Source organism: Brevundimonas diminuta (assembly GCF_050310045.1).
GTDB lineage: Bacteria > Pseudomonadota > Alphaproteobacteria > Caulobacterales > Caulobacteraceae > Brevundimonas > Brevundimonas diminuta_F.
In genome coordinates this window covers 1,924,035-1,981,705 of sequence record NZ_CP190005.1, presented here as the reverse complement: position 1 = coordinate 1,981,705, position 57,671 = coordinate 1,924,035, and the positions used below count along the sequence as shown (strand labels likewise).

The following is a 57,671-nucleotide window of genomic DNA, read 5'->3' as shown; positions in this document are numbered from 1 at the left end:
AACGAATTCCACTTCCAGGACCCGCCACAGCCCTATCCCTCGACCCTGCTGCTGGGCGCGGCCCTGCTGGCGCGGACCGAGCGGATCCGGGTGGGGACGTCGATCCTGGTCTTGCCGCTGCATGATCCTCTGCTGCTGGCCGAGAGCATCGCCCAACTGGATCGTCAGAGCGGCGGCCGTCTGGATATCGGCATAGGCCGGGGCACGGACCCGCAGACCTTCGACATACTGGGCGTCGACCGGGCTGAGGCGCGGGCGCGGTTCGAGGCGGCCTATGACGCGATGATCCGGGTCTGGACCGAGCCTCTGACGGCGATCCACCGGGCCTCGGCGCCGCCGTTCCAGACGCCGCATCCGCCGCTGTATGTGGCCGGGTCGACGGCCGAGACGCTGGGCTTTGCGGCCCGGCGCGGCCTGCCGCTGCTGCTCAGTCTGGAGCCGCCGGAACTGCGCCAGCTTGCCGTCTATGCCGAGGCGCTGGCCGAGGCGGGGGCGCCGGGCGCTCTCAGTCGGTCGTCGCTGTGCCGCTATGTCTGCATCGGCCGCGACATGGCCTCGGCGGTCGAGGCGGTGGATGATTTTCTGGCGCGGCGTCAGGTGGCGCGGGACGCCTCGGCGCTGGCCCGGGGGGTGCAGAATCCGCCGCTGGATCGCGACAGGGTGCTGTCCGAACAGGTCATCTGGGGCGACCCGGAACAGTGCGTCGCCCAGATCGCCGCCCTGCGCCGGACGCGAGGGACGGGCGAGCTGCGCTGTGTCTTCAACGGCAACGGCGTGCTGACCAATGACGAGGCGCTGGCGGGTATGCGGCTGTTCGCCCAGACCGTCCTGCCCGCTGTGCGTGATGTTTAGAGCGCGCTTTTCTCGACCGGGATGACATAGGGCAGGCCGCTGTCCTGACCGGTCAGGGCGCTGACGCCATAGACGGCCTCCAGATGGCCGGGTGTCACCACCTCGCGCCATGGTCCCTGAGCGAAGACGCGGCCCTGCGACAGCATGACGATGCGGTCGGCGAACCGGCTGGCCAGCGCCAGATCGTGAATGGCGATCAGCACGCCGACGCCGCGCTCGGCGCAGAGGCGGCGCAGGGCCGTCATGGTTTCAAGCTGATGGCGCAGATCCAGATCGCTGGTCGGTTCGTCCAGCAGCAGGATGCGGCCCTCTTGGGCCAGGGCGCGGGCGATCAGGACGCGATGCCGCTCGCCGCCGCTCAGTTCGCCGTATTGGCGCATGGCCAGCGCTTCGAGCTGCAGGGCCTGAAGCGCGTCCAGCACCACGGCCTGATCGCGCGCGCCCGTGCCCGGCCCGCGATGTGGCGCCCGGCCCAGCCGCACCATCTCCATGACGGGCAGGGACATGGTCGGCCCCGCCTGTTGCGGCACATAGGCGATGGCTTGCGCCAGACGGCGTCGGCTGAAACCGGAGACGGGCGCGCCGTCCAGCAGGATACGCCCCCGCGCAGGTTTCAGGATGCGGTTCAGGCATTTCAGCGCCGTGCTTTTGCCCGCGCCGTTCGGCCCGACCAGACAGACGATTTCGCCGGGTCCGACCTCGAAGTCGACGCCGCGCAGCACCTGCGCCTCGCCATAGCCGTAGTGCAGGTCGTGGACGGACAGCCTCACAGCATCATCTCGCGACGGCGTCGGATCAGCAGGTGCAGGAACAGGGGCACGCCCAGATAGGCCACGACGATGCCGACCGGAATGATGACCGGCGCGAACAGGGTGCGTCCGATCAGGTCGGCGGCCACGACCAGAACCGCGCCCGTTACGGCGGCGAAGGGCAGGAAGACCCGGTGGTCGCCGCCGATCAGCAGCCGCGCGATGTGCGGTGCGACCAGTCCGACGAAGCCGATCACGCCGGCGAAGCTGACGATCCCCGCCGTCAGCAGCACGGCGCCCAGCGTCACCAGCATCCGCGTCCGCTTGACCGAGAAACCGAGCGAGGCCGCGACCTCATCTCCGCCTGCCGCGAAGGCGTTCAGCGCCCATGCGTGGCCGAACAGCACCGGCGCGACGACCAGCAGGATCAGGCCGACGATCAGCACCTCCAGCCATGAGGCGCCGTTCAGAGAGCCGAAGGTCCACTGGATGATGGCGGCCAGCTGTTGCTCGGTGGCGATGAACTGCATCGTCGTGGTCGCCGCGCTGAACAGATAGTTCAGCCCCACGCCCCCCAAAATCAGCATCATGGAGGTGACGCCCCGCATGGCCGAAAACCCCAGCACCAGCACGGCGCAGAACAGGGCGCAGGCGAACGCCGCCGTCACTGTCCACCACGGGCCGAGGCCCGCCCATTCGCTCCATCCCGCCAGTATGGCGACCGAGGCGCCGAAGGCGGCGGCCGATGAAATGCCGAGGGTGAAGGGGCTGACCAGGGCGTTGCGCGTGATGCCCTGCAGGGCGGCGCCCGCCAGGGCCAGACTGGCGCCGCCGATGGCCGCCAGCAGGGTGCGCGGCGCGCGCAGCTTCTGCACCACATCGATCTGAAGCTGGGACAGGTCGCCCAGCCATTGGGGCGGCAACAGCGGCGCCAGCAGGGCGCGCGCGCTCTGTCCCGGCGACAGCGGCTGCACTCCCATGCCGGTCGAGGCCAGCACGGCGACGATCAGCACGACGACGCCCGCGATCAGGATCAGCCGCCGCCGCAGCCGGTGGCGGCTGAAGGCGTCTTCAAGCGCCGCGCGGGCCGGATCGCTCACGCCTTCTCGCCCCGTATGATGGGCAGGGAGGTCCAGTAGCGGCCCTGCGCCGGATAGGGCACGCCCTGGAATTCCTCGAGCCAGACCTTCATCGCGCCTTGCGGATCGACGTCGCCGAAACGGTCGGGATAGAGCCATTGGGCGATCTGCAGGGCGCCCACGATCTTGGAGCTGGCGCTCGAGAAGTAATAGCTCATGTGATAGACATGGCCGTCGCGCACGGCGGGCAATTGGCTGAAGCCGGGGCGGGCGACCAGCCGTTCCAGCACCTGCCGAGAGGCGGCCTCTTCGTGCGGTTCATACTGGCCGCGTTGCAGCTTGATGATGACCTCCGGCCGCCGGGCCAGGATTTCCTCGGGGTCGACCTCGAAGCCCTGTACGCTGCCGCGCGCCGAGGGCTGGTCCAGAATGTTGACGTCGCCGAAGATGTTCTGGCCGCCGCCTTCCTGCACCATGTCGTGCCAGCCGGACCCCTTGAGCAGGGTCTTGTAGTCGCCGACCTCTTCCAGATAGACGCGCTTGCGCGGCACGCCCGCCAGCCGTTCGCGCAGCAGGTCGCGGTGGCCGCGATAGAAGGCGTTCAGCTTTTCCGCCTCCTCGGGGCGCTGATAGATGCGGCCCAGCAGGGTGGCGTTCTCTTCATGCTTCAGCACGTCCCAGCAGGTGATGACGACGACCGGAATGCCGAACGGCGCCAGCGTCTGGGCCGCACCCTGCCAGTCGCTGTTGCGGGGGAAGAAGACCACGTCCGGCCGCATGGCGACGATGGCCTCGAAATTGGGGCTGGTCTGGCTCTGGCCTGCGAACATTTCGGGCGTGACGGTGGGCCAGTAGGCCGAGCCCGCCTTGATATCGACGCCGACCAGCACCTGCGGCCCGGCGATGGCGCGGATGAATTCGGTCGTATAGCGGTTGAAGACCACGGTGCGCGTGACCGGCAGCTTCAGCGTGACGCTGCGTCCCACGTCATCGATGAATTGCAAGCTGTCGGCGCCCGTGCCGGCGTCTGTCTCACGGCGCGGCGAACAGGCGACCAGCGCCCCGCCTGCGACAGGCAGCAGGCCGAGACCCGCCAGAAGGCGGCGGCGATCCAGCCTCATTGTCCCGCACCCGACAGGACACCGGCCCATGCAGCGTCGAAACGCATAATGTCACCCTCGCACGACAGCACGATCCGCTCGGACGCCGGAACGGACCAGACGATATCGCCACGCGGGGTGAACCCCTTTCGCCCGGATGCCTCGTCCGCGCGAAGGACGACTGCGACAGGCAGGTCTCCTGGCTTGCGGGTCATCGTCGTGGTGCGCCGCCTTCCCGGCGCCTCTCCTGATGGGGGAGGGCGGCCAGTGGCCTGTGGCGCGGACTCGCCGCTTACAGTTACGAGGATAGCCCGGGATTTCCACCCGAGTTCCCTTTTGATCCCGGTCAGGGGAACCTGTCGCAGCCGGGATAGAAGGCCGGGGGAACAGCGTCAACGCATCTTGCGGGCGCGCGGCCGCGCGGCGCGGCTTGACCCGCTGTAACGGCCCGGCCTATCGACGGCGCGTCGAGGTTTGGGATGCGGTTCGCCGCGTCCCGGGAATGCGGTGCGGCCATCCGGCCAACTCCGCAGCTGCCCCCGCAACTGTAAGGGCCGTGGGACCGTCTGGTCCCTGACGCGCGGCGAACGCCACTGGTCCTGACGCGGGCCGGGAAGGCGCCGCGCGTGACCCGAGCCAGGAGACCGGCCCCGACGACACGAGACGACGGTGCGGAGGGCGCCGGGCGGCGCCTCATGACCGTCTGTCGCGCCTGCGCGATGCATCGGCCGGACGCTGTCATCCCCTCAGTGATGAAACATGAGGGATGAAGACGCACATGGCCAAGATACCGACGACGGTGGTGACCGGCTTTCTGGGCTCGGGCAAGACGACGCTGATCCGGCACCTGCTGGAAAACGCGGGCGGGCGGCGTCTGGCCGTGGTGGTCAATGAGTTCGGCGACGTCGGCGTGGACGGCGAAATCCTGCGCGGTTGCGGCGTCGAAAGCTGCACTGAGGAAGACATCGTCGAACTGGCCAACGGCTGCATCTGCTGCACCGTGGCGGATGATTTCCTGCCGACGATGCGCAAGCTGATCGACCGCGACAGTCCGCCGGAACATATCCTGGTCGAGACGTCGGGTCTGGCCCTGCCCAAGCCGCTGGTCAAGGCGTTCACATGGCCCGAGGTCCGCACCCGTGCGACCGTCGACGGGGTGGTCGCCCTGATCGACGCCGACGCCGTGGCGGCGGGGCGCTTCGCCCATGATGAGGCGGCGCTGGATCAGGCCCGCCGCGCAGACCCGACGCTGGACCACGACACGCCGCTGGAGGAATTGTTCGAGGAGCAACTGGCCTGCGCCGATCTGGTGGTGCTGAACAAGACCGATCTGGTGGACGCCGGTGTTCTGGCCACGGTCGAGGCCGAGGTGCGCGCCCATATGCGGCCGGGCGCCAAGCTGATCCATGCCGCGCGCGGCGTGGTCGATCCGGCGGTGCTGCTGGGTCTGGGCGTCGGCGCCGAGGACGATCTGGACAGCCGCCCGTCGCACCACGACGGCGCGGACGACGACCACGACCACGACGACTTCGACACCTTCGTCGTGGCGGGCGGCGAGATCGTCTCGCCCGAGGCGACGTCGGGTCTGCTGACCTCGGTGATCGAGGATCACGACATCCTGCGGGTCAAGGGCGTGGTCGCGGTGGCGGGCAAGCCGTCGCGCCTGATCCTTCAGGCCGTGGGGCCGCGCATCCAGACCTATTTCGACCGTCCGTGGCGGGCGGGCGAGGCGCGGATCAGCCGTCTGGTGGTGATCGCTGAAAAGGGCGTGGATCAGGCCGCTGTCACGCCGCGCGTTCAGGCTGCGCTTGCCGGAGCGGCCGAAGGCGTCTGATGCATCTTCTGGCGGTACAGGCCGGGGCCGTCCTGGACGGCGAGGAGGCGATCGACCTGGGCCAGAGCCCCGGCGACATCGTCATCCTGTCCAGCAACGACACGGACCTTGCCTGTCTGTCGACGGCGGCGGGAAGCCTGCCGGAGGGTTTCCCATCCGTGCGGCTGGCCAATCTGCTGCATCTGAAGCATCCGATGTCGGTCGATCTGTATGCCGAGCAGGTCGTCGCCCATGCGCGCATCGTGGTGGTGCGCCTGCTGGGCGGGCGCGGCTACTGGCCTTATGGGCTGGATGAAATCCGCCGCGTCTGTCGCGAACGAAACCGGCCCTTCATCGCCCTGCTGGACGATGGGGCGGGCGAGGCGGAATCGGCTGAACTGTCGACGGTTCCGACTGAAGTGCGCCAGCGCATGGCGCGCTATCTGCGGGCCGGGGGGCTGGCCAACGGCCGCAACGCGCTTCTGTATGCCGCAGACCTGATCGGCCATGCCTCGGACTGGAGCGAGCCGACGCCGGTGCTGGACGCAGGACTGTTCTGGCCGGGGCTGGACGCGCCCTCGCTGGAGGATCTGAAGTCGCGCTGGATCGAGGGCGCGCCGGTGGCGGCGCTGGTCTTCTACAGGGCGCTGGTCATGTCGGGGCAGACGCAGGCGGTCGTGGCGACGATCGAGGCCCTGAAGGCGCGCGGTCTGAACCCCCTGCCGGTTCATGTGCAGAGTCTGAAGAACGACTTCGCCAAGGGGTTGCTCGGCGATCTGTTCCGGCGCTGTCCGCCGCAGGTCGTGCTGAACGCCACCGCCTTCGCCACGGCCTCGCTGAACGCCGAGGCGGAATGGAGCGGCGTCGCGGGCGGGGTGCTGGACCGGCCCGGCGCGCCCGTGCTGCAACTGGTGTTCGCCGCCACCAACCACGCCGCATGGGCCGACAGCGCGCGCGGGCTGGCGACGCGCGATCTGGCCATGAACGTGGCCCTGCCCGAGGTGGACGGACGCCTGCTGGCCGGGGCGGTGGCCTTCAAGGCCGAGGCCCGCTTCGACCCTCGCACCCAGTGCGCCATCGTCGGCCACGACCCCGCGCCTGAACAGATCGCCCATGCGGCCGACATGGCAGCGGGCTGGGTCCGTCTGCGCCGAACGCCGCCACAGCAGCGTCGCGTGGCGATGATCCTGGCCAACTATCCCAACCGCGACGCCCGCATCGGCAATGGCGTCGGGCTGGACACGCCCCAGAGCGCGGCCTGCGTCCTGAGCGCCATGAAGGCGCACGGCTATGACGCCGCCGGCGCGCCCGATGACGGCGCCGCCCTGATGGCGCGCCTGCTGGCCGGGCCGACGAACGCTCCCGACAAGCCCTCAGCCGAGGGCGGTCAGCGACTGACCCTGACGCAGTATCTGGCCTTTCTGGATGAACTGGCGCCGTCGATCGGCGCGGCGATCCATGAGCGCTGGGGCCCGCCGCAGGACGATCCCTTCTTTGAGGAAGACGGCTTTCGCTTGCCCATCCATCGCTTCGGCCATGTGGCGGTCGGGGTGCAGCCTGCGCGCGGCTACAACATCGATCCGGCGGGCAGTTATCACGATCCCGCGCTGGTTCCGCCGCATGGCTATCTGGCCTTCTACGCCTGGCTGAGGCGCGATTTCGGCGCCCACGCCATGATCCACATGGGCAAGCACGGCAATGTCGAATGGCTGCCGGGCAAGGCGCTGGCCCTGTCGCGCGACTGCTTCCCGCAGGCCATCGTCGGGCCGACGCCGCAGCTTTATCCCTTCATCGTCAATGACCCGGGCGAGGGGGCGCAGGCCAAGCGGCGCATCGGCGCGGCCATCATCGACCATCTGACGCCGCCGCTGACCCGGGCCGAAAGCTATGGCGCGCTGAAGGCGCTGGAGGTGCTGGTCGATGAGTATTATTTCGCGGCGGGCATGGATCCGCGCCGCCTGTCGTCCCTGCGCGACGACATCCTGACGCTTGCCGCGACCGAGGGGCTGGACGTCGATTGCGGCCTCGACCTGTCGGACGGCGAAGAGGCGCTGGCGGCGCTGGACAACTATCTGTGCGACCTGAAGGAGATGCAGATCCGCGATGGGCTGCACGTCTTTTCCTGTTCGCCGCAGGGGCGGTTGCGCACCGACCTGCTGACAGCGCTGGCGCGCACGCCGCGGCGTCTGGGCAAGGGTCGGGACGGCTCCCTGCTGCGGGCGCTGGCCAATGATCTGGGGCTGGGTTTCGACCCGCTGGACTGTCGTCTGGGCGACCCCTTCGCCGGGCCGAGGCCGCAGGCGCTGGCGACGTTGGACGACGCGCCCTGGCGCACCCTCGGCGATACCGTCGAGCGGATGGAGCATCTGTGCGCGGCCCTGATCGAGAGCGCGCCCGTCGACGCCGCTTGGACCTCAACAGCCCTCGTTATGGAGGCGGTGCGGCTGGACCTCGCGCCGCGCATCGACGCCTGCGGACCGGCCGAGCTGGCGGCGCTGATGGCGGGGCTGGACGGACGGTTCATCGCGCCGGGCCCCTCGGGCGCGCCGACGCGCGGACGGCCCGAGGTGCTGCCCACCGGCCGCAACTTCTATTCGGTGGATACGCGCGCCGTGCCGACGCCGACGGCCTGGAAGCTGGGCTGGGCCTCGGCTCAGATGCTGGTCGAGGATCACCTGCAACGCACCGGCGACTATCCGCAGGCCGTCGCCCTGTCGGCCTGGGGCACGTCGAACATGCGCACCGGCGGCGACGACATCGCCCAGGCGCTGGCCCTGATGGGCGCGCGCCCGACGTGGGAGCTGTCGACCGGGCGGGTAACGGGCTTCGAGATCCTGCCTTTGGCCGTGCTGGGGCGTCCACGCGTCGATGTGACGGTGCGCATCTCGGGCTTTTTCCGCGACGCCTTCATGGAGCAGGTCGACCTGCTGGCCTCGGCTGCGCGCGCCATTCAGGCGCTGGACGAAGACGAGGCCGACAACCCCGCCGCCGCCCGCTTTGGTCAGGAACAGGCTGAACTGATCGGCGCCGGTCTGGCCGAGGCCGAGGCGACGCGGCGGGCCGGAACGCGTGTCTACGGCTCGAAACCGGGCGCATACGGCGCCGGTCTTCAGACCATGATCGACGAAAAGCTGTGGGAGACGCGCGGCGATCTGGCCGAGGCCTTCATCGTCTGGGGCGCCTACGCCTATGGCGCAGGACAGGAAGGCGCGGCCGACCGTCAGGGGCTGGAGGCGCGTCTGGCCCGCGTCGAGGCGGTGATCCACAATCAGGACAACCGCGAACACGACCTGCTGGATTCGGACGACTATTACCAGTTCGAGGGCGGCATGGCGGCGGCGGTCGAGGCGGTGCGCGGTGCGGCGCCGATCAGCTATCACAACGACCTTTCGCGACCCGAAAAGCCGGTGATCCGCACGCTGGAGGATGAGATCGCCCGCACCCTGCGCGCGCGTCTGGTCAATCCGAAATGGATCGCGGGCGTGATGCGCCACGGCTATAAGGGCGCGTTCGAGATTTCTGCGGGCGTCGACTATCTGTTCGCCTTCGCCGCCGCCACCGACACGGTCAGGAACCACCACTTCGACATGGTCCATCGCGCCTTCATCGAGGATGAGGCCGTGCGCGACTTCATGACCGAGGCCAACCCCCACGCCCTGCGCGATGTGGCCGCCCGCCTGCTGGAAGCCATCGAGCGCGGCCTGTGGACGCCCCGCTCCAACAGCGCCCGAACCCTGCTTGCTGAACTGACCGGAAGCCCATCATGACCGACGCCGCAAACCCCGCCGCTGATGAGACGCGCCACGCCGAAAAGATGAAGAAGATTCAGGCGGCCCGCGCCAGGATCATGGCCGGAAAGACGGTCGAGCGCGGCCTGATCATCGTCCACACCGGCCCCGGCAAGGGCAAGACCACGGCCAGTCTCGGCATGGCCTGCCGCATGATCGGCCACGGCATGAAGGTGTCGATCATCCAGTTCATCAAGGGCGCCATGTTCACGGGTGAAAGCGCTGTATTCGAAGCTTTTCCCGACCTGGTCGAGATGCGCCCGCTGGGCGAGGGCTTCACCTGGGACACCCAGGACAAGGCGCGTGACATCGCCAAGGTGCGCGAGGCGTGGGAGGCCGCCAAGGCGCGGATCATGGATCCCGAATGGAAGATGGTCATCTGCGATGAACTGAACATCGCCCTGCGCTACGACTATCTGCCGATCGAAGAGGTGCTTGAGGTGCTGGCCGAAAAACCCGCCGACACCCACGTCGTCATCACCGGCCGCAACGCCAAGCCGGAACTGATCGAAGTCGCCGATCTGGTCACCGAGATGACCCTGGTCAAACACCCCTTCCGCAGCGGCGTGAAAGCCCAGGCCGGCGTCGAGTTCTGAATGCAGGCCACACGCCGCAGACTACTGGGGGCCGCCCTGACCGGCTCGGCCGTGACCGGAACCGCCATCACCGCCTCGGCAGTTGGCGTGGCCAAATCGCGTCCGGAAACGGATGAAGTCAGGCCCGATCCCGCGCGGCCCCGGCGGATCGTTTCGCTGGGCGCTTGTCTGGACGCCATCCTGCTGGCGGTGGCGGACGCCGATCAGATCAAGGCCCTTAGCCGCTATTCGCGTGACCCGGAAACCTCGACAGTCGTGGCCGAGGCGGCGGCCTTCGACGTCGTCGGCGACAGCGCCGAAGAGGTGATGCACCTTCAGCCCGACCTGATCCTGGCCAGTCGTCGCACAGGCCTGCACACGCGCACGGCCCTGACCCGTCTGGGGCTGGAACTGTCGGCCTTTCCCTCGCCCGAAACGATCGAAAAAAGCCTGGAGCAGATCGCGACCATCGCTGGACTGGTCGGCCATCCCGAACGCGGCGAGGCCCTGATCCGTCGCATAGAAGACGCCCTCGACACGGGCGCGAACGCAGCGGGCGAAGGCGCGCCGCGACCATTGACCCTGATCTATCAGAATGACGGCCTGTGCCCCGGCGCCGGGACGCTGATGGACGAACTGATGACGCGGATGGGCCTGACCAACGCCGCGGCGCGCTATGGCGTCCGCAACTGGGGCCGCGCCTCGCTGGAGCAGGTGCTGGCCGATCCGCCGGACCTGCTGCTGCTGGGCGAGAAACGCCACGGCGCGACCAGCCGCCTCGACGACAGCATCGTCACCCACCCGGCCCTGCGCTCCCTGCAGGGGCGGATGATCGTGCAGGCCTTTCCGGCGCGCCTGCTCTATTGCGCGGGACCGACCCTGATCGCCTCGTCCGCCATCATGGCCGAGGCGCGTCTGCGGGCGATTTCTGAAAGAGTCGCCAAGCTGTCTGCCTGAGTGAGAGAAGAAGCCGGCGTATACAAGCCGCGCATATGCGGCGTATCCGTATCTGCTTTCGGGTGAAGAAAGCCATCCTGACGGCGGTGGCGGGTCTGGCCCAGTCGGCCGGCGTGGCCAGGGTCGGGCGGGACTATCTGGCGGTCGCGGTCGACGTCTACTGGAACGGCGCCGGGGCGCAGGCCGATCAGGCCCCGCGCTGAACGCGGGGCCTTGGGGCGTCAGGCGATGCGGTCGCGCCAGGCCAGCAGACGCAGGGCGTTGAACACCACCAGCAGGGTCGAGCCTTCGTGCAGGGCCACCGCCGGGCCGATGCCCAGACCGAAGATGGTGGCCGGCACCAGGAAGGCGACGACGCCCAGACTGACCACCAGATTCTGACGGATCACCGCGCGGGTGCGCCGGCTTAAGCCCACGGTGAAGGGCAGGTGGGACAGGTCGTCGGCCATCAGCGCAACATCGGCTGTTTCCAGCGCCACGTCCGACCCGGCCGCGCCCATGGCGACGCCGACCGTCGCCGTGGCCATGGCGGGGGCGTCGTTGACCCCGTCGCCGACCATGGCGACCTTTGAATCGGCGCGCAGCCGCTTGATCGCCTCGACCTTGTCGTCGGGCATCAGGTCGCCCCAGGCCTCGGTCAGGCCGACCTGAGCGGCGATGGCCTCGGCCGCCTTCTGGTGGTCGCCCGAGATCATGATCATGCGCTTGACGCCCAGATCACGCAGGCGGTCCAGCGCTGCGCGGGCGCTGGCGCGCGGCGTGTCCAGCAGGCCGATGACGCCCAGATCCCGCGCGCCCTGCCGCACGACCATCAGGGTCCGGCCCTGATCGCGCAGTCCGTTCACCGCTGTCTCCGTTGCGGGGGACAGGGCGGCCACGTCGTCGGCGCCGAACATCTCGGGCTTGCCGATCAGGATGGTCTGGCCGTCGAGTTTGGCCGAGACGCCCTTGCCGGTCAGGCTGTCCAGACTGGAGGCGGCCTGTATGGCGGCGCCATTCAGGCGTTCGGCGCCGTCGCGGGCGATGGCGGCGGCCAGCGGGTGGTCGCTGAGGCGTTCGACCGCCACGGCGACGGCCAGCAGCGTCGCTTCGTCCACGCCATCGACGGGGACGACGTCGGTGATGCGCGGGCGGCCTTCGGTCAGGGTGCCGGTCTTGTCGAAGGCGATGGCGTCGACGGAGCCCAGATTCTCCAGCGGGGCGCCGCCCTTGATCAGCACCCCGGCGCGCGCGGCGCGGGCGACGCCGGACAGGACGGCGCTGGGCGTGGCGATGGCCAGGGCGCAGGGGCTGGCCGCGACCAGCACCGCCATGGCGCGATAGAAGCTGTCGCGGAACGGCTCGTCCACCACCACCCAGGCGAACAGCAGCAGGAAGGCCGTGATCAGCACCACCGGCACGAAGATGCGCTCGAACCTGTCCGTAAAGCGCTGGGTCGGGGACTTCTGCGTCTCGGCTTCGCTGACCATGCGGACCACCTTGGCCAGGGTGGTGTCGCTGGATTTTCGGGTCGTCTCGATCTCGATGGCCCCGGCACCGTTGATGGTCCCGGCGAAGACGGCCGAGGTCGCGGCGATGGAGGCCGGACGCGCCCGCGCCTCGACCGGATCGGCGACCGGCTGTTTGTCGACCGGCATGCTTTCGCCGGTGACAGGGGCCTGATTGATGCTGGTGGCGCCGGCGATGACGAAACCGTCGGCGGGCAGGCGCTCATTGGGTCGCACCACCACAACATCGCCGATCTGAAGCTCTTCGACCGGCAGTTCGACGATGTCCTGACCGCGCCGCACATGGGCGGTGCGCGGCGCCAGTTCGGCCAGGGCCTCAATGGCCTTCTTGGCGCGGCCCATAGCGTAGTGTTCCAGCGCATGGCCCAGGCTGAACAGGAACAGCAGCAAGGCGCCCTCGGCCCAGGCGCCGAGAGCGGCGGCCCCGGCGGCGGCCACCAGCATCAGGGTGTCGATTTCGAACCGCTTGCGCTTCAGGTTGTCGATCGCTTCGCGCACGGTGAAGAAGCCGCCCAGTCCATAGGCGGAGAGATAGAGGGCCAGCGGAATCCAGCCGGGCAGGCCGGTCGCCAGCTTCTCCAGCGCAAAGCCGACGCCCAGAACGCCGCCCGCCATCAGGGCGAAGATCAGTTCGGTCTGTGAGCCGAATATGCCGCCGTGGTCGTGGTTATGCCCGGCATGGCCATGATCGCCGTGGTCATGGCTGTGATCATGATCGTGGTCATGGGCGTGATCCGAACCCGCCTGATCCTTGCCGACGGCGGCGGCCGAGGGCGTGGGGGAATAGCTGAGGCCGTGGGCCGCCAGCCGCTGGATCAGCGCGTCACGGCTGATGACGGACTGGTCGAACTCCAGACTGACGGCGCCCGAGGCGTCCAGACCCGCCTCGAGCACGCCCGGCTCGTCCTTCAGCGCGGCTTCCAGAAGTTGGGCGTGGCGGGCGTGACGCACGCCTTGCGTCCAGCCGACCAGATGACCGAACTGCCGGCTGATGTCGACGCCTGCCTGCCGGGCCTTGCGCTTCACCTCGGCGGGAGAAAGCTGGTCCGGGTCATAGTGCAGGCACAGTTGAGCGCCCTCGGGCGACTCGACGACGTGGGCCTGAGACAGGCCGGGAACGCCGCTGAGGGTGCGTATCAGACGGCCCACGCAGGCGTCTGAAGCGTCGGGCGCATCCGGTAGAAGGACGGGAATGTCCAGACGGACGGTGTTAGGCATGATTGAAGTTCCCTGACCTCTCGCCATTCATCAGTTTTCGATTCCTTCGGCCTTGCGATGCCGGACCGCCTTTGCAGCAAAGGTCGGCAGCACCAGAAGCGTCAGCGCGGTCGCCGTCAACAGGCCGCCGATCACCACGGTGGCCAGCGGCTTCTGAACCTCGGCCCCGGCGCCGGTGGCGATGGCCATGGGGATGAAGCCGACGATGGCGACCAGCGCCGTGGTCAGCACAGCCCTCAGACGACTGAAGGCGCCGAGCAGGGCGGCGGCGCGCGGCGTCTGGCCCGCCTGCAACCGCTCGCGGATCGCCTGCATCAGCACCAGTCCGTTCAGGGTCGCCACGCCCGACACGGCGATGAAGCCGACCGCCGCCGAGACCGAGAAGGGCATCCCCCGCAGCAACAGCGACAGCGCCCCGCCGACCAGCGCCAGCGGCACGCAGGCGAACACCAGCCCGGCCTCCGCGAACGACCCCAGCGCCATGAACAGCAGTATGCCGATCAGGACGAAGACCACGGGAATGACCAGCCCCAGCCGCTGCTCGGCCCGCTTCAGGTTCTCGAACTGGCCGCCCCATTTGATCGAATAGCCTGCGGGCAGGCTGACCTGTTTATCCACCTGCTTCTGGGCGTCGGCGACGAAGCCGCCCAGATCGCGGCCGCGCACATTGGCCTGAACCACCATGCGGCGGCTGCCGTCGTTGCGGCTGATCTGGTTCTGGCCCTCCTTCACCTGAATGCGGGCGACTGAGGACAGGGGAATGGTCGCGCCGCTCGCCGTGGTGACGGGCAGGGCGTTCAGGGCGGCGGGGTCGTTGCGTTCGGCGTCCGACAGGCGGACCACCACGTCGAAGCGACGATCGCCCTCGAAGATCTGGCCTGCCTCGGCGCCGCCGATGGCCGCCGAGACGGCTTCGGACACGTCGGCCGCCGACAGGCCGTAGTTGGCGGCGGCGAAGCGGTCGACGTTGACGGTCAGGGTCGGCAGGCCGGACGCCTGCTCCACCCGCACGTCGGCAGAACCTGGCGTGTCGCGCAGGGCGTTCGCCACCTGGTCCGCCGTCTTCTGAAGCTGGGCGAAGTCGTCGCCATAGACCATGACCGCCAGATCGGTGCGGACGCCCGAGATCAGTTCGTTGAAGCGCAGTTCGATCGGCTGGCTGAACTCGAAGGCGTTGCCCAGCTGGGTCGAGGCGGCCTTCTCGATGCGGGCGATCAGCTCTTCCTTCGGCAGGCGCGGATCGGGCCATTCCTTGCGTTTCTTCAGCACGATGACGGCGTCGGAGATGTTCGGCGGCATGGGGTCCACCGCCGCCTCGGCCGTGCCGGTGCGCGAGAAGACGGTCTTCACCTCCGGCTGGGCCTTGATGGCCCGCTCCAGCGCCATCTGCATGGCGAGGGATTGCTCCAGCGACGCCGAGGGCACGCGCAGCGCCTGCATGGCGATGTCGCCTTCGTCCAGTGTGGGGATGAACTCGCGCCCCAGCAGGGTGAAGGCCAGGGCGCCGATCAGCAGGGCGCCGAACGCCGAGACCAGCACGGTCTTCGGATGGGAGACGGCGGCGCGGATGACCGGTTCGATCCAGCGGCGCGCGTGGCGCAGCAGGAAGGTCTCATGCTCTTCCGCCTCGCCGTTCTCATCGACGTGGACGGTCTTGGGCTCTTTCACCAGCAGGGCGGCCATGGCCGGGACGAAGGTGAAGGAGAAGATGAAGGCGCCGACCAGGGCCAGCATGACCGTGGCGCCCATGGGGATGAAGGTCTTGCCCTCGACCCCTTCCAGCATCAGCAGGGGAGTGAAGACCAGAAGGATAATAAGCTGGCCGAAGGCGGCGGGCTTGACCATCTGGCGCGCGGCCGAGGCGGCGACGCCAAGGCGTTCGTTGCGGGTCAGGGCGCGACCCAGATCGGCGCGTTTCTGGCCCAGACGCAGCAGGGTGTTCTCGACCACCACCACGGCGCCATCGACCAGCAGGCCGAAGTCCAGCGCCCCCAGACTCATCAGGTTTCCGCTGATGCCGAAGCGGTTCATGCCGATGACCGCGAACAGGAAGCTGATCGGGATCATCAGGGCCGTGATCGTCGCCGCGCGGATGTTCCCCAGCAGCAGGAACAGCACGACGATGACCAGCAGCGCCCCTTCGGTCAGGTTCTTGGCCACCGTCTTGATGGTGGAGTTGACCAGGGCGCTGCGGTTCAGCACCGGCTCGGCCACGATGTCGGGCGGCAGGCTGGCGCTGATCTGTTCCAGCCGGTCGGCGGAGGCCTGGGCCACGGTGCGGCTGTTCTCGCCCGCCAGCATCAGGGCTGTGCCGATGACCGCCTCATGGCCGTCGCGACTAGCCCCTCCCAGACGCGGCGCCTGGCCGATCTCGACCACGGCCACATCGGCGACGCGCACGACCAAGCCGTTGCGGTTGACCACGGGCGCCTGGGCCAGATCCTCGACCGTCTGCGCCAGGGCGTCGGTGCGGACGGTCAGCGCCTCGCCCGCGCGCTGGATATAGCCCGCGCCCGCCTGAGTGTTGGCGCGGTCCAGCGCCTGAACAAGATCGTTCAGGCTGAGGCCATAGGCGGCCAATCGCGCCGGGTCGGGGCGGACGGCGTATTCCTTCACATAGCCGCCGTTGACGTCGACGCCCGCCAGACCGGGCGCGGTCCGCATCCGGGGCGCGATGATCCAGTCCTGCACGGTGCGCAGATAGGTGGCCCGCGCCTGCGGCGTGTCCAGCCGCTCGCCTTCAGGCGTCAGATAGGCGCCGTCGGGTTGCCAGCCGGGTCGGCCCGCGCGCGCCGCCTTGGTGTCGAAGGGCGTCAGATCGACCGTCCACATCAGGACTTCGCCCAGGCCGGTGGTGATGGGCGACAGGGCCGGTTCGACGCCCTCGGGCAGATTCTCGCGCGCCTGCGCCATCCGTTCGGCCACCTGCTGACGGGCGAAATAGATGTCGGTGGCGTCGCTGAAGATGACCGTCACCTGGCTGAAGCCGTTGCGGGTCAGGGAGCGGGTGCTCTGGATGCCCGGAATGCCCGCCATCGCCGTTTCCAGCGGATAGGTGACCTGCCGCTCCATCTGTTCGGGGGCCAGGGCCGGGGTCACGGTGTTGATCTGCACCTGCCGGTTGGTGATGTCAGGCACGGCGTCAATCGGCAGCTTGGTCAGCTGGAACAGACCCCACGCCGCGACCAGGGTCGTGGCCAGGACGATGAACCAGCGGAAGCGGACGGACGCTTCGATGATCGCTTTGAACATGATCGCCCTCCCTTAGTGGCCGTGCTCGGCTTCGCCCTTGGCCAGTTCGGCCTTGAGCAGGAAGGCGTTGGCTGCGGCGACCCTTTCGGCGCCGGTCAGGCCGCGCAGGATTTCGGTGGCGCCCCCGGCCTGACGGCCCGCCAGCACGGGCTGGGCGCGGAAGCCTTGGTCGGTCTGGACGAAGACCACCGTGGCGCCGTCGACCGTCTGCACCGCCTCGGACGGCACGGTCAGGGCGCCGCCGGACTGGCCCTGCGTGACCACGGCGCCGGTGACGGGCGACCCGGCGGGCGGCAGGCGGCCGCCTTCGGGACGGGCGCGGATCACGGTCGCGCCGCTGTCCTGCAATCCGGCGCCGGCCGCGACGCCGGTGACCAGGGCGTTGAACTCGCCCTGCGGACCGGTGACGCGAACGTGGGAGCCGAGGCGCACCTGAGCGGCCAGTTGCGGCGGGGCGTTGAAGACCAGCTCGACCCGCGCCGGATTGGTCACTTCGGCCACGACCGCGCCTTGCGCGACGAAGCCGCCGGGGCCGACCTGAACATTGGTTACGACGCCGGAGATGGGGCTGACCACGCTCATCCGGCCGGACGCATTAGGCGAGCCCGCCGCCGCCGCTCTTGCTCGTGCGGCGCGGGCCATGGCGTCTGCACTGGCGGCCTGAGCCTGCGAGGCCTCGACCTCCTGACGCGCGACGACGCCCTGATCGGCCAGGTTGCGGTTGCGTTGGTGGGCCTGACGCGCGGCGGTCGCGGCGGCCGAGGCCGCGTCGATCTCGGCGCGCAGCGCAGCGCCGTCGCCGCTGATCAGACTGACCAGAGGCTGGCCCGCGCGCACCGTCTGACCCGGCGCGACCAGCACCCGCTCGACCGTGCCGCCGACCACGGCGCCGACGGCGGCGCGCGCGTCCACCATGGCCTCGACCCGACCGGACAAGCGCGTTTCGCCCCCCCCGCCGCGTGTGACGGAGACGACAGAAATGCCTGCCGCCTCAAGCTGTTCGGCGGTCAGTTCGACCACGCCCTCGGGCGCTTCTGCGGCTTCGCCTTCCGCCTTGGTCTTCTCGGCGGCAGGCGCGGGCGGATCAGACCGTGTGAGCGTCAGGGCCAGCGCCCCGCCGCCCAGCAGGACGACGACGGCGACGCCCGCGATCAGGACTTTCTTGTTTGACGACAGGGGGGACATCAGCGGCTTCCTTCAAAGGGGGCGCGGCCTTCCAGGCGCGCCAGATCGATCTCGGCGCGGACGCGCGCCATGCGGGCGTCGACAGCGGCGGATCGGGCGTTGATCAGTGCGGCGCGTCCGGTGCGCAGCTCCAGTTGCGAGATGCGTCCCGCCTCGGCGCCGATGCGCGACAGGCGATAGGCTTCCTCGGCCGAGGTGACGCCCGCATCGGCGGCCGACACCCGGCTGGCTGAAGACGCCAGACGCGCGACGGCGGCGGCGCGCTCGGCGCCTGCGTCCTGACGCGCCTGCATGACGCGCGCCTCGGCGGCCCTGTGTTCGGCGCGGGCGGCGTCGATGTTGCCCCGGTTCCGGTCGAACAGGGGCAGGGGCAGGCTGAAGCCGAAGGTGAGGGCCGTCTGGTCTTCGGCGCCGAAACGGGTCACGCCGACGCTGGCGGTGACGTCAGGGCGTCTGTTGATGCGCTCGATGTCGATGCGGCGTTCGGCCGCCGCAGCCTCGGCCTTGGCTGTCCGCACCGTCGGCGCGTCGCGATCGGACCGGGCCGAAGGCGTCGTCGGCGCGTCCAGCAGCCCGGCCGCGATCGAGGTGGCGGGCGTCGGCAGCATGGCTACGGCGCTAAGACGGGCGAAGGCGGCGTCGCGTTCGGCCTTGGCTTCATCAAGGCTCGCGCGGGCGGCGGCGGCCTCGCTCTCGGCCTGGATGCCGCGCAGCAGGGGCTCGCGGCCTTCTTCAACCAGAACCAGCGCCGCGCGGGCGTCGGCCACGGACAGGGTCAGCGCCTCTTCGGCCAGTGCGGCCCGGCGCTGGGCCGCTTCGGCCTCGGCATAGATCAGCGCCAGTCGCCCGGCGGCGTCGATCACGGCCATGTCGCGGCGCAAGGCGGCGGCGCCCGCCTCGGCGCGGGCGGCGTTCACCCGTGCGGGGCGTCGCCCCCACAGGCCCAGGTCCTGACTGAGCGACAGGCTGAGGTCGCCGTTGCTGAAGCCGGAATAGCGGCCGGACCCGGCCACATTCTCCAACTGCATGGACAGGTTCGGATTGGGCAGGACGCGCGCCTGACGCACGCGGGCCTCGGCGGCGTCGCTCAGGGCGTCCGCTTCGACGGCGGCAGGCGTCTGGGCTAGTCGGGCGAGCAACTCGCCATAGGAGGGCGCGGGGTCGGCCCACGCAGGAGCGGCGCCGAACGCCGCAAACACGGCAAGCGCACAGCCAGCCGCAAGACGCGGCCGACGACGGAATGTCGGAGACATGATTCAGGTCCGGAAATGTTCAGAAGAGAGGTGCGCGCAGGCGCAGGCTTCCGATCAGATCCTTGGCGGACGCTTCAGTCGGTCGGGGATCAGCGAAGCCCCGCTTTCGTCACGCAGGGGGTGTCGATCCCCGGTGAGCAGGGGGGCAGCGACATGCAGGTCGCCGCTGGATTGGCGCTCGGCCGGGTGGTGGCAATGGCCGTGGATATCGCCGCCCTGATCGTCATGATTGCTGTCGTCGGCATCTATGGACTGATGCGCGGCGATGACCGTATCCGGCCCACAGACCGCTGCATCAACCGCAGGCGCGACCATAAAGGCCGCGATGACCAGCATCACGGCTGCAAACAGGTTCGCCAATGTCTTCGTCGACCGGAGCATGGAGGCTTAGGTAAGAGCCCGGTCGGATGAAGACAATCTGTTATAAGGTTCGTCAGATGCGCCGAATTTGCGGCGACCTTCATGGTGTTTTCTCGAAGGGCGCTGTAGATCGCTTCTCGTTCCTGTTCAGGAATGGTCGAGCGTCTTTGAATGTCTTGAAGCCATCTATCCTTCGCGTGCAGAAAGGTTAGGGCTTGATGTTTGTCGCGCTCCTCGGCAGTTTCGTATACGATTCAAGGTCGGGAGAGCGATGTGAGCGTGTTTGAGGCCCAGGAGACGGTCGCCCTGTCGATTGACGAGGTGTTCGCCCTGTCACGGCGGGTGCTGACGGGGGCAGGGCTGTCGGTTGCGCACGCCGAGGCGGTGGCTCGCGTCATCACGGCGGGCGAGCGGGACGAGTGCGCCTCGCATGGGCTTTACCGGCTGCCGGGCTGCGTCATGACGATCCGCTCGGGCAAGCTGTCGCTGGATGCTGAGCCGATGATCGAGGATGCGTCGCCTGCGCTGGTGCGGGCCGATGCGCGTCATGCCTATTCCCTGCTGGCGTTCGAGCGCGCGGCGCCGCTGTTGGCGCAGAAGGCCAAAACTGTCGGGGTGGCGGCGCTGGTCATCAACAATTGCTTCCATTTTTCCGCCCTGTGGCCCGAGATCGAGCAGTTGACCGGGATGGGCGTGGCGGCTCTGGCCATGACGCCCAGCCATTCGTGGGTGGCGCCGGCGGGCGGCAAGAAGGGACTGCTCGGCACCAATCCGATCGCCTTCGGCTGGCCGCGTCCGGGGCCGTATCCCTACGTCTTCGACTTCGCCACCAGCGCCATCGCGCGCGGAGACATGGCGCTGCACGACATCGCCGGAAAGCCGATCCCCGAGGGCTGGGGCGTGGACGCCGAAGGACAGCCGACGACGAATGCGCGCGCGGCGCTGGATGGGGCCATGCTGACCTTCGGCGGACATAAAGGCTCGGCTCTGTCGACGATGATCGAGCTGATGGCGGGGCCGTTGATCGGCGACCTGACCAGCCGCGAGTCCATGGCCTTTGACGACGGCGCCAAGGCGGCGCCCATGCACGGCGAACTGATCCTGGCCTTTGATCCGGCCGTCATGGGCGGGGGCGATGCAGAGGCGAACGCCGCGCGGGCCGAGGCCCTGTTCGCCGCCTTCGCCGATCAGGGCGCGCGGCTGCCGTCGCAGCGCCGATATGAAGCGCGGGCGCGCAGCCTCAAGCATGGGGTGCGCACGCCCAAGGTGCTTTATGATCAGATTCAGGCCCTGGGCTTCTGACTTCTTTCCTATCTTCTGACGATACCGACGCACGGACGAAAGACACGCCATGACCGCGACCATCGAACTGAGCCACTGGATCAACGGCGAGCGCCGGGGGGCCGGAACGGTCGAGAGCCTGAACCCGTCCGACACGCGCGAGGTCGTGGCCCTGGCGCCCGAAGGCGGCGCGGCCGAGGTCGATGAAGCGGTGGCGGCGGCTTCGGCGGCGTTCGACGGCTGGGCGGGCGCCTCGCCCGAGGTGCGTTCGGACGTGCTGGACCGGGCCGGAAGCCTGCTGATGGAGCGGCGCGAGGCGGTCGGCCGCCTGCTGTCTCGCGAAGAGGGCAAGACCCTGGCTGAGGGCATCGGCGAGACGGCGCGCGCCGCCCGCATTCTGAAATACTTCGCCGGGGAGGCCCTGCGCCTGCATGGCCAGAACCTGGCCTCGACCCGGCCGGGGGTGGAGGTGCAGACCTATCGCCAGCCGGTCGGCGTGTTCGGCCTGATTACGCCGTGGAACTTTCCTATCGCCATTCCGGCGTGGAAGGCGGCGCCGGCGCTGGCCTTCGGCAATACGGTGGTGATCAAGCCTGCCAGCCATACGCCTGCGACAGCCGAGGCTCTGGTCGCCATCCTGTATGAGGCAGGGCTGCCCAAGGGCGTGCTGAACCTGGTCATCGGCGGCGGCCGCGTGGGGCAGGCCATCGTCGACCACAAGGATGTGGCGGGCGTCAGCTTCACCGGCTCGCAAGGCGTCGGCGCGGGCGTCGCCGCGGGGGCTGCGGCGCGTCAGGCGCGGGTGCAACTGGAGATGGGCGGCAAGAACCCGCTGATCGTGCTGGACGACGCCGATCTGGACCGGGCGGTGAACATTGCGCTGGACGGCAGCTTCTTCGCCACGGGACAGCGCTGTACGGCCTCCAGCCGCCTGATCGTGCAGGATGGCGTCCACGATCGCTTCGTGGCGGCGCTGGCCGAAAAGGTCGCCGCGCTGCGCGTTGGCAATGCACTGGATTCCAATACGCAGGTCGGTCCGGCGGTCAGCGAGGCGCAGCGCGAGACATCGTACCGCTACATCGACATCGCTGCGTCCGAGGGCGGGCGCATCGTCACCGGCGGCGGTCGCCTGAACCGCGAGACGCCCGGCTGGTATGTCGAGCCGACCCTGATCGCCGACACCGAGCCGGCCATGCGCATCAATAATGAAGAGGTGTTCGGCCCGGTCGCCTCGACCATCCGCGTCAAGGATTATGAAGAGGCGCTGGCGGTCGCCAACGGCGTGGAGTTCGGCCTGTCGGCGGGCATCGTCACCCAGTCGCTGAAGCACGCGCGCGATTTCCAGCGCCGCGCAAAGGCGGGCATGACCATGGTCAATCTGGCCACGGCGGGCGTCGATTATCATGTGCCGTTCGGCGGCACGAAGGCCTCGTCCTACGGCCCGCGTGAGCAGGGCTTTGCGGCGGCCGATTTCTTTACCCTGACCAAGACCAGTTACAGCGCGGGATAGGCGAACTTCGCTTGACTTCGCTCCAGATCAGATATCGTATACGAAAATAAATCTGCTTTAGGAGGGGTAGCTTATGGCTGGGGCGAAGTTGGACTGGACCGGGGTGGTCCCGGCGGCGACCACGCAATTCGATGAGGCGCTGGCGGTTGATCTGAACGCCACGCAGACGGTGCTGGACGGCCTGATCAAGGACGGCGTCGACGCCATCATCGTCATGGGCACGGTCGGCGAGAACAACTCGCTGGAGCCCGAGGAAAAGCGCGCCGTGCTGAAGGCGGCGGTCGAGGTCGCCGACGGCCGCGTGCCGATCATCACCGGGGTCAGCGAACTGACCACGGCGCGGGCCGAAACCTATGCCAGGGACGCCGAGGACATCGGCGTGGACGCCCTGATGGTGCTGCCGGCCATGGTCTATGTGCCGACGCAGGCAGAGCTGGAAGCCCACTTCCGCGCCGTGGCGGCGGCCAGCGGCCTGCCCAACATGCTGTACAACAACCCGCTGATGTATCGTCAGACGCTGAACAACGACGACCTGCGCCGTCTGTCGGACGTGCCGAACATCGTGGCCCTGAAGGAAAGCGCCCCGGACTCGCGGCGCATCACCGACATCTTCAACGAACTGGGCGATCGTTACGCGGTCATGGTCGGTCTGGATGATGTGGCGCTGGAAGGCATGATCCTGGGCGCCAAGGGCTGGGTGTCGGGCCTGACCAACGCCTTCCCTGAAGAGTCCGTGGCCCTGGTCCGTGCGGTCAAGGACGGCGATATCGCGCGTGCGCTGGAGATCTATCGCTGGTTCATGCCCCTGCTGCACCTGGATTCAGTTTCGGATCTGGTTCAGTCGATCAAGCTGTCCGAGACGATCATGGGCCGGGGCAGCGAACGGGTTCGTATGCCGCGTATGCCGCTGGCGGGCGCCCGTCGGGCCGAGGTCATCGCCATGGTCGAGAAGGCGGCGGAAACGCGCCCGATCGGCTCGGGCAAGGCTGTGAAGATCGTCTGATCGGGACACTGAATGCGCGACGTCTTCTTCTGCATTGACGGTCATACCGCCGGCAACCCGGTTCGCCTGGTCGCCGGCGGCGCGCCCCTGTTGTCAGGGGCCAGCATGGCCGAGCGGCGGCTGGATTTCCTCAGCCGCTATGACTGGATCCGCACCTCGCTGTGCTTCGAGCCTCGCGGCCACGACATGATGAGCGGCGGCTTCCTGTATCCGCCGACCCTGCCGGACGCGGACGCGGGCATATTGTTTATCGAGACCAGCGGCTGCCTGCCCATGTGCGGCCACGGGACCATCGGCATGATCACCTTCGGCATCGAGCACGGCCTGATCCGGCCGCGCACGCCGGGGCGATTGAAGGTCGAGGTTCCGGCGGGCGTGCTGGACATCGCCTATGAGACCGAGGGCGACCGCGTGACCTCGGTGCGCATCCGCAACGTCCCGGCCTATCTGGCGGCGGAAGGGATCGAGATTGACGTGCCGGGCCTCGGCCCGCTGAGCGTCGATGTCTCATACGGCGGCAACTACTACGCCATCGTCGAGCCGCAGGGCGCCTATACCGGGCTGGATGATCTGGGCGCCGGCCGCATCATCGAACTGAGCGGTCTGGTGCGTGAGCGGGTGCGGGCGGCCTTCCATCCGGTTCACCCGGACGAGCCTTCGATCAACGGCGTCAGCCATGTCCTGTGGGCCGACAGGCCGAAGGGGCAGGGCGCCGACGGCCGCAACGCCGTCTTCTATGGCGACAAGGCCATCGACCGTAGTCCGTGCGGCACCGGCACCTCGGCGCGGCTGGCTCATCTGCACGCCAAGAGGCGGTTGAAGGTCGGCGACGCCTTCGTCCACGAAAGCTATATCGGCAGCCGCTTCATTGGCCGGGTCGAGGCCGAGACGACGGTGGGCGAGCACAAGGCGATCGTGCCTTCGATCGAGGGATCGGCGATCGCCACGGGGTTCAACACCATCTGGGTGGATCGTCGCGATCCCTTCTGGGCGGGCTTCCAGGTGGTGTGACGTATTCCGCATCGTAATTGCGGCCAGCGCGCGTTATGGCTGGGTCGGGCGACCGGCCCAGCCTTTTCGACCTGATGAACCTGCATGGCCGCATCCCCGCTTGAAGTCCGCACCCTGTCCGACCGCCTGATGGAGGTGGTGCGCGACATGATCCTGTCCGGCGCGATCGCGCCTGACGTGGCGATCCGGCAGGACGCGCTGGCGGCCGAACTGAACGTTTCCAAGATTCCGCTGCGTGAGGCCCTTGTGCGGCTGGAGCAGGACGGTCTGGTGGTGTCGCACGCCAACCGGGGCTTCTTCGTGCGGGGCATGAGCGCCGCCGAGGCTGAGGAAATCTACGAACTGCGCCTGAAGCTGGAGCCGGAAGCGGCCGCCAAGGCCTGTCTTGTCGCTGATGAGGGCCAGAGGGCAGAGGCTGCACGCCTGCTGGCCGAACTGGACGCGGCGGCGGCGGCGCATCTGCCCAGCGTGGGGCCGCTGAACCATGCCTTCCACATGGCGCTGGTCCAGCCGGGGGATCGCGTGTTGACGGCCGAGATCACCAGCCGACTGCACATCATGGCTGACCGCTATGTGCGCAAACACCTCGAGAACAAGTCACGTCACCTGACGGCCGCCGCCGAGCATCAGGAACTGCTGCGCGCGTGGCTGGACCGCGATGCGGCGACGGTCAGCCGACTGGCCACGGCGCACATTGAGCACACCCTGCACGACCTGCGCGAAGAACTGAGCCAGACTGCGGACACGGTCGTGACGCGCAAGGGCCAAAGGCGCTGATCTGGGGCGCTAGCTGCGGGCGCGACAGGCCGTCATCAGCAGATTGGCCGCCGCATAAAGCACCACCACGACCACGCCCCACCGCAGTACGGTCAGCGGCAGGGAGGTGATGACGAACGCCGCCAGCAGCACCGCCGGTATGCCGCCGATGGCCATGCCCAGCACCAGCCGCAGGTCGATACGCTCGCTGCGGATGAAGCGCAGGCTGGATACAGGCATCAGGAAGGCGCAGGCGCCCATCATGATGGGAAAGGCCGCCGTCGGGTTCATTCCCATCAGGCTGAGCATGATCAGGGACGGCGCATAGAGGCCGATGCCGAAGCTCATCAAGGCGCCCATGACCAGATGCGCCAGCACGGCGACGATGAACAGGTTTCCTTCCAGAGACACCGCTTCGCCGCCCGCAGGCATCAGGTTCAGATTGGTCATGGCGTAAAGGGCGGCGGCGATCAGCAGCGCCGCGCCCACCACCATCTGCACCGCCCGCACCGGCAGGCGCAGCACAATGGGCGCGCCGATCACGGCCCCCAGGATCGAGGCGCCGATACAGGCGATCAGCAGCACAGGATCGACCTGGATCAGCTTCATGAAGACCAGCCCCTGCATCACCGTGGGCAGGCAGTGGCCCGCGTTCAGCACCGCGGGCAGGAAGCTGTCCGGGACCAGTTTGCGGAACCGCAGCCAGGCCGTCGTCGGCGCGAATGATCCGATACCCAGCGCATCGAAGAAGTTGGCGACGGCGCCGATGGCCACGCCCTCAGCCTTGGGCCTCAGTTCGTCGCGCGCTCGCGCCGTACGCACCAGTTGGACAGCATAAAAGGCGGCCAGCAGGGCCAGCGCCGTCAGAAGAACGGCTATGATCATGATGTTTCCCTCCCCCGAGGATCTCGCCGCCCTTGCCGGACGATCCGAGGCATGAAAGAAACATGATCAGAAATCAGATACAATATACGTTGATGCGATGACCTTTATTCCTCCCGCCGCCGCACCGATCGTCGCCGATGAACGCCGCGCCCGTATCCGCACTCTGGCCGCAGGGTTGAAGGAGGCGGGACTGGCCGCCCTTTTGCTCGGCCCGACCACGTCGCTGCGCTATTATACGGGGCTGGACTGGCATCCGTCGGAGCGCCTGACCGGCGCCCTGATCCACGCTGACGGCCGGGTGGAATACATCTGCCCCCGGTTCGAGCGTGACAAGGTCGCAGGCCTGACGACCGCATCGGACGGCATCGCCGGCGACATCCTGACGTGGGAGGAAGAGGAAAACCCCTATGCCCTCGCCGGCGCGCGCCTGTCCGACGATGGTGTTCTGGCGGTGGACGATCAGGCGGCGACCTTTATCTGGCTGGGCCTCAGTCGTGTTCTGGGAGCGGAACGGATTGTCGACGGCGCGCCCCTGATCCTGAAGCAGCGCAGCCTCAAGTCGCCCGCCGAGATCGCACTGCTGCAGCGCGCCAAGGCCATCACGCTGGAGGTCCAGCGCCGCACCCGCCGCTGGCTGAAGGCTGGCGTGCGCACCTCTGAGGTCAAGGCCTTCATCGACGCCGAACACCGCGCACTGGGCGGCGAGGGCGGCTCGTGGTTCTGTCTGGTGTCCTTCGGCGACGACACCTGCCTGCCGCACGGAGGCGAGGGCGACCGCGCCCTTCAGGTCGATGACGTGGTGCTGGTCGATACCGGGACGTTGGTCGACGGCTATCACTCCGACATCACCCGCACCTATGTCTTCGGCCGGCCGACAGACGATTTCCGCCGTGTGTGGGAGCATGAAAAGGAGGCGCAGGCCCGCGCCTTCGCCGCCGCCCGCAACGGCGCGCCGTGCCACAGCGTCGATGACGCCGCGCGCGACTGGCTGACCGACGTCGGCTATGGTCCCGACTATCGCCTGCCGGGCCTGCCGCACCGCACCGGCCACGGCATCGGTTTGGACATCCATGAGGCGCCCAATCTGGTCCGCGGCGACGCCACGCTGCTGGCGCCCGGCATGTGTTTCTCGAATGAGCCGATGCTGGTCATTCCGGGTCAGTTCGGCGTGCGTCTGGAAGACCATTTCTACATGACTGAGGATGGCCCGGTCTGGTTCACCCAGCCTTCGCACAGTCTGGACGACCCCTTCGGCGAGGACGCCTCTGTATGAAGACGGCGCAGCGCTGGGCCGTCATCGGGGGCGGTCTGGTCGGGACGGCGACGGCCCTGCGGCTTCAGTCTGCGGGCTTTGAGACGACGCTGTTCGATCCGGGCGATCCCCGGCGCGGCGCCTCTTTCGGCAACATCGGCCACATCGCCGCCGAACAGTGCGAGCCTATGCCATCGCCCGCGACGCTGAAAAGCGCCTTCGGGCGGCTGTTCGCCTTTGGCGGCCCGCTGGATTTCCGTGCGCGGGACGTGGGGCTGTGGGGGCCGTGGGCGCTGCGGTTTCTGGCCGCCTCGCGACCGGCTGCTGCAGCGCATGGCGCACAGGTTCTGGCGCATCTGCTGGATGACCCTCTGGGCGCATGGCTGCGTCTGACCGCGCTGGCGCAGGCGCCGGACGACCTGATCCGTCCGACCGGCCATGCTGTTGTCTGGTCCACGCCTGAGGCGGCTAGGCGAGGGCTGGAGGCGTGGCGCTTTGCGCGCACCGGTAAGGCCCGCTTCCGTCCGCTGGAGACCGACGAACTGGCTGCATGGGACAGCGTTCTGAAAGCCCGACCGGCAGGTGGAATCCGCTTCACCGGGACCGGTCAGGTCAGCGAACCCCAGCGTGTGCGCGACGCCTTGATGACGGCCTTCATCAGCCGAAGCGGACGCTGTGTTCAGGCCGAAGCGCGGCGCCTGAACCCCATGCCCGACGGCGTCGAAATCGTTCTGAATGACGGCGCAGTCGTCGAAGCTGAACGCGTGCTCGTCGCGGCGGGCGCCTGGTCCGCGCCATTGCTGAAACCGCTGGGCCTGACGGTCCCTCTGATCGGCGAGCGCGGCTATTCGGTTCAGTCGGTTCAGCATGACTGGCCCGACGACCTGCCGCTGACCGTGTTCGAGGATCGCGCCCTCGTTGTGGCCCGCTTCAAGGGCGGGCTGCGCGCCTCCAGCCACGTCGAGTTCGGCGCGCCGTCGGCTCCGCCTGATGTGCGCAAGTGGCGACAGATCGAAGACCAACTCCGCACGCTGGGCGTCGCCTTCTCCGAGACGCCGGACCGCTGGTGCGGCCCGCGCCCGACGCTGGCCGATTATCTGCCGGCGATAGGCAGGCTTCAGGCGCATCCGGCCGTCCACTACGCCTTTGGCCATCAACATCTGGGCCTGACGCTTGCCGCCTTCACGGCCGAGACGATGGAGCAACTGGCGCTGGGTCATCCTGCGCCTGCATGGATGAACGCCCTGCGGATCGAGCGTTTCGGATGAAGGCGAGCTCGTTCTGACGAATGATGCTGGCGGCGGCGTGCAGGATGGATAAGCTGAAGCCAACGTTTGTTATGACATCATCGGAGGAACGCATGTTGCTGAAGGATCGGGTTGCGATCGTGACGGGGGCGGGCGGAGGCCTTGGCCGCTGTCACGCGCTGTATCTGGCCTCAAAGGGCGCGAAGGTCGTGGTCAACGACCTGACTGAAGCGGCGGCTCAGGGCGTGGTGGACGAGATCGCCGCGGCGGGCGGTCAGGCGATGGCGGCGGCAGGCTCCGTCACCGACGTCGACGCTGTGCAGGCCATGGTGGATGCGGCGATGAAGGCCTGGGGCCGCATCGACATCCTGATCAACAACGCGGGCATCCTGCGCGACAAGAGCTTCTCGAAGATGACGCTCGATGACTTCCGCCTCGTCGTGGACGTGCATCTGATGGGCGCTGCGATCTGCTCCAAGGCCGTGTGGGAGATCATGCGCGAGCAGAACCATGGCCGCATCGTCATGACCACTTCGTCTTCGGGTCTGTATGGTAACTTTGGTCAGGCCAACTATGGCGCGGCCAAGCTGGCGCAGGTCGGTTTGATGCAGACGCTGGCCATCGAAGGCGCAAAATACAACATCAAGGTCAACGCCCTGGCGCCGACCGCCGCCACCCAGATGACGGCGGGCATTTTGTCGGACGAGGTGCTGAAGGCGCTGGACCCGGCGTTGGTCAGCCCCGGCCTGCTGGCGCTGGTCAGCGATGATGCGCCGACGCGGGCCATTCTGTGCGCGGGCGGCGGCCACTTCGCCATGGCCAACATCACCCTGACGCCGGGCGTGCGCATCGGCGGCGGCGAGGATGCGGGCGAGCAGCTGATCGCCCGCTGGGCCGAGGCGTCAAGCCGCGAGGGCGAGATCGTGCCGGACTACGGCTTCCAGCAGGGCGCACAGGAAATGGCTTCGGCGGGCGTAAAGGGCCCGATGTCGGCATGAGGCGCGACGCTGTCATCGTTTCGACCGCCCGCACGCCGATCGGTCGGGCCTATCGCGGCGCCTTCAACGCCACGCCGTCGCCGACGCTGGCGGCCCACGTCCTGAGCCATGCGGTGCAGCGCGCGGGCGTCGATCCGGCCGAGGTCGAGGACTGCCTGCTGGGCTGCTCCCTGCCGCAGGGCGTGCAGCAGTCGGTTGGCCGCACGGCGGCGCTGGCAGCCGGCTTCCCCGTCTCGGTGGCGGGGATGACGATGGACCGCCAGTGCTCGTCGGGCCTGATGACCATCGCCACGGCGGCCAAGCAGATCATCGTCGACCAGATGCAGATCGCCGTCGCGGGCGGGGTGGAGTCCATCTCCATGGTCCAGACCGAACAGTTGCGCGTCGAGCCGGACCCTCTGGTCCTGCAGCATCAACCGGACGCCTATATGTCCATGCTGGACACGGCCGAGACGGTGGCGCGTCGCTATGGCGTGGGGCGCGAAGCGTGCGACGCCTATGCCCTGCAGTCGCAGCAGCGCACGGCGGCGGCGCAGGCGGCGGGCCGTTTCGACGATGAGATCGTGCCCCTGGCCTCGCGCATGAAGGTCGTCGACAAACAGACCGGCGAGATCACTTGGCGCGACGTCACCCTGCAACAGGATGAGGGCGCGCGCGCCGACACCACGCTGGAGGGCCTGAGCAGTCTGCGAACCGTCTTCCCCGACGGCACGGTGACGGCGGGCAACGCCAGCCAGCTGTCGGACGGCGCCTCGGCCTGCGTGCTGATGGAGGCGGGCGAGGCAGAACGCCGGGGCCTACAGCCGCTGGGCCGCTATGTCGGCACAGCTGTCGCGGGGGTGCGCCCTGATGAAATGGGCATCGGCCCCGTCGTGGCCGTGCCGCGCCTGCTGGAGCGGTTCAACCTCAAGGTCGAGGACATCGGCCTGTGGGAGCTGAACGAGGCCTTTGCGGTTCAGGTCCTCTATTGCCGCGACCAGTTGGGCATCCCGGACGAGCGTCTGAACGTCAACGGCGGCGCCATCTCCATCGGCCACCCCTACGGTATGAGCGGCGCCCGCATGGTCGGCCACGCCCTGATCGAGGCGCGCCGTCGCGGCGAACGCTATGTCGTCATCACCATGTGCGTGGGCGGCGGCATGGGCGCCGCGGGGCTGTTCGAGGTGCTGTGAGCAAAACGCCCCTGTTCAGGCGACTGAACAGGGGCGTTTGTTTCAGGAAGCGGGCGCAGGCGACGCCCTACGCAGTGAAAAAGTCAACACCAACCCGATTCCGGCGGCGACCGCGCCGACCAGGAAGATGACGCCGAAGCCGCTGCGGTCCGCCAGCATTCCGGCAAGCGGACCGGTCAGGCCGTAGGACAGATCCTGAAAGGCGCTGAACCCGCCCAGAGCCGTGCCGCGCAGGTGCGGCTGGACCCGCTGGACGACTTCGCGTCCCATGGCCGGGAAGATCAGCGAACATCCTACGCCGGTCAGGAAGGCGCCCGCCAGCGCGACCATGCCGTTGGGCGCGGCCCAGATCATGGCCTGACCTACTACCTCGATGCCGAGCGAACCCAGTGCGACCGGAATGCCGCCGATCCGGTCGGTCAGCCCGCCGAACAGCACCCGCATCAGCACAAAACCGGCGCCGAACAGCGTGAAGCCCAGACCGGCTCCGCCCCAGCCGTTGGCCATGAAATACAGGATGAAAAATGAGGTGATGGCCGCAAAGCCGATACCCTGCAGACAGACCACGGCCCCGTGGCGACAGATGTCGCCCAGCACGCTGATCAGGCCGGGACGTTCGGCGTGCGGCATAGGGGGCGGCCCCGCCATCCTGTTGACAGCGATCAAACCCAGACAGGGCAACAGGCCTGCTAGGACCATGGCGCCGACGAAGCCGAAATGCGCGGCGACGTCCGCGCCGATGGGGCCGCCGACAGCGAAGGCGCCATAGATGGCCGCCCCGATCAGGGACAGCACCCGGCCTGAGCGCGCCGGGCCCATCAGGCCGATGCCCCAGCCGACCACACCGACAGTGACAAGGCTTTCGCCCACGCCGATGACGAGACGTCCCGCGATCAGCACGGCCAGCGCGGCGACGGGCGCGGCGATGAACCCCGCCGCCATGCAGACGACAGCACCCACGACATAGAAGATCAGGCCCCGCATGACAGCGGGCTTGCCGCCCTCGCGGTCGGTGATGCGGCCTGCGTAACCCCGGCTCAGGATGGTGGACAGGAAGGCGACGCCCACCACCAGACCGGCCCAGGCATTGGACAGGCCCATGGTCTGCGTCACATGAACGGGCAGTACGGCCAGAGGAACCGCCACGCACAGATAGGCCAGAAACAGAAGGGCGGTGAGAATATAGAGACTGGCGTCCGGACTGCGGGACGCGACGGTCGGCGGCGTCATGGGGGGGCTCGCTTTAACATCATGAACAGGAGGGAAGACGCGGGCGGCGTCTTCGTCATCCTGAAAATACGACGAAACATTCGCGTTTATTATTCGCATCGCCCGTCGCGGGTAGGGCGAGTATCAATGTGCCGATTTATAAAGATAAAAATGGCTCTGTGGTCGACCGTGCAGATAGGCTCGCATGGTCGGCTTCAGGTTTTCAGCAGACCCCGAAAAGGGGCTGTATCGGGGCGCCGGCGGTTGTTCTCAGGCTGCGGTGCTCAATCCGCAGCCCGTGACTGGGCCAGCCGCAGATAGGCGATGAACATATCGGCCATGGCGTCGGCCTGAACCTGAATGTCATCATCCTCGCGCGGCGTTTCAGAGAACCGTTTGGCCACGCTGGTCAGGGTCGACATGATCAGATCGCCGACCCGCCTGCGCTCATCCTCGGGCGTGTCGGGCAAAGCTTCGCGCATGAAGGCCCGCAGCATGGGATTGGTCTTGCCCCGCACCTCTATGGCCTCGGGCGCGTCGCGATACAGGGGGGCGGCGTCGGACAGGGCGTTGCGCACCGCAGCTTCGTCGCACTCTGACTTCACGAAGGCCCGGACAAGCTCGCGCAGGCGATTCTCGGGCGGCGTATCCTGATCCTCCAGTATGGCGCTGAGCAGTTCGTGATTCCGGCGCCATTCATCGCTCTGCAGGCGGAACAGGATGGAGGCCTTGTTCGGAAAATACTGATACAGCGACCCGACGCTGACCCCGGCCCTTTCCGCGACCCGCGCCGTGGTGAAGCGCGCGGCGCCGTCTTCGGACAGGACGCGCACCGCGGCTTCCAGAATGGTCGCCACCAGATCCGCCGAACGCGACTGCTTCGGCTCTTTTCGCGTCGCAATGCGGGGAGGCGAAGAAGCGGCCACGGCGCGTCCGATCATCATGAGAAGGAATGCGAAGGATTATTCATATCGCCGAAGTCAGGCAAGTGATGTCGTGCCACCTCCACTAAGGTTGAAAAATCAATGCCAAACGAAAAAAGCAGACCCGATTTCATTCACCTCAGATAAAATCATCCATTCATGAAACTGAAAGGCGCCGCGAATGCACGTCGCGATCCACTCGAACCTTCAGGCGAATGTTCAGAAATGTATATTTGTCTAATCAAAACAGCGCTTTCATCTGCTTGACTGCTCGCTTCTCTCCCATGCCAAATAGAAACGGGGAGGATGGGCGTGAAATGCATGATCAGGCGGCCGAGGATGACCAGAGACGAGCCTGGTTCCGGCGCGAAATTCTACCGCTTGAACCCATGCTGCGACGCCACGCGCTTCGCTTCTGTCATGGAGAAATCGCGGAAGCAGAAGACCTCGTGCATGAAGCCTTCGCCCGGCTGATCGTCTGTCGCGGATGGCGTGATGTCGACAGCCCCGCAGCCTTCGCCGCCAGAACGCTGCGCAATCTGGCGCTCAACAGCCTGCGCCGTCGCAAGGTGGTCAACATCGACAGCATCGCCGATGCGGAAAGACTGGTCCTGGTCGATGAAGCGCCAGGCCCCGAAGAATACTTGATCGGTCGCGAAGACATCCGTTTACTGGTGATGGCTATTTCGAGTTTGCCGCCCCAGTGCCGCAGGGTCTTCACCCTGCGGAAGGTTTATGGCCTGCCGCCGAATGAAATAGCGGTTCGCCTGAACCTGAGTGTCTCTACAGTTGAGAAACATATCACCAAGGGCCTTAGGGCCTGTTCGGAACAGCTTGGCCGCGCTGAGGCGCGATCGTCAGGAAATCCGGTCGCGAACCCAGGAGCATCATGGCGCAGCGCGCTCCATCGCAAAGGGAAGTAGTCAGCGAGGAAGCTGCGCGCTGGGTCACGATTCTGTCGGGGCCCGACTGCACGCCCGCCGATCACGCCGCCTTCGAAGCTTGGCGCGCCGACAGCCCTGCGCATGAAGCCGCCTATGAGCGCGAAGCCGCCGCATGGGATGCGCTGGACAGTCTGCGCACCCTGCGTCCCGCCGGATGCGCGCCGGACGCTGACCTTCTGGCCCCGCCCCCCGAACATCCGCCGCGCAAAGCAGTAAGATGTTTGGCCAGACGCCCCCGCATGACTGCGGCCATGGTCGCCGCCATCATCGCAACAGCCATCGCGACCCCCGTTGCACTGAGCGTCACGGCTTCACCGGCCTATGCGACAGCGCTGGGTGAGCGCCGCATCATCATGCTGAAGGACGGATCACGCATCGAACTGAACACCAGTTCCAAGGTCGTGGTGCGCTACAGCCGCGGCGCACGCCATGTCTGGCTGGTCGAGGGCGAGGCGCTGTTCCAGATCGCGCATGACGCCCGCCCCTTCGTCGTCAGCGTGGACGACGCGCGCCTTCAGGCCCAGGATGGCGAGGTCTCGATCCGACGAAAAGGTGACAGCGCCCAGGTGCTGGTGGTGTCCGGCGCCGTGACGGCGGAGACAGCAAAGGCGCCGCCATCCGCCCTGGTTTCTGGCGCCGAGGCGACGGTGCGGGCCGAAGGCGCCGAAACTCGTCCGGCCTCAGAGCTTCGCATCCGTCAGGCCCTGGCGTGGCGACAGGGCGCCGTGGCTCTGAACGGCGAGACGCTTGCCCAGGCCGCCGCAGAATTCAACCGGTATAACCGTAGCCGTATCGTGGTGACCGATCCTTCCATCGCCGACCTGCGGTTGGCTGGATATTTTGAAGCCGATGACCCCGAGGGCTTCGCCGAGGCCATGACCCGCACCTTTCCGGTGACCAGTCGCCGTAGTGCAGACGGCGCGATCATCCTGTCCCGGCTGGGGTAATCTCGGCCTTCGGGCAGGGCCAGGCCGCCCCCTTCGCCACAAACCGAACAAAAAAACGCCTCTATATGGCGGAGCCGCCTCTCTCGCGGGTCAGAAGATATGTGACGGCGTTTGCAAAGACCGTCAGTCAACAACTCCGAGGGGGAGCACAGATGACCTACCGGACCGGTGCGCGCGGGCGGCCGTTGCGTTACGCCTTTCTGACGACAGTCGCATCACTCGCCTTGGCGACCGCCGCCATCGCCCAAGCCCGACATGACTTCGACATTCCAGCACAGGACGCGGCGTCTGGCCTGCAGACGTTCGCCCGTCAGTCCGGCCGACAGATCCTGTTTCCCTTTGACGCCGTCGCTGACAAGCGAACGCCTGCCGTCCAGGGCAATCTTGACGAGCGGGCCGTGCTGGACCGATTGGCCGCCGCAGCCGGGCTGATGGTGACCTCTGACGACGGGCGAACCATCACCCTGCAGACACGACGGACAACGCCTGAAGCGACTCGCGCGCAGAGCGTCAGCGACCCTGTGACCGAGGTCGATGAAATCGTCGTGGTCGGCTCGCAGATCAGAGGCTCTTCTGTTACAGCCGCGCTGCCTGTCACGCTGGTCGGTGAGGCTGAGATCGCCAACACGGCCGCCGTTTCCGGCGACGAACTGTTCCGCACCATCCCCCAGATGGGCGATGTGACCTTCAACGCCAGCTATCTGCCGGCCCTGTCGAATTCGGCGCGCGGCGACACGGGGTCAGTCAACCTGCGCAACCTGGGGGTCGGCAACACCCTGGTGCTGCTGAACGGCCGCCGCGTCGTGGGCCACCCGACCAGCCAGGCCAATGAGCATCTGGTGCCGGTGCTGACCTATAACACCAACGCCATTCCGGTATCCGGCCTGCGCCGCCTGGAAGTGCTGCGCGACGGCGCCGCCGCCATCTATGGCGCAGACGCCGTGGCGGGCGTGGTCAATACGGTCCTGCGCGACGACCTGAACGACTGGACGGTCTCGACCCAGTATGGCGGCGCCGAAGGCACCAAGCTTCGTGAGTTCAATTTCAACGTCGCCGGGGGCCGCGACATCGCCGACGGTCGTGGCAACGTCTCCCTCTTCGTCAGCTATGACAAGCGCGACGGGCAACTGACGACCGAGCGGGACTATACCGCGTCCAATGATCGACGTGCGCTGTTCGCGGACACGCGCTTCGCCAACAAGGCCGATCTGGATGGCCGCAGCATACTGACGCCGTGGGGCCTGTTCCGCACGGTTCCGGGCGGCGTGGTGTCTCGCAACGGCGTCCCCGTCACCAGCGCGGCGGGCGATTTCCATATCCAGCCCGATGCCTTCAGCACCTGCAAGAGCAACATCGGCTCAGGGCTCTGTCTGGACAGCGGCGCTATCGCCACCAGCGGCGTCGAGCGTGATCTCCGCTACGATTCAGCAGCGGAGGGGACCAGCGTCATTCCCGATCTGGAGCGGGTCAACGTCTTCCTGACCGGCCGCTATGATCTGTCCGAAGACATCACGGCCTTTGGCGAATTCGGCGTCTACCATGCTGAAACCAACGCCATTCAGGCGCCGATCACGACCCAGGCGCCGATCGTTCTGACCATTCCGGCGCACAGCTATTACAATCCCTTCGGCCCGATCACCTTTGCGGATGGGTCGCTGAACCCCAACCGGCTGTCGGGCCTGTCCGGGGTTCCGGCCGAAGGGCTGGACATCATGTTGCGCGACTACACCTTCGCCGATGTCGGACGAACCAATGTGAAGGTCACCAATGACCAGTACCGCGTTCTGGGGGGCTTCCGGGGCGAGGTCGGCGGCTGGAACTGGGAGACCGCCATGGTCTTCTCGGGCGCCAAGGCCGAGGACGTCAGCGACAATATTTCGACCACGGCCCTGCACAAGCAGTTATCGCTGTCGACGCCGGACGCCTATAATCCGTTCAACGGGGGCAATCTGTCGAACTACAGCGTCGGCGATTCCACGCCCAGCAGCCCGGCCGCCATCGAGGCGATCCGTCAGAAGCTGACGCGGAAGACTGAATCCACTCTGGTGATGTGGGACCTGAAATTCTCGCGCCCCGACGTCTTCCGCCTGCCTGGCGGCGATGTCGGTCTGGCGGCCGGGGTCGAGTACCGTTACGAAACCCAGCGCGATGATCGTGACAGCCGCATGGATGGAACGATCACCTTCACCGACGCCAGCGGCGAGGTTTACAGCGACCTCATCAACTCGGCGCTCAACCCGGACATCTATGGCAATCGTGAAGTGAGCTCGGCCTATGCCGAACTGGCGATTCCCATCATTTCGCCGGAACAATCCATTCCGTTCGTTCACCGACTGGAAGCACAGCTGGCCGGTCGATACGAAAATTACAGCGACTTCGGCGATGTGGCCAAACCGAAGATCGCCCTGGCCTGGGATCTGGTCGACGGCTTCCGACTGCGCGGGTCATGGGCGCAGGGTTTCCGCGCGCCGAACCTTGAGCAGATCAACACCACCGTCATCACGCGCGAAAACAACAGCACCGACTGGATTCACTGTCAGGTCTGGCAGAACACCACCCCCGGCGTGAACGACTTCAGCAACTGCACGACCACCGTCTATCAGGTCGCAGAGCGCCGTACGGGCAACCGCCACCTGAAACCCGAAGAGTCCGAAACCTTCGCCCTGGGCGCCGTCATCCAGCCGCGCTTTCTGCCGGAGCAACTGGGCGATTTCACCTTCACCATCGACTACTGGAAGATCGAACAGGAGGGTCTGGTCGGCGTCTTCCGGGGACAGAATGCGCTGGTGCTCGACTATTATCTGCGCAAGCAGGGCCGTTCCAATCCGAACGTGATCCGCGACACCCCGACCCCGGACGAGGTCGCCCTGTTCACGGCGGCGGGTCTGGATCCGGCCGGGCGCGTCCTCTACGTGAACGATCGCTATGACAATATGCTGCCGCAGGAGATCCAGGGCGTCGATCTGGGCGTCTTCTGGAAGCTGAACGGAACCCGTTTCGGCGACTTCAATGTGAACCTGAACGTCGCCCACCTGCTGAAATACTATCTCAGCCCCTCGCCCGCGATGCAGGAACTGATCGACGCCCAGGCCGCCGGCGACATCGATCAACGCATCACCTTCGGCGGTCAGACCGGCGATCTGATCCGTCAGGGCGCCAAGCCGGAATGGAAATGGTCCGCCTCCGCCACCTGGCATTATGAGAACTTCACGCTCGGCGCCTTCACCTCCTATACCGGCAGTGTCGAAAGCACGGGCTCGACGCTGCGCGATGCTGACGGCCCCTGGATCGTGGATGCGCAGCTGACCGGCAATCTGTATGGCGAATATGAGTTCAGCGAAGCAGGCCCTCTATCAAAGACGCGGGTTCGCCTGGGGGTCCGCAACATAACCAACGAAGACCCGCCGCTGGCCGGCGGCGGTTATCTGGGAACGCTCTATTCACCCTACTCCCGTTACTGGTACGCCAGCCTCCGGAAAGTATTCTGATTAAAACGCCCTCCTCCGCCCACGCGGAGGAGGGCTTTGTAGATGATCGAAGAGATATGATGCGTACGCTTGTCCTGTCCGCCGCCGCCCTGGCGCTAACGGCCTGCGGCCCGACCCTGGCGGGTCAGGGGGCGGGCCCTCAGAGTCTGCCCGTGCTACAGGCGCAGCGAGCGCCGATGGTGGTGACGGATCTGTCGATAGACGCCTTCCATCAGGCCATGTCGCGCGGCGAGGTTTCATGCCGCGATATCGTCCAGACCTATCTGAACCGGATCGCAGCCTACGACCGTCAGGGACCGTCGCTGAACAGCCTGATCACGGTTAATCCAGCGGCGCTGGAACGGGCCGATGAACTGGACCGGCTGTATTTCTCGACCGGGCGGATGCAGGGGCCGCTGCATTGTGTCCCGGTAGCGGTGAAGGACAATATCGATACGGTTGATATGCCGACCACGGCCGGTTCGATCGTGCTGAAGGACAGCCGGCCCATCGCCGACGCCTTCATCGTCGCCCGTATCCGTGAGGCGGGGGGCGTGATCCTGGCCAAGGCCAACCTGGACGAGTTCGCCTTCGGCTATAGCGGGGCCTCGGCCATCGGCGGTCAGGCCCGCAACGCCTATATTCTGAGCAACAGCCCGGGCGGATCATCGTCCGGCACCGGCGCCGCCATTGCCGGGAGCCTGGCCATGGTCGGACTGGGCACCGACACAGGCGGATCGGTGCGCGTACCCGCCGCCGTGCAGGGCCTGTATGGACTGCGTCCGACGTTGCGGCTGCTCAGCCAGAACGGCATCGTGCCGTTGGCCCACAGCCAGGACACGGCCGGGCCGATGTGCCGCCAGGTCCAGGACTGCGCCATCCTGATGGACGCCATGATCGGACATGATGACAGCGCCGACAGCGGCCAGCGTGCGGCCAAGGCGTTCGATGCTCCGCTGGTCGCCAGCTCAGAGGACTATCTGGACATGACGGGCGGTCGCGAGTCTCTTGCGCTGAACCTCGACGCCGCCGCCTTGCGCGGGGCGCGCATCGGGGTGGTGCGCGAACTGTTCCCCGCGGCCGATGAGAGCAGCCAGACCTTTCTGGACGCTCTCGAACAGGCCATAGGCCGCATGGCGCAGGGGGGCGCCGTGATCGAGGATGTCTCTATCGACGATCTGGAGGGCGTTATCGGCCAGAAGGAGGTCGACATCCCCGGCAATCCGGGTCGTTTCGCCAGTCTGTCCGCCTATGAGTTCGTGCCCGACCTCACCCGGTACCTGAACCGCTGGAGTTCAGACGCCGATGGCCATCCGCGTTCGGCGCAGGCGGTCGCCGAGGCCATGGAACAGTATCCTCAGGAGGCGCAGGCCCTGCGCGCTTTCAAGATGTATCTGGCCAATGACGTCCAGGTCCGGGACGCCGGAACCGACGGATACAGGAACTATCACCGCAACCACGTGTCACGCGACGGCTACGTCATTCCTCGGGTCTCCGCGGCGCTGGACAATATTGATTTCACCACGGGTTCTTCGCGCGGGGAGAAATACGATGTGCTGATTTACCCCGTTCTGCAGGGTCTCAACGGCCCGGCCGTGAAGGCCGGGGGCAGCAACCGCATCAGCGCTTTCACCGGCTTCCCCGCCCTGGCTTTCCCCGTGGGGTTCGTCCGGGATCCCGCAGACTCCAGCCTCGATCAGCCGGTCGCACTGGAGATGCTGGGGCGCCCGTTTTCGGAGGGCCGCCTGCTGTCCCTGGCGTATGGCTGGCAGCAGGTTCTGGGGCCGACCGCCCCTCCGGAGGCGACTCCCGGATTGTGAGGGGGGCTGCGCATGCCGTGAGTATGCGCAGATTTCGCCGTTGTGTGGGGCGTCGCGTCTGTTTACCGCCGTGGGAATGCAACGCGGAAAGGGCGCGGGGTGAGAGCCGGATTGATCGCCATCGTCGTCCTGGGCTTGCTGTCGGCAGGCCTCGGCGTCGCGTCAGCACAGGATATTGATACGCGCACAGGGCCGCCCAATGGCGGCGTCGCCTTCTATGCGCTCAAGACGACAAGCGGCGTGGTCATCGCCGCTCCGGCGTCGTCGGATCAGCTGCGCTCGTTCAGCATTGCGATCGAGAACGCGACAGGGCCCGTGTCCACTCAGGGGCTGGTGATGGGATGGTCCCGGGACGGTTGGCGCGCCGTTGGTCCGGTCCTCTATCTGAGCGCGCCGACCGTGGTCGCCGACGCTGGACGTATTGACGTCGCCTTTACGCCCCCGACCCCGATTCCGGTGACGCCCGGCCGCCAATATGTGATCGCTGTGAAGGGGGCGTCTCCATAAAGCGCCAGCACGGCCCGTACGTAGGCGGCCCTGGCGAGCGGGAAGTCGGGATGAGCGCGTATGGATGCGGCGCTGTGCCAGAAGACGTCAGGGACGGGATCCTGGATCTGTCTACCCGGCGCCTTCGGCATTGCGCAGTCTTCGCTGGACATCCGGCCGTCCTGTTTGCTGGAACCTTGTTATGAAGGAGCGTCGCGCGGATGTGGAGAGACGATGCGCCGTCTGCATCAAGGCCACACCAGGGCGACGCCGACGCGTCGGTTGAAACAGGCGCTGGCCCGGGCGCAATCCAGTCGCCATAGTTTCGGGAACTCACGATGCAGCGGGACATTCGTGACGTTCGCGAAAAGGGCTTTGGAAACGTGCGGCTAAATCAATATTCGGCTTTCGCCCTCTGCATTCTCGTTTTCATCATCGGCGTCGGACTGGCCCTGCATTATCCGTGGTTGTGGTTCGTGCCGACGATTGCAGGGGCTCTGGTCTTGCTGGGCGTGGTAGACCTGATCCAGCCGTATCACTCCATCCGCCGCAACTATCCGGTGCTGGGCCACGTCCGCTGGCTGGCCGAGATGATCCGTCCCGAGATCCGGCAATATCTGATTGAGTCCGATCAGGAGGCCGCGCCCTTTTCCCGCAACCAGCGCTCGCTGGTCTACGCCCGCGCCAAGAAAGAGGGTTCTGAGCGCTCTTTTGGCACCCAGGTGGACGTCTACAGCGTCGGCTATGACTTCATGGGCCATTCGATTCGGCCCGCGCCGGCGGCGGACCCCACGACCTTCCGCGTCCTGATCGGCGGGGATCAGTGCGCCCGACCTTATTCGTGCTCGGTGTTCAATATCTCGGCTATGAGCTTCGGCTCGCTCAGCGCCAACGCCATCCGCGCGCTGAACAAGGGCGCAGCCATGGGCGGTTTTGCGCATGACACCGGCGAGGGCGGCTACAGCCCCTATCACCGTGAATACGGCGGCGACATCATCTGGGAACTCGGCAGCGGCTATTTCGGCTGTCGCACTGAAACGGGCGCCTTCGATCCTGATCGATTCGCCGACCAGGCGGCCAACCCCCAGATCAAGATGATCGAAATCAAGCTGAGTCAGGGCGCCAAGCCGGGGCACGGCGGCATCCTGCCCGGCGAAAAGGTCAGCGCCGAGATCGCAGCTACGCGCGGCGTGCCGATGGGGCAGGACTGTATCTCCCCCGCCAGCCACAGCGCCTTTTCGACCCCATTGCAGATGATGGAGTTCATCGCCCGCCTGCGTGAACTGTCGGGCGGAAAGCCGGTCGGCTTCAAGCTGTGCATCGGTCAGCCCTGGGAGTTCATGGGCATCGTCAAGGCCATGCTGGAGACCGGCATCCGCCCCGACTTCATCGTCGTCGACGGGGGCGAGGGCGGCACCGGCGCCGCGCCGGTCGAGTTCACCGACCATCTGGGCGCGCCGATGCGCGAGGGGCTTCTGTTCGTTCACAACACGCTGGTCGGCGCCGGTCTGCGCGACCAGATTCGCATCGGCGCGGCGGGCAAGATCACCAGCGCCTTCGATATCGCCAGCGTCCTGGCCATCGGCGCCGACTGGGCCAATGCGGCGCGCGGCTTCATGTTCGCGCTCGGCTGCGTTCAGTCGCTGAGTTGCGGGACCAACCGCTGCCCCACCGGCGTCGCCACGCAGGATCCGCTGCGCCAGCGCGCCCTTGTCGTGCCGGACAAGGCCGAGCGGGTGCATCAATTCCACCGCTCCACCCTGAAGGGGCTGTCCGAAATGCTGGCGGCAGCGGGCATCCGCCACCCCAGTGACCTGGGTCCGCATCATCTGGCCCGTCGCATCAGTCAGACCGAGATCAAGCTGTTCTCGCAGTTGCACGTCTTCCTGCGGCCCGGCGAACTCCTGACCGGCGAAGAAGGACGTAGCTTTTATTCCGAAAGCTGGCGCATGGCCCGCGCCGACCGCTTCGACCTCGAAGAGCCGGTTGCAGCGCGGGTCTAGGTACAAGAAGGCCCGCTCGGAGACGCCGCTTCAGGCGGCGGCCGTTGTTGATCGCGGCGTCGTCCGATATGGAAACCTTCCCCGCCGGGCGGTTCATGCAGGGACTGGGCAACTTCGTCATCGCGGACCTGTTCAGCGATATCAGCGGCGCTGCCGTTGTGTTCACGGACTATTTCGCGCTGAGCCCCGGCGACCTACAGCTATATGTTCATCGGCAAAAGGGGCTTCCCGCCGGAGAGATAAGAACATATCATGAACAAATGGCGCGCATTGATCTTCGACGAAAGCTGGCGGTGTTGGCGGATGCGGCCAAATATGATGCGTCATGCGCTTCATCCGGAACGACGAAGCGAGATTCGATGGGGGGTCGGGGGATGGGCTCGACCGAGGGGATGGGCATCTGTCACGCCTATACGCCCGATGGGCGGTGCGTCAGTCTGCTGAAGATATTGCTGACCAACTTCTGCATCTATGACTGCGTTTATTGCATCAACCGGGCGTCTTCCAACGTCGAGCGGGCGCGTTTTACGGTGCAGGAGGTTGTTGATCTGACGCTGGCCTTCTACCGGCGCAACTATATCGAGGGCCTGTTCCTGTCGTCGGGCGTGATCCGCAACGGGGACTACACAATGGAGCAGTTGGTCGAGGTGGCGCGGCGCCTGCGGGAGGATCACGACTTTCGCGGCTACATCCACCTGAAACTGATCCCGGAGGCGGATGCTCGACTGGTGGAACTGGCGGGGCTGTATGCCGATCGTCTGTCTGCCAATATTGAACTGCCGCGCGATGAAGCCCTGGGTCGTTTGGCGCCTGAGAAGGATGCGCGCACCATCCGCAAGGCCATGGGTCAGGTGCGGCTGAAGATGGAGGCGGCGCAGCCGGACAAACGGGATCGAAATCGTCCGCCCCGCTTCGCCCCGGCCGGGCAGTCGACTCAGTTGATTGTCGGCGCGGACGATGCGCCCGACACCGAAATCATGGCCCGCAGCGCCGCCCTGTATGGCGGCTATGGCCTGCGCCGGGTCTATTATTCAGCCTTCAGCCCTATTCCTGACGGTTCGAGCCTGTTGCCGCCGACGCGGCCGCCCCTGATGCGCGAGCACCGCCTCTATCAGGCTGACTGGCTGATGCGTTTCTACGGCTTTACCGCGCCGGAGATCGGAGAAGGGGCCGAAGGCGGCATGCTGGATCTGGCCGTCGATCCCAAGCTGGCGTGGGCGCTGCGACGGCGTGAGATCTTTCCGGTCGACGTCAATACGGCGCAACGTGAGCAGTTGCTGCGGGTGCCGGGACTGGGCGTGAAGGCGGTGGACCGCATCCTGTCCGTGCGGCGGCATCGCACCTTGCGGCTGGAAGATGTGGGTCGGCTGACGCGATCGATCGATGCGGTCCGTCCGTGGATCACGGCGCTGGGCTGGACGCCGGGCGGGTTGACGGATGCGGTCGATCTGCGCGCGCGTCTGACGCCGGTCCGCAAGCCTGAACAGTTGAGCCTGTTCTGATGCGCGATGTAGTTCTGAACGATCCGCTTGATTTCGAGGGCTGGCGGGATGCGGCGCGCCGTCTGCGACTGGCGGGCGTGGAGCCGGCCCACGTGCGTTTCCGTGCGGGCGACGGGCAGGGCGGTCTTTTCGACAGGGGAGACGTCCTGCCTGATGTCGAGGGCGGCTTCACGGCGCCGCAAGGCTTCATGGCGTGTGCGGCGCAGTTGATCCAGCACCGGTCTGAGGATCGTTTCGACCTGATGTATCGCCTGTTGTGGCGCCTGAGGGATCAGCCGGATCTCATGGCGGTTCTCTCGGATGCCGACGTCTCCGAGGCGGCGGGCCGGGTGAAGAGCGTGCGCCGGGCCGCGCACAAGATGAAGGCCTTTGTCCGCTTTCGGCAGGCCGAGGATGCGATGGGTGAGCACTGGGTCGCCTGGTTTGAACCGCCGCATCGGGTGTTGCGGGCGACAGCGCCTTTTTTCGTCCGGCGGTTCAGCGCCATGCGGTGGTCTATCCTGACGCCGGACGGATTCGCCCGATGGGACGGTGAGTCATTGACCCATGGCCCGCCCGCAGAAAAGGCTCAGGCCCCCGACGAGGACGAGATGGAGGACTTCTGGCGAACCTATTATGCCTCGACCTTCAATCCGGCGCGCCTTCGACCCAGGGCGATGCGCTCGGAAATGCCTGTGCAGTACTGGAAGAACCTGCCGGAGGCCGAGCTGATCCCGGAACTGATGGCGGCCGCAGCGGTACGCACCGAGGCTATGGTGAATCGAACCGCCAAAGAACCGAACAACAGATTTAAGCGCGCCCGCGCGCCTGCGGTTGATCGGACGCCCACCGATGAAATGGCCCCCGACACTTTGGAGGAGTTGGGGCGCGGCGTCCAGGGCTGTCGCCGCTGTCCGCTGTGGCGGGATGCGACGCAGGGCGTCTGCGGTGAAGGCTCCCGCAACGCCGCACTGATGATCGTCGGCGAGCAGCCGGGCGATCAGGAGGATCTGTCAGGGCGTCCCTTCGTTGGTCCGGCGGGTCGCCTGCTGGACAAGGCCTTGGGCGAAACCGGACTGGACCGCAGCGCCCTTTACCTGACCAATGCGGTCAAGCACTTCAAGCATGAGCCGCGCGGCAAGCGTCGCCTGCACCGGACGCCGGATGCCGGCGAGGTCCAGGCCTGTCGCTGGTGGCTGGATCACGAGCGGCGACTGGTGCGGCCGCGCCTGATCCTGGCGTTGGGGGCGACCGCCGGATTGGCCGTGCTGGGCCGCAAACCTGCAGTTCAGACTGAGCGGGGGCGTATCATGACGACGCCTGACGGCGCGCGCATCCTGCTGACGGTTCACCCGGCCTATCTTCTTCGCCTGCCCGACGCCGAAACGCGTGCGCGGGAACAGGTCCGTTTCCGCGAGGATTTGAAGGCCGCCGCTGACGCCCTGTGAAAGAATGAGGACCAAAGGGCGGGAACGGCCCTGCCGGCATGGCTTTCATGATCTGATGGCCGCCGCCTTGGCGTCCTCTGACGCCGGAGACAGACCATGCGCCTGACAGAGCCGACGGACCTCAGAAGCGGACAGCCGTGCTGGCCCCAGCCGGGGGTGATCGGGGCCGACCCTTTGCCGGATCGCTGCGAGATCGTCGTCGTCGGGGCGGGGATCATGGGGAGCATGCTGGCGGATCGGCTCAGCCGCGAGGGTCATCATGTCGTGGTGCTGGACCGTCGTTTCCCGGCGTATGGCAGCACGGCGGCGTCGACCGCCCTGGTGCAATGGGCGGCGGACACGCCGCTTCTGCATCTGTCGCAGCGCTGGGGCGCGGAACGTGCGGCGGCCATCTGGAAGCGGCTGCACCGCACGGTGAATAATCTGGCGGCAGAGATTGGGCGCAGTGGAATCGACTGCGGCTGGCAGGCGCGGTCGGAACTCTATCTGGCGGGAAACCTGCTGGATGAAGACGCCCTGAGGGCTGAAGCGAAATGTCGAGTTGCGGCGGGTCTGCCTTCGGAGTTCTTGCAGGCGGGTGAAGTGAAGGCGCGCTTCAGCCTGCCGGCCCGCGCGGCTCTGCTGTCTCAGGACGCTTTTGGGGTTGATCCGGTGGCCCTCACGCACGGCCTTCTGGAAAGGGCCCGGGCGGCGGGCGCCGCCATCGTCCACCCGATCGAGGTGCTGGGGCTGGATCAGGCCAACGACGGCGTCGGCCTGATCCTTGACGGCGACGCGCGGTTGGAGGCGTCACAGGTCGTGCTGGCCACCGGTTATGAGGCATCACGCTGGTTTCTGCCTGAGGCGTTCACCCTGGGCTCCAGCTTCGCCATCGCCACGGCGCCCGGCACGCCGCCGGTCTGGGAGGAGGGGGTCATGCTGTGGGAGGCGTCGGACCCCTATCTTTACGCACGGCGCACGGATGACGGTCGCATCCTGGTCGGCGGCGGCGATATCGACAGCGCGGACCCTGACAGGCGCGACGCGCAACTGGCGCAGAAACAGGCCCGACTGAAGGTGGACGGGGCGCGCCTGCTGGACGTCGATGAGCTTCAGGTCGATTGCGCATGGGCGGCGACGTTCGGCAGTTCGCCCGACGGCCTGCCTGCGCTGGGCAGGGCCGCCCATACGCAGCGGGTCTGGCTGGCTCATGGTTTCGGCGGAAACGGCGTCACCTTCGCTCGACTGGGCGCCGAATTGGTTTCCTCGGCGCTGGCGGGTCAGGTGGACGAGGATTTGATGCTGTTTGATCCCTATCGTTTCGAGGCGTGAAGCGCCGCATCAGGCGCGGTCAGGCCTCAGCCTTTCCGGGTTTATAGCCGTGACGCGGCGGCCCAGCGCATATCCGGTGGGGGGCGTTGCGAACAGGGGCTTGAAGGCGTTGTCGAGCAGGTTGAGTCCCCCGGCATAGGCGCCGAAGGCCGGAAGGATCAGGCGTTGTCCGTCGGAGGCGAAGCAGCGGCGTCGCAGGCTGCCTGCCGCCCCGTGAAGACGCAGACATGGATGCAGGTGTCCGGCGACTTCTCCAGGAACGGGCATCGGAGAGGGATCATGGCGCAGGACAAGGCCCGCCGCTTCCATGAAACCCATCGTTTCTCCGCCCAGCGTTCCGGCGCCATCAGGGTCGTGGTTGCCGCGAATCCAGATCAGTCTCACCCGTTCCGACAGGGCGTGAAGGCGTGCTTTTTCGGATACGGCGAGACGAGCCTGCGCCTCGACGTCATGCAGGGTGTCGCCCAGAAAAACGACGGATTTCGGGCTCAGGACGCCGACCTCGCGCTCCAGCCGGTCGAGGGTTTCGGGCGTATCATAGGGAGGCAGCAACTGACCCCTGGCGGCGTAGGATGATCCCTTCTCCAGATGCAGGTCCGCCACGACCATCATCTGCGCCTGCGCCAGCCACAGCGCGCCGGACGGCCGCAAGGTCGCCTCTACGCCCGCGACGCGGATCGTCAGGGCGATGTCGACGGTTGGGGCGGTCACGGCGGCATCGGCCAGCCTCATGACATGGCCTCTTCGATCAGGGCGGCGTCTTCCAGCATCATTTCGGCGGCGGATGTTCCGGGCGCGCGCTCTTTGCCGATCTCCATCAACAGGGGGGCGGCGAAGGGGGACAGATGGGGCAGGCGCTGCACCCGAATCCGCCCGACGATGCGCGCCAGCAAGTCGCCCAGACGGGCGACGTCAAGCAGCCCGCGCGCGGCGTCTTCGCGCGCACAACTCAGCAGCAGGTGGTCGGGGTCATGTCGGCGCAGGGTGTCGTAGATCAGGTCCGCGGAGAAGGTCACCTGACGACCGTTCTTTTCATGGCCGGGCATCCGACGTTCGATCAGGCCGGAGATCAGGGCGCATTCCCTGAAGGCGCGTTTCATCATGAAGCTTTCATCCAGCCACGCTTCCAGATCGTCTCCCAGCATATCCTGTTGAAACAGGGCGTCGAAATCCAGATCATCCATCGGACGCATGGCCCAGACGCATAGGGCATAGTCATTGGCCAGATAGCCGATCGGGCCGACCCCGGCCCGGTCCAGACGCCGCGTCACCAGCATGGCGAGGGTGGCGTGCGCCAGCCGTCCCTCGAAGGCGTAGCAGATCATGAAATGCCGTTTGCCTCGGCTGAAGGTCTCGACCAGCAGATCGTCTTCGCCGGGCAGGCTGGAGTGATCCTTCTGGGCGTGAAGCCATTCGCGGACATCGGGGGGCAGGTCGGGCCAGGCGGTTTCATCGCTCATCATCCGGCGGACGCGCCGGGCCAGGGAGGTGGAGAGCGGAAACTTGGCCCCGCCCCAGCTGGGAACCTTGGGCTCGGTCGAGGTGGAGCGGGTGACGATGGCGTCGGTCCCGCGCACCCCTTCAAAACGCCAGACCTCGCCGGCGAACAGGAAGCTGTCGCCGGGGGTGAGCTGCTCGAAATACCATTCTTCGGCCTGTCCGATCTTGCGGCCCGAGCCATGGCGGCCGGGCAGGCGTATGTTGAGCGTTTGGGCTGTCACGATAGAGCCGACGTTCATGCGGTGACGTCGCGCCGTCTCTTCGTTGCGGGCGCGCCACAGGCCGTCGGCGCCCCGGATCAGGCGGCGGAAACGATCATAGGTCTTCAGGGCGTAACCGCCGGTGGAGACGAAATCGACGACCTGCTCATAGGCCTCCCAGCCTAGATCCGCATAGGGCGCGGCCCGGCGCACTTCCTCATACAGCGCCGTCAGGTCGAACGGTTCGGCGCACCCGCAGCCCATGATATGCTGGGCCAGAATGTCGCGCGCGCCTGTTCGCGGCGGAACAGCATCCAGCGCGTTCTGGACCACGGCGTCGGCGGCGGCCTGACATTCCAGCATCTCGAAACGGCTGGCGGGCACCAGGACGGCGCGGGACGGCTCATCCAGCCGGTGATTGGCGCGGCCGATCCTTTGCACCAGTCGCGAGGCGCCCTTGGGCGCGGCCAGTTGGATGACCAGATCGACCGCCCCCCAGTCTATGCCCAGATCCAGCGTGGAGGTGCAGACCACGGCGCGCAGGTCCTGGCGCGCCATCGAGGCCTCGACCCGGCGTCGCTGCTCGGCGGACAGGCTGCCGTGATGCAGGCCGATGGGCAGGTTGTCGTCGTTCAGCCGCCACAGCTCCTGAAAGGCGAACTCCGCCTGCCAGCGGGTGTTGACGAAGATCAGCGTCGTGCGTGCGGTCTTGATGGTCTCATAGACCTCGGCCATGGCGTGCCGGGCGGTATGTCCGGCCCAGGGGACGCGGTTTTCCGACAGCAGCACATTGATGCGGGGCGGCGCGCCCGGCTGGCCGAAGATGATGTCGTCGCCCCGGTCGGACAGCCAGCGGCGCATTCGGGCGGGGTCGTCCACGGTGGCCGACAGGCCGACCATGCGGACGTGCGGCGCGAACTGCCTCAGGCGCGCCAGTCCCAGGGCCAGAAGGTCGCCGCGCTTGGAGTCGGAGATGGCGTGGACTTCATCGATGACGATACAGCGCAGGTCTTCAAAGTAACCGCGTGCGCCGGGCCACGCGCAGAACAGGGCCAGTTGCTCCGGCGTGGTCAGCAGGATGTCGGGCGGAGCCTGGCGCTGGCGCTCCCGGCGCGCCTGACCGGTGTCGCCGGTGCGGGACTCGACCACGATGGGCAGTTCCATCTCGCGCACAGGCGTCAGCAGGTTACGCTCGACATCCACGGCCAGCGCTTTGAGCGGCGAGATGTAGAGGGTGTGCAACGCTTTGGGCGCATTGCGTGGCCCGCGTTCCGCCAGATCGATCAGACTGGGCAGGAAGCCAGCCAGCGTCTTGCCGCCCCCCGTCGGCGCGATCAGCAGCACATCGGCCTGCGCCCTGGCCTTTTCGATCATGGCCAGCTGATGCGCGCGCGCCGCCCAGCCGCGTCCGGCGAACCAGTCGCTGAACCGGGGCGGCAACATATCAGGGGCGGCGGGCGTCTTATCCAAGGCGAATGATCCGGGCGGTGAAGGAATGGATATAAGGTCGTTCCCCTTCTGTTTCACCTGTCATCCTGTTCCAGCATCCGCTCCAGCGTCGCCAGTTCGTCAGCCTCGCCTGCGGGCTTGTCCCAGCGGATGCGGCTGATGCGCGGAAAACGCATGGCGACGCCGGACTTGTGGCGCCGTGAGCGCTGCAGGCCTTCGAAGGCGATCTCCAGAACGAGTCCGAACTGGCGGTCGGCCTTGACGGAGCGGACCGGGCCGAACCGCTCCACCGTGTGGTCGCGCACGAATTTGTCGAGCCGCTTCAGCTCTTCATCGGTGAAGCCGAAATAGGCCTTGCCCACCGGGGTCAGGACAGGGACGCCTTCGGCGTCAGCGGTCCAGACGCCGAAGGTGTAGTCGGAATAGTAGCTGGATCGTTTGCCGTGACCGCGCTGGGCGTACATCAGCACGGCGTCGATGAGGTGAGGATCGCGCTTCCATTTGAACCAGGGTCCCTTGGGGCGACCGGCTTCATACAGGCTGTCCAATCGCTTCAGCATCAGGCCTTCGGCGGCTTGCGGGTCGCCTGGCGGCGGCGTGGCGCGCAGGTCGGCAAGATCGCTCCAACTGTTGAACGCGACCAGAGGGGACAGGTCGATGCGGTTGGATGCGCTGGCGGCGACGAAGGCCGCCAGGCGTTGACGCCGCCGTGCGAAGGGCAGGGCGCGCAGATCTTCTCCGTCAGCGGCCAGCAGGTCATAGGCGCGTATCCCTGCAGGGTGGCTGAGCATCAGTTTTGCGTCCGCTGTCTTGCGGTTCAGCCTCTGCTGCAGATCGCCGAAGGGAGCCACGCGCCCGTCGCGCAGGACCAGGAGTTCGCCGTCGATCACCCCTTCATAGATCATGGTGGCGATCACGTCGGGAAAGGCGTCCGAAACATCTTCGCCCGTCCGGCTGTAAAGGCGTTTGACTCCGCCTTCGCTGACAGCCTGAACCCGGATGCCGTCCCACTTCCATTCGGCCGCATAGGCGGCGGGGTCCAGACCGGGCAGGTCGGCCGCCTTATCGACGGGCTGGGCCAGCATGACGGGACGAAAGCGGCCCGGCGCCGTGGCCGGGGGGCGCTCGGTCCTGCCGTCCAGCCAGGCGAGCAGGTCTGCATAGGGCGGCGTCTGGGCGTGCCAGACCTCCTGAATATCCGCGACCTCGACCCCGCCGTAGTCGGCCGCCGCCTGCCATGCGATCCGCGCGGAAACGCCGACGCGCAAACCGCCAGTGACCAGCTTCAGCAGGGCCCAGCGTCCGTCGGCGTCCAGCGCGTCCAGCCAGCCTTCCAGCAGGGGCTGGACCTCGCTGCGACGGGCGGCGTTCAGGGCGTCGATGACCTCGGACAGTTCCGGTTCGCGGTTGGCCCCGGGGCGCGCGGGCCAGATCAGGGCGGCGGTCTCAGCCAGATCGCCGACATAGTCGTAGGACAGGCGGAACAGTACGGGATCGACACGCGCCTCGACGGCCTGGCGGATCATGGCGGGCTTGGCGGCGGTAAAGGACAGGGCGCCGGTAAGGGCGGCCAGCGCCCAGCCCCGGTCCGGGTCAGGCGTCTGCGCCAGATGGTCCCGGATCAGCCGCAGCTTGGCGTTGCGAGAGGCTGTGAACGACAGGCGGTCCAGCAGGACGGCGAAGGCGCGCATCAGTCGTCGTCCTCGTCTTCGTAGCCGATCAGATGAAGGGCGCGCGCCGTCATGCCCTGCAGGTCGGCCCAGCGGCGCAGCGCGTCGTCCCGGCCGTGGGTGATCCATATCTCCTGCGGCGACAATTCGCTCAGGGTCGCGGTCAGTTCGTCCCAGTCAGCGTGGTCGGACAGGATCAGCGGCAACTCGACCCCGCGCTGACGCACCCGCGCCCTGACCCTCATCCAGCCAGAGGCGAAGGCGGTGACCGGATCGGGAAAGCGACGGCTCCAGCGATCGGCGATGGCTGAGGGCGGGGCGATGATGATCCGTCCGGCAAAATCCGCCTTCGACCCGGCGGCGGGCGCCAGCGGACCGAGATCGACGCCGAAATGCTCATATAGCCGGTTCAGGCGTTCCAGCGCGCCATGGACATAGATGGTCTCGTCATATCCGGCCTCGCGCAGCAGGCGGATGACACGCTGCGCCTTGCCCAGCGCATAGGCGCCGACCAGATGGGCGCGCTCGGGAAACTGCCGGACCGAATGCAGCAGGCGTCTGATTTCGTGCGTGTCCGGCGGATGGCGAAATACAGGCAGGCCGAAGGTCGCCTCGGTGATAAAGACATCGCTGGGGACCGGCTCAAATGCGCCGCAGGTCGGGTCGCGCCTGCGCTTGTAATCGCCCGACGCCGTGACGGTGCGGCCTCTATGCCGAACGACGGCCTGCGCCGAACCCAGTACATGCCCCGCCGGCGCCAGCGTCAGGCTGACGCCCCCCACGGTCAGCGGTTCGCCATAGGGCAGGGCCTGTGCGCTGCCCGCAAAATCTTCGCCGTAACGTTCTTTCATGATGGCCAGCGTCTCGACGGTCGCCAGGACGGCGCCGTGGCCTGCGCGCGCGTGATCGGCATGGCCGTGCGTGATGACCGCGCGATCGACCGGGCGCGGCGGATCAATATGGAAATCGCCGTGGGGGCACCACAACCCGGCGGGCGTCGGTCGCAGAACGGAAGCGAAGTCCTGATCTTGCCGGGGCATGTGTATAAGCAGTTCTCCTGATCCATCATGATCCGTCGACGGGCGGGTCAGGAGAAACGCTGCATGGGCCAGGGCGTTGCACGCCGTTCTCCGGCGAGGACGCCGTTGCTTGGGTGCGTGCGCGCCCGACCTATCCGATCTCAGGAATCGGAGGCGACATCAGCTCGGCCAGGGCCGAGACGGCGCCGGCGATCTGGCGCCGCTTTTCGGGGGGCGACAGGGCCAGCCGCGTCAGAACGTCGGCGTGAAGAAGGCCTGGCGATTCAGCCAGCGCCGTCTGGCCCCCTCGGTCAGGCGTGAATGGACGATGCGGCGGTCGACCCTGTAGGCCTGCACCACTACATGACCTTCCACGCGGTGGTGCCGCCGCCGCACACGCTGTTGAAGGGCGTAAAGAAATTCCCGGCCGCGACGGTGCGCGTCATCGAGCCGGACGGAACCTCGCGCGAGCATGTCTATTGGCGCCCGGAAATGACCCGCAGGCCCGAAGACGCCGCACTGACGGCGGAGGACTGGCGCGATCAGGTGCTGGACAGCCTGCGCGCGGCGGTTCGGCGGCGCATGGTCGCCGATGTGCTGCTGTCGGGCGGCGTGGACTCCAGCCTGATCGTCGGCCTGCTGGCGGAACTGGGTCAGAAGGATCTGATGACCTTCTCGGTCGGCTTTGAAGAGGCCAATGGCGAGAAGGGCGACAAGTTCGTCTATTCCGATCTGATCGCCAGGCATTACGGCACGCGGCATCACCAGATCTTCGTGCCGCACCAGCGGCTGATGGAGGCGCTGCCGGGCACGATCGGCGCCGATGGTCGACGCCGCCGATCCGGTCGAAACCTATGCCCGATCCTTTTTCGACCGCAGCCATGAGACGCTGAAGACGCAACTGAACGGCGCCTATATGGCCGATGTCGACGTCAGCCGGGTTCTGGTCGAGGCGCATTTCGCGCAGGCAGGCGCCCAGACGCCGGTCGACAAGGCGCTGCGTCTCGACAGTCAGGTGATGCTGGTCGACGATCCGGTGAAGCGCGTCGATAACATGACGATGGCATGGGGGCTGGAGGCCCGCGTGCCCTTCCTCGACCATGAACTGGTCGAACTGGCCGGACGCATTCCGCCCGAGCACAAGCTGGCGCAGAACGGCAAGGGGGTGCTGAAAGAGGCGGCGCGCCTTGTCGTTCCCTCAGAAGTCATTGACCGCAAGAAGGGATATTTCCCCGTGCCCGCGCTCAAATATATTCAGGGCCCCTATCTCGAGATGGTGCGCGAAACGCTGACCAATCAGGCGGCGCGCGATCGCGGCCTGTTCGACAGGGCCTGGCTGGACCGCCTGTTCGTCGACCCGACGGGTCATATCACCCCCTTGCGCGGTTCTGAGCTGTGGCAGGTCGCGGTGCTTGAAATGTGGATGCAGCATCATGGCGTCTGATCTTCGCCTCGCCCGGCCCAAGGCGCACCGGTTGAAGCGCCTGCGCCATGAGGGGTTGAAACCGCCGGTCATGACGGGGCAGGAGCCCGTGCGCGATCTTTGAGACGGCGGCGCACCTGATCGAGGCCCTGCGCGCCGAAGGCCCCGAGCGTCGCGACATCGCCTTCTATGTCCGCAACCCTCATGTCCTGCTGGCTTCGGCGCCCCAGGAAGTGTTTCTGGACCCGTCGCACACCTATCGGCTGGAACTGGCGACCTATCGGCCCGGCCGGCGCCAGCCGCGCGGCTTCACCGTCCGTCGCCTGACCTCCGAAGCGGACGCCCATGCGGTCAATGATATCTACGCCAAACGCCGGATGGTTCAGGTTCCGCCGGAGTTTTTCTGGTCGCGCCGGGATGAGCGGAGCCTGACCTATTTCGTCGCCGAGGATCTGGCGACCGGCGCGGTGATCGGCACGGTGACGGGGGTGAATCATGCGAGGGCGTTTGACGACCCTGAGAACGGCTCTTCCCTTTGGTGTCTGGCGGTTGATCCTCAGGCGACACAGCCGGGGATCGGCGAGGCCCTGGTCCGCCGCCTGGCCGAACACCTCAAGACGCAGGGTCTGGCCCACATGGATCTGTCGGTCATGCACGACAATGTCCAGGCGATCGCCCTGTATGAGAAGCTGGGGTTCCGGCGCGACCACTTGTTCGGCGTCAAGCGAAAGAACCCGATCAATGAGGCCCTGTTCGTGGGGCCGGGCGATGACCACGCCCTCAACCCCTATGCCCGGATCATCGTGGACGAGGCCCGGCGCCGGGGCATCCAGACCGACATCATCGATGCGGAGGGCGGGCTGTTCCGCCTGACCTGGGGCGGCCGTTCCGTGCGTTGCCGTGAAAGCCTGTCTGATCTGACCTCTGCTGTGGCCCTCAGCATCTGCGACGACAAGCGGGTGACGCGCCGCATCGTCGAAGAGGCCGGCGTGCGCGTGCCGCAGCGGATTGATGCGGACGACCTCAGCGCCATCGACACGGCGCTGGAAACCTGGGGTGCGCTTGCCGTCAAGCCGGCCCGGGGCGAACAGGGCAAGGGCGTGGCCGTGGGCCTGAAGACCATGGCGGACGTACAGGCGGCCCTGTTGCGTGCGCGCCGCATCTGCCCGGAGGTTCTGATCGAGCAACAGGTGGAAGGCGAGGATCTGCGCCTGATCGTCATCGACCATGAGGTGGTGGCCTGCGCTGTTCGTCGTCCGCCGCGCGTGGTGGGCGACGGACGCTCGACCCTGCGTGCGCTGATCGAACACCAGAGCCGTCGACGCGCGGCGGCCACGGGCGGTGAATCCTGCATCCCGATCGACGCCGAGACGGAACGCACACTGGCTGAGGCGGGATACGCCCTGGATGATGTCGCAGACGAGGGCGAGGAAATCCTGGTGCGCAAGGCGGCCAACCTTCACCTGGGCGGTGCCATCCACGACGTCACGGACGAGGTCCACCCGACCCTGATCGAAGCGGCGATAGCAGCGTCACGCGCCATCGATATTCCGGTGACCGGCATTGATCTGATGGTTGTCGCGCCGGACCAGCCTCACTACGCCTTCATCGAGGCCAACGAGCGTCCGGGGCTGGCCAACCATGAACCACGCCCCACGGCTGAACGCTTCATCGACCTGCTGTTCCCACTATCGGCGCGGACGGATTCATAACCGCGGAAGGCGGAGCTCAGGACGGATCCGCCCGGGCGTTGTGATCGCCACCTGAACTGTCGTCACTTCGCGCGTCGCTTACCGCCTCAATCTACGCGCGCAATTGTCTCTGAACGTCAACAACCTGTTCGAAAACATATGTTCCACCACCCCTGGGGAACCCAACTGGAACAGCCGGTAAGGCGAGCCGCGCAATGCCATGGTCGCTTTCAGGGCGCTATCGTGAGATGGCGGGCCCGATTGAGCCATGAACATGACGCCATGAAGGCTTGGCGTTTTCCGGCCTGCATAGTTAAGCTTTGTCCGCAATCGGGGAGGATTCTCACAAATGATGTTCCAACTGGAGCGTCGCCATATCCAGTGGCTGGGTCTGGCGGCCATCGCCATCAGCCTGGGAGCCTGGGCCCTGGATTGGACCGGCGCGGTGTACATTTGTCCCTATTGCCGGGTGCAGCGGACAGTGATCGGCATTCTGGGGCTGGGGATGCTCAGCCCGGTCAGTCTGGGATGGATCGGACGCTATCTGTCGACCGTCATCGGCGCCCTGGGCGTTGTCGTCGCTTCGACCCAGCATTTCCGCGGCTGGGCTAAAATCAGCAGCGGAGAATTCGCCTTCCGGGACCCGATCTATCTCGACCCGTTCCTGCTGTCAGGCTGCGCCCTGTTCATCATCGTAGGGCAGGTGATGCTGTATTATTATTCGACGACCCTTGGCCGTCGTTACTGACCTCTGAGACAGGCCTGGAACAGAACAGGGCGGAAGGCGGCGACGCCTCCCGCCCTGGTGCTGTCAGTCTAACGCTAACTTGTCTCCACTGAAGGTCGGCGTAAACGGCTGATCGGGGACGCATTTTATGAAACCTCTATCGTTCAGGCGCCATCGGTTCCCGGCGGATGTGATCCGTCACGCGGTATGGCTCTACTTCCGCTTCAATCTGAGCCTGCGCGACGTCGAGGAAATGCTGGCCCAGCGTGGAATCGAGGTCAGTTACGAGACGATCCGGAGCTGGACGCGGAAGTTCGGACCGCTGATCGCCCGGCGCTTGAAGAAGAGACGGCCGGCGCCGTCCCCGCGTTGGCATCTGGATGAGATGGCGTGCTGGATCGGCGGCCGGCGTATCTATCTGTGGCGAGCCGTCGACGACGAAGGCGAGGTTCTTGACGTCGTCGTTCAGCGGCGGCGGGACAATGAGGCCGCGCTGAAGTGGTTCGGTCGGCTCCTGCGAAATCGGCCTGTCGAGCCGGAGCAGATCACCACGGACGGCCTGGCGTCATATGGCTCGGCGCTTCGGGAGTTGGGCCTCGGTCACCTCCACCGCCCTGGCCGGCTACGAGAGAACAATCGTGCCGAGAATTCCCATCTCCCGATCCGCCGACGGGAACGGCAGCAGCGGCGTTTCAAATCCCGGGCTCCCGCCCAGAAATTTCTCACCACCCATGCCGCGATCTACAACACCTTCAACGTCCAGCGTCATCTGATCAGCCGGCCCTATCCTTCGTCGCTTCCGCGCCGAAGCTGATGCGGCATGGGCGGCGGCCGTCGTCTGATGGGAGCTAGGGAGGGGTCTTTTGATCTGGGATCACTTAACCTGACAGCACTGCCGCCTGGGCGGTCGCGACCCAAGCAGCCTGAGGTCGGGCAAGGGGAGGGCCATCCAGTGCCCGGCTCGAGTTAAGTTGTCAGCACCATTCGTTTCGCTCTGTACAGGATGGTTGCTGCGCGCCAGACATTGCGGATGATCGCCCAAGAGCCGCAAAACCGCTTCGTCGAGACTGAGCGGATCCTCGATGCCGCGCTCGAAATTATCGCTCGCGTCGGTCTGGATGGACTGACATTGCGCGATCTGGCGCAGTC

44 protein-coding genes, 1 pseudogene and 2 riboswitches (2 of these 47 cut by a window edge) are annotated in these 57,671 nt (G+C 66.8%); of the genes and pseudogenes, 30 read left to right on the top strand and 15 right to left on the bottom strand.

Features of this window, described 5'->3' with window-relative positions; translation table 11 throughout:
- Window positions 1-852 carry the 3' portion of an LLM class flavin-dependent oxidoreductase gene (locus tag ACORJG_RS09600; RefSeq protein WP_427788819.1) on the top strand. It extends 111 nt beyond the left edge of the window, so 852 of the gene's 963 nt are visible here — the last part of the coding sequence; its start codon lies beyond the left edge, outside the window; the stop codon is at window positions 850-852.
- On the opposite strand, the gene ACORJG_RS09595 is transcribed toward ACORJG_RS09600, so the two are convergent.
- The 3 genes from ACORJG_RS09595 to ACORJG_RS09585 are packed head-to-tail and all read right to left on the bottom strand — an operon-like array spanning window position 849 to window position 3,801.
- Window positions 849-1,622 carry an ABC transporter ATP-binding protein gene (locus tag ACORJG_RS09595; RefSeq protein ID WP_427788818.1) on the bottom strand — a complete coding sequence of 258 codons (774 nt, stop codon included), beginning with the start codon at window positions 1,620-1,622 and terminating at the stop codon, window positions 849-851. The two genes, ACORJG_RS09600 and ACORJG_RS09595, sit on opposite strands and share 4 nt — an antisense overlap.
- Window positions 1,619-2,701, bottom strand: coding sequence for a FecCD family ABC transporter permease (locus ACORJG_RS09590; RefSeq protein ID WP_427788817.1), 1,083 nt, complete (start codon window positions 2,699-2,701; stop codon window positions 1,619-1,621). Before ACORJG_RS09590 ends, ACORJG_RS09595 begins: the two co-directional genes overlap by 4 nt.
- Complete coding sequence (locus tag ACORJG_RS09585) at window positions 2,698-3,801, bottom strand: ABC transporter substrate-binding protein (RefSeq protein WP_427788816.1); 1,104 nt, start codon at window positions 3,799-3,801, stop codon at window positions 2,698-2,700. Before ACORJG_RS09585 ends, ACORJG_RS09590 begins: the two co-directional genes overlap by 4 nt.
- Before the next feature lie 151 nt (window positions 3,802-3,952).
- Window positions 3,953-4,155: riboswitch (cobalamin riboswitch) on the bottom strand.
- A 78-nt stretch (window positions 4,156-4,233) separates the two neighbouring features.
- Window positions 4,234-4,447: riboswitch (cobalamin riboswitch) on the top strand.
- Window positions 4,448-4,558: 111 nt separating this feature from the next.
- Between ACORJG_RS09585 and cobW the strand changes: the two genes are divergently transcribed.
- Genes cobW through ACORJG_RS09560 form a run of 5 tightly spaced genes read left to right on the top strand, consistent with a single transcriptional unit; the run spans window position 4,559 to window position 11,116 of the window.
- Complete coding sequence (cobW, locus tag ACORJG_RS09580; protein ID WP_427788815.1) at window positions 4,559-5,614, top strand: cobalamin biosynthesis protein CobW; 1,056 nt, start codon at window positions 4,559-4,561, stop codon at window positions 5,612-5,614.
- Window positions 5,614-9,360 (top strand): cobaltochelatase subunit CobN, encoded by a 3,747-nt coding sequence (gene cobN, locus ACORJG_RS09575; RefSeq protein ID WP_427788814.1) that lies wholly within the window; start codon window positions 5,614-5,616, stop codon window positions 9,358-9,360. The genes cobW and cobN overlap by 1 nt, the downstream gene beginning before the upstream one ends.
- Complete coding sequence (cobO, locus tag ACORJG_RS09570) at window positions 9,357-9,977, top strand: cob(I)yrinic acid a,c-diamide adenosyltransferase (RefSeq protein ID WP_427788813.1); 621 nt, start codon at window positions 9,357-9,359, stop codon at window positions 9,975-9,977. The genes cobN and cobO overlap by 4 nt, the downstream gene beginning before the upstream one ends.
- Complete coding sequence (locus tag ACORJG_RS09565) at window positions 9,978-10,913, top strand: ABC transporter substrate-binding protein (protein ID WP_427788812.1); 936 nt, start codon at window positions 9,978-9,980, stop codon at window positions 10,911-10,913.
- A gap of 35 nt (window positions 10,914-10,948) precedes the next feature.
- Window positions 10,949-11,116: a hypothetical protein gene (locus tag ACORJG_RS09560; RefSeq protein WP_427788811.1), complete on the top strand. Its 168-nt coding sequence runs from the start codon at window positions 10,949-10,951 to the stop codon at window positions 11,114-11,116.
- 18 nt (window positions 11,117-11,134) lie between these two features.
- Here ACORJG_RS09560 and ACORJG_RS09555 read toward each other — a convergent pair whose 3' ends face one another.
- Genes ACORJG_RS09555 through ACORJG_RS09535 form a run of 5 tightly spaced genes read right to left on the bottom strand, consistent with a single transcriptional unit; the run spans window position 11,135 to window position 19,710 of the window.
- Complete coding sequence (locus tag ACORJG_RS09555) at window positions 11,135-13,639, bottom strand: heavy metal translocating P-type ATPase (RefSeq protein ID WP_427788810.1); 2,505 nt, start codon at window positions 13,637-13,639, stop codon at window positions 11,135-11,137.
- A gap of 30 nt (window positions 13,640-13,669) precedes the next feature.
- Complete coding sequence (locus ACORJG_RS09550; protein WP_427788809.1) at window positions 13,670-16,891, bottom strand: efflux RND transporter permease subunit; 3,222 nt, start codon at window positions 16,889-16,891, stop codon at window positions 13,670-13,672.
- 12 nt (window positions 16,892-16,903) lie between these two features.
- The gene (locus ACORJG_RS09545; protein ID WP_427788808.1) at window positions 16,904-18,076 is read right to left on the bottom strand and encodes an efflux RND transporter periplasmic adaptor subunit; all 1,173 of its coding nucleotides are present in this window, start codon (window positions 18,074-18,076) and stop codon (window positions 16,904-16,906) included.
- Window positions 18,076-19,329 carry a TolC family protein gene (locus ACORJG_RS09540; RefSeq protein ID WP_427788807.1) on the bottom strand — a complete coding sequence of 418 codons (1,254 nt, stop codon included), beginning with the start codon at window positions 19,327-19,329 and terminating at the stop codon, window positions 18,076-18,078. Before ACORJG_RS09540 ends, ACORJG_RS09545 begins: the two co-directional genes overlap by 1 nt.
- A gap of 54 nt (window positions 19,330-19,383) precedes the next feature.
- Window positions 19,384-19,710, bottom strand: coding sequence for a hypothetical protein (locus ACORJG_RS09535; protein ID WP_427788806.1), 327 nt, complete (start codon window positions 19,708-19,710; stop codon window positions 19,384-19,386).
- A gap of 252 nt (window positions 19,711-19,962) precedes the next feature.
- Here ACORJG_RS09535 and ACORJG_RS09530 point away from each other — a divergent pair, with 252 nt between their 5' ends.
- The 5 genes from ACORJG_RS09530 (at window position 19,963) to ACORJG_RS09510 (ending at window position 25,271) form a co-directional block, all read left to right on the top strand.
- Complete coding sequence (locus tag ACORJG_RS09530; protein ID WP_427788805.1) at window positions 19,963-20,991, top strand: Ldh family oxidoreductase; 1,029 nt, start codon at window positions 19,963-19,965, stop codon at window positions 20,989-20,991.
- A gap of 49 nt (window positions 20,992-21,040) precedes the next feature.
- Window positions 21,041-22,480 carry an aldehyde dehydrogenase family protein gene (locus ACORJG_RS09525; RefSeq protein WP_427788804.1) on the top strand — a complete coding sequence of 480 codons (1,440 nt, stop codon included), beginning with the start codon at window positions 21,041-21,043 and terminating at the stop codon, window positions 22,478-22,480.
- Window positions 22,481-22,553: 73 nt separating this feature from the next.
- Entirely contained in the window at window positions 22,554-23,483 is a 930-nt protein-coding gene (locus ACORJG_RS09520; protein WP_427788803.1) for a dihydrodipicolinate synthase family protein, read from the top strand.
- A gap of 12 nt (window positions 23,484-23,495) precedes the next feature.
- A complete protein-coding gene (locus ACORJG_RS09515; RefSeq protein ID WP_427788802.1) occupies window positions 23,496-24,494 on the top strand; it encodes a 4-hydroxyproline epimerase in 999 nt (332 codons plus the stop codon).
- A gap of 84 nt (window positions 24,495-24,578) precedes the next feature.
- Window positions 24,579-25,271 carry a GntR family transcriptional regulator gene (locus ACORJG_RS09510; RefSeq protein WP_427788801.1) on the top strand — a complete coding sequence of 231 codons (693 nt, stop codon included), beginning with the start codon at window positions 24,579-24,581 and terminating at the stop codon, window positions 25,269-25,271.
- A gap of 9 nt (window positions 25,272-25,280) precedes the next feature.
- Here the strand turns inward: ACORJG_RS09510 and ACORJG_RS09505 are convergent, their stop codons facing one another.
- Window positions 25,281-26,135 carry a TSUP family transporter gene (locus ACORJG_RS09505; protein WP_427788800.1) on the bottom strand — a complete coding sequence of 285 codons (855 nt, stop codon included), beginning with the start codon at window positions 26,133-26,135 and terminating at the stop codon, window positions 25,281-25,283.
- Between the two features lie 97 nt (window positions 26,136-26,232).
- Here ACORJG_RS09505 and ACORJG_RS09500 point away from each other — a divergent pair, with 97 nt between their 5' ends.
- The 4 genes from ACORJG_RS09500 (at window position 26,233) to ACORJG_RS09485 (ending at window position 30,804) form a co-directional block, all read left to right on the top strand.
- Window positions 26,233-27,408 carry a M24 family metallopeptidase gene (locus tag ACORJG_RS09500; RefSeq protein ID WP_427788799.1) on the top strand — a complete coding sequence of 392 codons (1,176 nt, stop codon included), beginning with the start codon at window positions 26,233-26,235 and terminating at the stop codon, window positions 27,406-27,408.
- A complete protein-coding gene (locus tag ACORJG_RS09495; RefSeq protein WP_427788798.1) occupies window positions 27,405-28,655 on the top strand; it encodes an NAD(P)/FAD-dependent oxidoreductase in 1,251 nt (416 codons plus the stop codon). Before ACORJG_RS09500 ends, ACORJG_RS09495 begins: the two co-directional genes overlap by 4 nt.
- Before the next feature lie 92 nt (window positions 28,656-28,747).
- The gene (locus ACORJG_RS09490) at window positions 28,748-29,632 is read left to right on the top strand and encodes an SDR family NAD(P)-dependent oxidoreductase (protein ID WP_427788797.1); all 885 of its coding nucleotides are present in this window, start codon (window positions 28,748-28,750) and stop codon (window positions 29,630-29,632) included.
- Window positions 29,629-30,804, top strand: a complete 1,176-nt coding sequence (locus ACORJG_RS09485) for an acetyl-CoA C-acyltransferase (protein ID WP_427788796.1) — start codon at window positions 29,629-29,631, stop codon at window positions 30,802-30,804. Before ACORJG_RS09490 ends, ACORJG_RS09485 begins: the two co-directional genes overlap by 4 nt.
- Window positions 30,805-30,846: 42 nt before the next feature.
- Here the strand turns inward: ACORJG_RS09485 and ACORJG_RS09480 are convergent, their stop codons facing one another.
- Entirely contained in the window at window positions 30,847-32,034 is a 1,188-nt protein-coding gene (locus ACORJG_RS09480) for an MFS transporter (protein ID WP_427788795.1), read from the bottom strand.
- Window positions 32,035-32,297: 263 nt separating this feature from the next.
- Window positions 32,298-32,957 carry a TetR family transcriptional regulator gene (locus ACORJG_RS09475; protein ID WP_427788794.1) on the bottom strand — a complete coding sequence of 220 codons (660 nt, stop codon included), beginning with the start codon at window positions 32,955-32,957 and terminating at the stop codon, window positions 32,298-32,300.
- Between the two features lie 296 nt (window positions 32,958-33,253).
- Here ACORJG_RS09475 and ACORJG_RS09470 point away from each other — a divergent pair, with 296 nt between their 5' ends.
- The 9 genes from ACORJG_RS09470 to ACORJG_RS09430 all read left to right on the top strand — a co-directional run bounded on the left by ACORJG_RS09470 (window position 33,254) and on the right by ACORJG_RS09430 (window position 46,843).
- Complete coding sequence (locus ACORJG_RS09470; RefSeq protein ID WP_427788793.1) at window positions 33,254-33,859, top strand: RNA polymerase sigma factor; 606 nt, start codon at window positions 33,254-33,256, stop codon at window positions 33,857-33,859.
- On the top strand, window positions 33,826-34,827 hold the full coding sequence (locus tag ACORJG_RS09465; protein ID WP_427788792.1) for a FecR family protein: 1,002 nt from the start codon (window positions 33,826-33,828) through the stop codon (window positions 34,825-34,827). Before ACORJG_RS09470 ends, ACORJG_RS09465 begins: the two co-directional genes overlap by 34 nt.
- 152 nt (window positions 34,828-34,979) lie before the next feature.
- Window positions 34,980-38,315, top strand: coding sequence for a TonB-dependent receptor domain-containing protein (locus tag ACORJG_RS09460; RefSeq protein ID WP_427788791.1), 3,336 nt, complete (start codon window positions 34,980-34,982; stop codon window positions 38,313-38,315).
- Between the two features lie 56 nt (window positions 38,316-38,371).
- Complete coding sequence (locus ACORJG_RS09455) at window positions 38,372-40,114, top strand: amidase (protein WP_427788790.1); 1,743 nt, start codon at window positions 38,372-38,374, stop codon at window positions 40,112-40,114.
- A 111-nt stretch (window positions 40,115-40,225) separates the two neighbouring features.
- Complete coding sequence (locus ACORJG_RS09450; RefSeq protein WP_427788789.1) at window positions 40,226-40,621, top strand: hypothetical protein; 396 nt, start codon at window positions 40,226-40,228, stop codon at window positions 40,619-40,621.
- Between the two features lie 317 nt (window positions 40,622-40,938).
- Complete coding sequence (locus ACORJG_RS09445; protein WP_427788788.1) at window positions 40,939-42,603, top strand: FMN-binding glutamate synthase family protein; 1,665 nt, start codon at window positions 40,939-40,941, stop codon at window positions 42,601-42,603.
- A 260-nt stretch (window positions 42,604-42,863) separates the two neighbouring features.
- Complete coding sequence (locus tag ACORJG_RS09440; RefSeq protein ID WP_427788787.1) at window positions 42,864-44,105, top strand: putative DNA modification/repair radical SAM protein; 1,242 nt, start codon at window positions 42,864-42,866, stop codon at window positions 44,103-44,105.
- Window positions 44,105-45,532: a UdgX family uracil-DNA binding protein gene (locus tag ACORJG_RS09435; protein ID WP_427788786.1), complete on the top strand. Its 1,428-nt coding sequence runs from the start codon at window positions 44,105-44,107 to the stop codon at window positions 45,530-45,532. Before ACORJG_RS09440 ends, ACORJG_RS09435 begins: the two co-directional genes overlap by 1 nt.
- A gap of 96 nt (window positions 45,533-45,628) precedes the next feature.
- Window positions 45,629-46,843, top strand: coding sequence for an NAD(P)/FAD-dependent oxidoreductase (locus ACORJG_RS09430; RefSeq protein ID WP_427788785.1), 1,215 nt, complete (start codon window positions 45,629-45,631; stop codon window positions 46,841-46,843).
- A 9-nt stretch (window positions 46,844-46,852) separates the two neighbouring features.
- On the opposite strand, the gene pdeM is transcribed toward ACORJG_RS09430, so the two are convergent.
- The 4 genes from pdeM to ACORJG_RS09410 all read right to left on the bottom strand — a co-directional run bounded on the left by pdeM (window position 46,853) and on the right by ACORJG_RS09410 (window position 52,702).
- Window positions 46,853-47,575 carry a ligase-associated DNA damage response endonuclease PdeM gene (gene pdeM, locus ACORJG_RS09425; protein ID WP_427788784.1) on the bottom strand — a complete coding sequence of 241 codons (723 nt, stop codon included), beginning with the start codon at window positions 47,573-47,575 and terminating at the stop codon, window positions 46,853-46,855.
- Entirely contained in the window at window positions 47,572-49,986 is a 2,415-nt protein-coding gene (locus ACORJG_RS09420; protein ID WP_427793007.1) for a ligase-associated DNA damage response DEXH box helicase, read from the bottom strand. The genes pdeM and ACORJG_RS09420 overlap by 4 nt, the downstream gene beginning before the upstream one ends.
- A gap of 80 nt (window positions 49,987-50,066) precedes the next feature.
- Window positions 50,067-51,683: a cisplatin damage response ATP-dependent DNA ligase gene (locus tag ACORJG_RS09415; protein ID WP_427788783.1), complete on the bottom strand. Its 1,617-nt coding sequence runs from the start codon at window positions 51,681-51,683 to the stop codon at window positions 50,067-50,069.
- Window positions 51,683-52,702, bottom strand: a complete 1,020-nt coding sequence (locus ACORJG_RS09410) for a ligase-associated DNA damage response exonuclease (protein ID WP_427788782.1) — start codon at window positions 52,700-52,702, stop codon at window positions 51,683-51,685. The genes ACORJG_RS09415 and ACORJG_RS09410 overlap by 1 nt, the downstream gene beginning before the upstream one ends.
- A 300-nt stretch (window positions 52,703-53,002) precedes the next feature.
- Between ACORJG_RS09410 and ACORJG_RS09405 the strand changes: the two genes are divergently transcribed.
- The 6 genes and pseudogenes from ACORJG_RS09405 to ACORJG_RS09380 all read left to right on the top strand — a co-directional run.
- Entirely contained in the window at window positions 53,003-53,566 is a 564-nt protein-coding gene (locus ACORJG_RS09405) for an asparagine synthase-related protein (RefSeq protein WP_427788781.1), read from the top strand.
- Window positions 53,505-54,125: an asparagine synthase-related protein gene (locus tag ACORJG_RS09400; RefSeq protein ID WP_427788780.1), complete on the top strand. Its 621-nt coding sequence runs from the start codon at window positions 53,505-53,507 to the stop codon at window positions 54,123-54,125. The genes ACORJG_RS09405 and ACORJG_RS09400 overlap by 62 nt, the downstream gene beginning before the upstream one ends.
- A gap of 95 nt (window positions 54,126-54,220) precedes the next feature.
- Window positions 54,221-55,816: an N-acetylglutaminylglutamine synthetase gene (gene ngg / locus ACORJG_RS09395; protein ID WP_427793006.1), complete on the top strand. Its 1,596-nt coding sequence runs from the start codon at window positions 54,221-54,223 to the stop codon at window positions 55,814-55,816.
- Between the two features lie 328 nt (window positions 55,817-56,144).
- Entirely contained in the window at window positions 56,145-56,543 is a 399-nt protein-coding gene (locus ACORJG_RS09390) for a hypothetical protein (RefSeq protein WP_427788779.1), read from the top strand.
- A gap of 127 nt (window positions 56,544-56,670) precedes the next feature.
- Window positions 56,671-57,364, top strand: a pseudogene (locus ACORJG_RS09385) (IS6 family transposase).
- A 188-nt stretch (window positions 57,365-57,552) separates the two neighbouring features.
- Window positions 57,553-57,671: the beginning of a TetR/AcrR family transcriptional regulator gene (locus tag ACORJG_RS09380; RefSeq protein WP_427788778.1), read on the top strand. Its footprint extends 1,132 nt past the window's final position; the window shows 119 of its 1,251 coding nt (coding positions 1-119); its start codon is at window positions 57,553-57,555; the stop codon falls past the right edge of the window.

Coding starts and splice junctions, on each gene's coding strand:
- ACORJG_RS09585 (WP_427788816.1), bottom strand. CDS start 3,801: ATGAGGCTGGATCGCCGCCGCCTTCTGGCGGGTCTCGGCCTGCTGCCT.
- cobW (WP_427788815.1), top strand. CDS start 4,559: ATGGCCAAGATACCGACGACGGTGGTGACCGGCTTTCTGGGCTCGGGC.
- cobN (WP_427788814.1), top strand. CDS start 5,614: ATGCATCTTCTGGCGGTACAGGCCGGGGCCGTCCTGGACGGCGAGGAG.
- cobO (WP_427788813.1), top strand. CDS start 9,357: ATGACCGACGCCGCAAACCCCGCCGCTGATGAGACGCGCCACGCCGAA.
- ACORJG_RS09565 (WP_427788812.1), top strand. CDS start 9,978: ATGCAGGCCACACGCCGCAGACTACTGGGGGCCGCCCTGACCGGCTCG.
- ACORJG_RS09560 (WP_427788811.1), top strand. CDS start 10,949: ATGCGGCGTATCCGTATCTGCTTTCGGGTGAAGAAAGCCATCCTGACG.
- ACORJG_RS09555 (WP_427788810.1), bottom strand. CDS start 13,639: ATGCCTAACACCGTCCGTCTGGACATTCCCGTCCTTCTACCGGATGCG.
- ACORJG_RS09550 (WP_427788809.1), bottom strand. CDS start 16,891: ATGTTCAAAGCGATCATCGAAGCGTCCGTCCGCTTCCGCTGGTTCATC.
- ACORJG_RS09545 (WP_427788808.1), bottom strand. CDS start 18,076: ATGTCCCCCCTGTCGTCAAACAAGAAAGTCCTGATCGCGGGCGTCGCC.
- ACORJG_RS09540 (WP_427788807.1), bottom strand. CDS start 19,329: ATGTCTCCGACATTCCGTCGTCGGCCGCGTCTTGCGGCTGGCTGTGCG.
- ACORJG_RS09535 (WP_427788806.1), bottom strand. CDS start 19,710: ATGCTCCGGTCGACGAAGACATTGGCGAACCTGTTTGCAGCCGTGATG.
- ACORJG_RS09525 (WP_427788804.1), top strand. CDS start 21,041: ATGACCGCGACCATCGAACTGAGCCACTGGATCAACGGCGAGCGCCGG.
- ACORJG_RS09520 (WP_427788803.1), top strand. CDS start 22,554: ATGGCTGGGGCGAAGTTGGACTGGACCGGGGTGGTCCCGGCGGCGACC.
- ACORJG_RS09515 (WP_427788802.1), top strand. CDS start 23,496: ATGCGCGACGTCTTCTTCTGCATTGACGGTCATACCGCCGGCAACCCG.
- ACORJG_RS09510 (WP_427788801.1), top strand. CDS start 24,579: ATGGCCGCATCCCCGCTTGAAGTCCGCACCCTGTCCGACCGCCTGATG.
- ACORJG_RS09505 (WP_427788800.1), bottom strand. CDS start 26,135: ATGATCATAGCCGTTCTTCTGACGGCGCTGGCCCTGCTGGCCGCCTTT.
- ACORJG_RS09500 (WP_427788799.1), top strand. CDS start 26,233: ATGACCTTTATTCCTCCCGCCGCCGCACCGATCGTCGCCGATGAACGC.
- ACORJG_RS09495 (WP_427788798.1), top strand. CDS start 27,405: ATGAAGACGGCGCAGCGCTGGGCCGTCATCGGGGGCGGTCTGGTCGGG.
- ACORJG_RS09490 (WP_427788797.1), top strand. CDS start 28,748: ATGTTGCTGAAGGATCGGGTTGCGATCGTGACGGGGGCGGGCGGAGGC.
- ACORJG_RS09485 (WP_427788796.1), top strand. CDS start 29,629: ATGAGGCGCGACGCTGTCATCGTTTCGACCGCCCGCACGCCGATCGGT.
- ACORJG_RS09480 (WP_427788795.1), bottom strand. CDS start 32,034: ATGACGCCGCCGACCGTCGCGTCCCGCAGTCCGGACGCCAGTCTCTAT.
- ACORJG_RS09475 (WP_427788794.1), bottom strand. CDS start 32,957: ATGATGATCGGACGCGCCGTGGCCGCTTCTTCGCCTCCCCGCATTGCG.
- ACORJG_RS09470 (WP_427788793.1), top strand. CDS start 33,254: ATGCATGATCAGGCGGCCGAGGATGACCAGAGACGAGCCTGGTTCCGG.
- ACORJG_RS09465 (WP_427788792.1), top strand. CDS start 33,826: ATGGCGCAGCGCGCTCCATCGCAAAGGGAAGTAGTCAGCGAGGAAGCT.
- ACORJG_RS09460 (WP_427788791.1), top strand. CDS start 34,980: ATGACCTACCGGACCGGTGCGCGCGGGCGGCCGTTGCGTTACGCCTTT.
- ACORJG_RS09455 (WP_427788790.1), top strand. CDS start 38,372: ATGATGCGTACGCTTGTCCTGTCCGCCGCCGCCCTGGCGCTAACGGCC.
- ACORJG_RS09445 (WP_427788788.1), top strand. CDS start 40,939: ATGCAGCGGGACATTCGTGACGTTCGCGAAAAGGGCTTTGGAAACGTG.
- ACORJG_RS09440 (WP_427788787.1), top strand. CDS start 42,864: ATGGCGCGCATTGATCTTCGACGAAAGCTGGCGGTGTTGGCGGATGCG.
- ACORJG_RS09435 (WP_427788786.1), top strand. CDS start 44,105: ATGCGCGATGTAGTTCTGAACGATCCGCTTGATTTCGAGGGCTGGCGG.
- ACORJG_RS09430 (WP_427788785.1), top strand. CDS start 45,629: ATGCGCCTGACAGAGCCGACGGACCTCAGAAGCGGACAGCCGTGCTGG.
- pdeM (WP_427788784.1), bottom strand. CDS start 47,575: ATGAGGCTGGCCGATGCCGCCGTGACCGCCCCAACCGTCGACATCGCC.
- ACORJG_RS09420 (WP_427793007.1), bottom strand. CDS start 49,986: ATGTTGCCGCCCCGGTTCAGCGACTGGTTCGCCGGACGCGGCTGGGCG.
- ACORJG_RS09415 (WP_427788783.1), bottom strand. CDS start 51,683: ATGCGCGCCTTCGCCGTCCTGCTGGACCGCCTGTCGTTCACAGCCTCT.
- ACORJG_RS09410 (WP_427788782.1), bottom strand. CDS start 52,702: ATGCCCCGGCAAGATCAGGACTTCGCTTCCGTTCTGCGACCGACGCCC.
- ACORJG_RS09405 (WP_427788781.1), top strand. CDS start 53,003: ATGGACGATGCGGCGGTCGACCCTGTAGGCCTGCACCACTACATGACC.
- ACORJG_RS09400 (WP_427788780.1), top strand. CDS start 53,505: ATGGTCGACGCCGCCGATCCGGTCGAAACCTATGCCCGATCCTTTTTC.
- ACORJG_RS09390 (WP_427788779.1), top strand. CDS start 56,145: ATGATGTTCCAACTGGAGCGTCGCCATATCCAGTGGCTGGGTCTGGCG.